Raw genomic sequence first — 57,671 nt, forward strand, 5'->3', positions numbered from 1 at the left:
TCGATCCACCCGCGGATCGCTCACTTTGCTAAAATGCTCGGCGATCGCCTCCAATGGCTTCTTTGTCATGGCTACCTCCTTCAAGATAGCCCTTTTTTACCTCAATTTAGATGCAATCGCCCTACAAACCCCCGCTTGACTCGCATCCCTTGCAGGTGTATCATGCAAACAGTGATCGGGTGACCCAGGGACCTGCCAGCACACCACTGACAGCTGAACTGGGTGTAACTCCGCAAGGAGACATCCCGATCACGGCTTTTTAAACTCATCCAATATTTGCGCAAGAACGATTTGCTTATTCGGTCGTTGTATCTTTTGGTAAACAGCAAGCGCTTTGCTGTGCGCATTGGACTTCTTGCCGATTTGGGCAAAGCGAATGGTTGCGGGGTTATAGGATATTCGCCTTCGATTCAATAGATTCATGAGATAGAGTTTGATTTCGGCATTTCGTCCCGGGTATTCCAAGTCAATGGTGATCTGGGTAAATTCCCTGATATGGTCTTTCAATAAAAAATATAGACCTACGGCAAACAACCTGAGATAAAGGGTCTTTCCACTCTGAGTTGTTGCTCGCAATCGCAATAAACATTCGCGCTTTACAGTCGCAGGAATCAGAATGGCATATTCTTTCCCGTTCGAAAAAGCCAGCACGGTTGGGACTTTTGTGTCGCCGATCTTGCCGCTCTGGTCAACTTCAACTTTCATTCCCATTTTCCCCTAGTTCGTTGCGAATATTTTCGCTCCAATGGATTCCCTCTTTTGCCAGAAAATACGCGCCTAGCAAGGTGATGGGAAGCCACAACGCCACATGCAACGTGAGTGTGTAGCCCGCCGCTGTCGCTTGATCCACGCCATAGGCGGTGAGCACGGCGATGCCGGGCGCGTCGAAGGTGCCGATGTAGCCCGGCGCGGAGGGGATGGTGGTGGCAAGGTTGACGATTCCATTCATCAGCATCAGCGCGAAGAACGAGACCGTGAAATTGAAGGCGTGCATCACGAACCAGTATTTGCCCGTTTCTAACAGCCAGATGATGACCGAGGTGAGAAAGACCATCAACACATTCCACGGCGAGCGGAGGGAGGCGAGGCCGTCGAGAAATTTGTTCATGAGACCGATAATGCGTTCGTGAAGTTTTTTCGGGGTGAGGCGTTGAATGAACCACAGCCCGATCCTTGCCGTCATTTGCGGGAACATTGCCGCTACGAGGAAGACGATCAACGCGCCGATGAAGATGCCCGTGCCGATCACCGCCACTTGTTGAATGTTGCCGACGAAGCCCGACGCGCTCGTCAGTTTTGCCAACTCGGGTAAATTGACGAAGACGAATCCCAGCATCACTACGCCGTCGAAGATTCTTTCCACGATGATTGTGGCTAACGATGCGGAGACCGATACGCCCTCTTTGCGTTTGAGGATGACGGCGCGTAACACCTCGCCCGCGCGCGCGGGATAAATGTTGTTGCCCATGTAGCCGATGGTCGTGATGGGAAATATGGTCTTGGTGGGAATCTCTTTGATAGGTTTGAGGAGGTAATGCCACCTCCACGCGCGGACCCAGACGCCGACAAAGTACACGCCGATGCCGGGAATTAACCAGACGTAATTTGCTTTTTGAACCGCGTTCCAAAACTCGTCCAGTTGCAAGCCGCGCAGGGCGAGCCAGATGAAGAGGACGCTGATAAATACGCCAAGCCAGAAATGCCATTTTTTCATGCGCGGATTTTATCATGGGGGTGGGAAAAGGCATCCGCGGGCGAGGCAGGCTGAAAGTCGGGATGAGGCGGGGCGGTTTTCATCCATAAAATTTGATAGAATCAAATCGTGAACATCGAACGATCTGCCCGTATCGCATTTCTCAGAAAAATCCACCTGTTTTTTGGGTTGGAGGAGGAGGAGTTCGCGGCGATCGCGGATGAAATGGATGAGATGCAAGTGGCAAAAGGCGAGATCGTGTTCAAGCAGGATGGGACGGCGGAAGGTTTTTATATGATCTTTGGGGGCAAGGTGCGCGTGGTGCGAAAACTTGACGGTAGGGAAAACCAGTTGGCGTTGCTGGTGAAGAACGATTATTTCGGCGAGATGGGGATCATGGGAAACCGACGACGTTCTGCCACCGTGACGGCGTTGGAGGATACTTCGTTGCTCGTGCTGTCGAAGAGCGATTTCGACAAACTGTTCAAGGAGCACCCGAAACTTCGCGGTAATCTTGAGATCGCAGTGCGAAGCCGTCAGTTGGCGCGGCAGTTGCGCTTCAAATGGCTGAGACCCGATGAGGTGGTGTATTTTCTAGCGCGCAAGCATGTGCTTGCCATGTATCCGAAAATCCTGCGCCCTCTTGCGCTGTTTTTCGTTCCTGTATTTTTTTCGTACGCGTATTTTTTTATTTTGCCGCATACCATCGTGTGGCTGGCGGCGCTGTTGTCGTTCTTTGCGTTTGCCCTTTGGCTGGGTTGGATCATCCTCGATTGGAGCAACGATTATTACGTGGTCACCAACCAGCGCGTGGTCTGGCTCGAAAAGGTGATCGGTCTTTTGGATAGCCGACAGGAAGCGCCGCTTTCGATGATCGTTTCATTGGGCGTGGAGGTGAATCAATTCGGTCGCTGGCTCGATTATGGAAATGTGATCGTGCGGACGTACGTGGGCAGGATCGATTTCGCTCTGGTGAATCATCCGACCCAGGCGGCGAAGATGGTGGAGGAATACTGGCAGAGGACGAAGGAGCAGGCGAGCGCCACGGAAAAAGAGGCGATGAAGGATGCCATCCGCAAACGACTGGGGATCCCGGTTCCTGCCCGACCTGCGGCTGATTCAAACCAGCCGACATCGTCGGTCGCCCAACCGCGCGGCGCATGGTGGTTAAAATTGCTCGGGGCGAATACTCTTAAACTCCGTTACGAAACGAGTGAAGGGGTGATCTATCGAAAGCATTGGGTGGTGCTGGCGTTGGATGCATGGCTTCCCATTGTTGGGTTCGTCGGGGTGTTTATTTTGTTCCTCCTGCGGCTGTATCAGTTATTGATTTCGCCGCAGGATGTGTTCATCTCGCTGGCGGGCGGGCTCTCGATCGATCTCTACGCTTTATTCTGCTTGGGCGCCATGTTCCTGCTGGCGGGCTGGTTTTGGTATAAACTCATGGACTGGAGCAACGACACGTTCGAAGTGACCGGCGACCAGATCATCGACGTCGATCGTAAACCCTTCGGCACCGAATCGCGGAATGCCGCCCAGCTTGAAAACATTCTCGGCACCAAGTATGAGCGTCGCGGGTTGCTTGGAAATATTTTCAACTTCGGGCATGTATATATCACCGTGGGTGGAAATAAACTTATCTTTGAAGATGTGCTCGACCCCGCCAGCGTGCAATCGGATATCGACCGCCGCCGCGACGCGCGCGTGGTGAAGAAAAATCAGGCGGCTGTGGCGGCAGAACGCGAACGTATGGCGGAGTGGCTTGCCACGTATCATAAGAGTTCGGAAGAATTCAAACGAGAAGAAGATAACAAAAGGAATCAGAATAATGGCTCTGCGTAATATCGTTACACTCCCAGACCCTGTGCTAAAACGCAAGGCTCATGCGGTGACAAAATTCGATAAGAATCTGCAATCGCTGTTGAATGACATGGTGGAGACCATGCGCGAAGCGCCGGGTGTCGGTCTCGCCGCGCCGCAGATCGGGTTGTCGGAACGGATCGTGGTGATCGAATATTTCGAGAAGCAGGAAGATGAAGAGAAAGAGGACGCGCCGAAGAAAGTGTGGGCGGTGGTCAATCCCGAAATCGTGAAAGCCTCGCCAGAGATGACGATGGGCGTGGAGGGGTGTCTTTCCATCCCCGGCTTGGTGGGCGAGGTGGAACGCCACGCCGAAGTGCATGTGAAGGCGCTGAACCGTCACGGCAAGCCGGTAAAGATCAAAGCGCAAGGCTGGTTGGCGCGCATTTTTCAACATGAGATTGACCACCTGAACGGCATCCTCTTCACCGAACGCGCCACGCGTGTCTGGCAACCGAAACAGGAAGTGGATGCGGAGCAAGAGGTTTAATACGCAATACGAAGTACGGAGTAGGGTACTGCGTATTGCGTACTACGTAGGTGCCGATGGTTATTCGTCGCCTTTGCTGGTGTTGGTGAACGGAAACAAGTAGACACGTACACAAGTAAACAGGTAAACACGTAGCACACAATAAGTAGTACGCAATAATCTCCAATCTCCAATCTCTAATTACCAATTACTCCTTACCCACCTCAATTTTCCAATCCTCTAATTCTCTGATTTTCCCCCATGCACCTCCGCCACCTCTCCCTCACCAACTTCCGCAAATTCACACGGCTCGATCTGGATTTCCCGAAACGCGCCGTTCTGCTCACAGGCGCGAACGCGCAGGGCAAGACGACCGTGCTCGAAGCCATTTATTTTCTCGCGGCATTCACGTCCTTTCAAACCAACACCGACCGGCAACTCATCAACTTCATCGAAGCCGATAAAAAAGATTCGCCCGCCGTTGCGCGTCTCATTGCGGAGTATCAACGCGGCGCGCGAAAACATCGCATCGAGGCGCGGCTCATCCTCGAACCTGTCGGCGTGTTGAACGGTCAGCGTCTTCGCAAAGAGGTCTTGCTCGATGGCGTGAAGAAACCGATCAACGATGTGGTCGGTCATTTCAATGCGGTCGTCTTCGTGCCGCAAATGTCGCAGATCATCGAAGGCGCGCCCGAAGACCGCCGCCGTTATTTGAATCTCGCGTTGGCGCAATCCACGCCTGCGTTTGCGCGCGCGCTCGGCGAATACAATCAAGTCGTCACACAGCGCAACGCTCTGCTCAAAATGCTTGGAGAACGCGGGGGCAACAGCGACCAACTCGAAGTCTGGGATGACGCGTTGGCGCGGCTCGGATCGCAGATCATCTTGTGGCGCATCGAAGCCGTCCAGCAGATTCAGACTCTCGCTTCGCGCGTCCATTTCGAGCTGACTCACGGAACTGAGACTCTGCGCCTTTCCTACGAGCCCGCGTACGATCCGCTTCCTCAACCGAATGGGCAGATGGGTTTGAAGATGGAAACGGTTGTTGACCGTTCGGGTATGAAGTTGAGCGATATTGAAAATGGATTCCGCGAACGATTGCGCAAGATTCGCAGCGACGAGATCGCGCGCGGCGTGACGACGATCGGTCCGCATCGCGACGAGTTGCGGTTCATCGCCGATACAGTTGACCTCGGCGATTACGGCTCGCGCGGGCAAATCCGCACTGCGTTACTCGCGCTCAAACTCGCCGAAGTGAATTGGATGAAAGAACGCACAGGCGAATGGCCCGTGGTCCTGCTCGATGAAGTGATGGCAGAGTTGGATTTGCAACGCCGCGCCGATCTGTTGAAATATGTAGGCGAGAGCGAGCAGGTGCTGTTCACGACCACCGACCTGAAATTGTTCGCGCCTGAGTTTGTGGAGGGGGCGGAGGTGTGGAGGGTGGAAAGTGGAGGGGTGGGGAAATAGAGGCATAGAGGATTAGAGAACTGGAGACTAGATACTGGAGATTATTGCGTACTGCGTGTTACGTGTTTCCGTGTCTACCTGTATACTTCGGCATTATGTCTCTCTCTGACTCATTCATCCAATCTGTTCTCAAAAAAATCGACACACCTGATGTCGTTGGTGTTGGCATCGTGGGCAGTTACGCGCGCGGACAAGAATCAAAATACAGCGATGTTGATTTCGATATCTTTGTGAGCAAATTGCCCGAGGACGACAAGTACACGCTGAAATATTTTGACAGTAAACTCGTCAGCCTGAAATATGCCCTGCTCGATGATGAACGCGCCGCGTTGACGAATCCGCGCCGCGCGATTTGGGCTGTGCCTGGATTAAGTGGAATGAGGATCGTGCTGGATAAAACTGGCGAGTTGACGGAGTTGCAAAAGTCTGCACAGGCATTTGATTTTTCCCCTTTGCAATCCGCCGCGGATGAATTCGCCGCCGAGCAGGTGATGCACTGCGCGGAAGAAGTTCACAAAATTTTGAGCGGTCTCGCGCGCGGACATGAGTCGTCAGTATTGTATTCGGTGTGGGGATTGGTACAGAACATGCTCGAAGCGGTCGCGGTACAGAAAGGGCTGATGATTGTCAGCGAGAATCGCTACTTTGATCTGATCCAGGATGCGGTGGGACGCGATTCGAAGTGGGTGAGCGCGTTCCGCACAGCATGGGGACTCGATTCCACCTCCTCGCAATATCAATCGCGGGGCGCGGCGGCGCTCACGTTGTACCGTCTCAGCGTGGCGATGTTCGATGAATACATCCCTGAAAAACATCACGACGTGATAAACAACACGTTACGACTCATCAAGGAGGCTGGCTACGCATGAATCCTTTAGCGAAACGCGCGGTGAAAGTCCACGAAAAACTGATCGAGTTTTATGGCGAGCCGATTTGGCGCGACCCAATGCCCCCGGTTCACGAACTGGTTTGCACCATCCTTTCGCAGAACACAAACGATGTGAACCGCGATCGCGCGTTCAATTTGCTGCGCGCTAAATTCCCAACGTGGGAAGAAGTACGCGACGCGCAGACAAAAGATGTGATCGAAACGATTCGTCCCGCAGGCTTGGCGAATCAAAAGGGTCCGCGCATTCAGCAGGTGTTGAAAGCCATCACCGAAGAACGCGGGAATATGGATTTGTCGTTTCTCAAGACAATGTCTGTGGATGATGCAAGAAACTGGCTGACCAAATTCAACGGCGTGGGACCGAAGACTGCCGCCATCGTGTTGTGCTTTTCATTGGGGATGCCCGCCTTCCCTGTGGATACGCACGTCTACCGCGTGACGGGGCGCATCGGACTCCGCCCTGAGAAGATGACCGTCGAGCAAGCGCATCCGCATCTCGAAAGTTTGTTCCCGCCCGAAACCTACTACGCCGCTCACTTGAACATCATCCGCTTGGGGCGCGAAATCTGCACCGCGCGCAAAGCGATGTGTGAAAAATGCCCGATTGTAAAGTTGTGTGATTATGGAAGGAAGAGAGTAGAGAGTGGAGAATAGAGAATAGTTCTTGCGCCATCACTTTCTACTTATCTACTCTCTATTCAACTATTCTCTTACCGATTATCCCCATCCCCTTGAATTTTTCCCCGCTCCAATCGATCCAACAACTTGGCGATATTTGCCTCGGCGATCTCATCCAGCGACAGGTCTAATTCGGTGGCGACTTGCGAGAGGTACCACAACACATCGCCGAGTTCGGCTTTGAGCGCCTCGCGCGTCTCCGCGCTGATCTCGCCGTCCTTGTCGCGGAACACTTTCTTGATCTTGCCCGCCACTTCCCCCGCCTCGTTGACGAGTCCCAGCGTGGGATAGATCACTCCATGCCCGATGACAGGGTATTTTGCAGTAGCGCGTGATTTGGTTTGATAGTCGGTGAAGTTCATCATGCCTCATTCTGGTAGAACAAAGTTTTGATAATTTTCTTGCGTGATTACTTCGAACTTTGCATTGGAGTAACCCCCAAGCCAATTCTTCGGAGCAGAGACAGTTTTAACTGTTGACCATTTGGCTTCGTATCCGAATAAATTTCCGTCGCGTTCCTCCACCAGGTCTATTTCCTGTTGATCGTATGTGCGCCAGAAATACATATTGGCATAGACGGAATGATACGTTCGATATTTCAATCGTTCGATAAAAATAAAATTTTCCCACAATTGACCGATGTCGTTGCGTTTATCCGCTTCATTGAACTGGGCGATCAGCGCATTACGAATACCGTTGTCCATAAAGTAGTATTTTGCCTTGTTGGTCACTTCGTTTCTCAGGTTTCTGCTGAAACCTCCAAGCCGAACAATCACGAACGCCTTTTCCAGCAGGTCGAGATAACGTTGAATGGTTTTATAATCCACGCCGATCTGTGTTCCAATTTCTGTTAGTGAAACTTCGGAGCCAACCTGAAACGCCAGCAATTTGAGAAGATCGAGCAAGGTCTTTGAGTTCTTGACGCGATCAAAAGCCAGAATGTCCTTGACGAGGTATGAATTGGCTATTTCAGCAATCACGTCAATTTTTTCCTTCTTGGTCGCAGAGGATACAACTTCAGGATATGCGCCAAAAACAAGATATTCTTCGAGATGTTCTTTCAATTCAAATCGATTTTGAAACGATAATAATTCCGATTGCGCCAGCGGATATAACGTCAGCGTGCGCTTCCGTCCTGTAAGAGGTTCGCCAACCTGACCCGCGAGTTCAAACGAAGACGAGCCTGTGACCACAACTCGAATATTGGGCATCTGGTCAACGATGATTTTCAATCCCATACCGATATTAGGAATGTTTTGCGCTTCGTCAATTGCCAGCAGGGAATATCCCTCCACATAGGACAATATCTGTTTGAAATCCTGTGAACTGAGAATTTCCTGCGCGCGCGTATTATCGCCCGAGTCTAATTTATATTTGTGAGGGGTAGTTTTCAGGAAATTCTGAAGCAGAGTTGTCTTGCCAACGCGTCTGGGTCCGTAAATCAGCAATACTTTGCCAGATTGGATATGGTTTTCTAGGGGTTCGTACACGCGCGTAAACATACTTGCACTATACATCAACTCCTTGTTTTTGTCAAAAAACAAGGAGTTCAACTCCTTGTTTTTGGGAAAATTTGAGGATTTGCCAGCGAGAAGCTACTTGAATTCCTTCGCCAACCCTCTCCACCACTCATCCCTCTCCCCAACCACAAAGGGAGTGTACAACGTCAGCCGATCCGCGATTCCATCATAGCGTTTCTTCAATTCATCGGCTAGCCCTGAGCCTGACAAAGGGTCATCCGTCACCAAACAAAACTCGTTCAATATTTCATCCGTGATGAGCATCGGCATCTCAGCCCACTCGCCTTTCGCCGCGTGCGCGGACAATGTCTCTGCGACGCCAGTCCAGCCGTGTAAGTCCATGACGGGGCGGTAGGAGGGTGTGGATGCGTAAAACGAAATTTGCGCACGGGCGAAATTCATCTCCTCGGGAGTCGTCGCAACGAACGCGGTCACCGAAACGGATACATCTTTCTGCTTGCGGCCTGCATTTTTTGCGCCCTCTTCAATCGCAGGCAACATCACTTCCCTCAAATAGCGCGGCGTATTAAATGGATGCACAAGGAACCCCTCACACGTTTCGCCCGCGAGTTTTGCCAAGCCTGTGTTTACGCCAGCAATATATATTGGAATATTTGGATGCTCAATCGCTCCCGCGTTGAAGAAAGGAGACAACAGAGTTATTTTGTAATATTCCCCGCGAAAATTCAACTTCGTTCCGTTCTGCCAACAATCCCAAAACGCGCGGATGACTTGAATCTGCTCGCGCAATTTCTTCACAGGTGACTCGGGCCACGCCTGACCGAACCTCCGCTCGATGTGCGCTTTGACTTGTGTGCCAAGCCCGAGGATGAATCGTCCGCCCGATTGCGCGGCTAAATCCCAGGCGGTGTAGGCGATGTTCGCGGGCGAACGCGCGAAGGAAACTGCGACAGCCGTCCCGAAGTGAAGACGCGTTGTATGTTCGGCGATCAACGCGCAGGGCAGGAAGGGATCGTGTTGAGTCTCCTGAGTCCACAGCGCGTCGAATCCAATTTCTTCCGCGGCTTTCGCGATCGCGGGGACGTCTTTCAATCCAGTGGGTGGTAATCCAGCATCGAGTTTCATTTTTTCTCACCACGAAGGACACAAAGTGCACGAAGGAAAATCTGTGGAAAGGCGATCCGTTCGTCGTTCGTCCAACCTTAGTGACCTTCGTGTCCTTTGTGTTTAATCAATTAAATACGCCATGATCCAATTCGTCGTCGCGTTCAACCCGTCCATGTGTGCGCGTTCGTAATTGTGCGACGCATCAATGCCAGGACCGATCAACGCCAGCGCAACATCGCCGCCAGCGCGCCAAAACGCCTCGCCGTCCGACCCGTAAAGCGGATACACATCGGTCTTGTACGCGATGCCATGTTTCTCGGCTATCGCGCGCAACTTTTTATTCAAGCCCTCGTGATACACGCCGCCGCTATCTTTGATGCACAACGTCGCGCTGAACTCATCCGACTCCTGCCCCGCGCCGACGACCGCCATATCCACCGTGACCAACTCCGCCACATCAGATGGGATTCCCGCCGACGCGCCGTGACCCACCTCCTCATAATTGGAGATGTGGAAGTACACGCTTCTTTTCGGACTTCGGCCTGATTCTGCCAACGACTTGATCGCCGCCACAACATTTGCCACGCAGGCCTTGTCGTCGAGGAACCGCGAGCGGATGAATCCATTTGTCACCTCAACGCGCGGATCGAACGCCACGCAATCGCCGACGTTGATTCCCAACTCGCGCGTTTCTTTTTCGGATGTTGTGCGCGCGTCGAGCCTCACTTCCATGTGATCGTCATTGCGCGGAGTGTCTGTCCCCCCAAAAATATGACCCGACGCATTATCAATCAACACCGATCCGCGAATCTTCTCGCCCTTCGACGTGAACACCCACACGCCTTCGGTTTCAATCGTGGGCCACTGCACCCCGCCAATGCGACTCAACTTCAGCCGTCCGCTTGATTTAATTTCCTTCACCACCGCGCCAAGCGTATCCACATGCGCGGTCAAAGCCACAGGCGGCAGATCACTTTCCACCGTCCACTTTGCAACGAGTGCGCCTTTGCGAGTTCTCGATAACTCCAACTGCTGATACTGCGACAACTCCTTTTCAACAAAAGCAATCGCAGGCTCCGCAAAGCCAGTGGGTGAGGGGATGTTGAGCAGGTCAACGAGAAATTTGGTGAAATGGTTTGTGTCAAAATTGGGAAGGTTCATATTATTTGTCCACATCAATTAGAATAACTTTCACGGGCACGGCAGGAAAATGCCGCTTTAGTCTTTCGATATCATACACAAGTTGTTCGCCGTATGAAACTCCTGACGACATTCCTTTGTGTAGATTATGACAGGGTACGATTTCAATTCCAACATCCGCTTTGTTTTCGTTGAAAAAATATTGGAATTTAGCCATATCATAAAACATAAAGGCATACTTACCAAATTGAACCTCAACTAAAACCTTCTCTTTGACAAAATCGACTTGTTTATATGCTCCAGATATGGCAATATCTGAATTTGGTACTGTAATTGTGTACGTGTCTCTAAGTTCTTTGTACCCCCTTCCTTGAAATGCCTTACTGAATTGCTCGTTCATGTCAATAGGCGAATACAACTCTCTGCCTTTTTTAGTCTTTTCCTTGCTTATCTTTGTTCTATGCGCTTTGACCATAGCAATTACATCGTATAGTTCTTGTTCATACTTTGGATAACGAACCTTCAATATTTCCGAACCGCCAAGATGAGAATATTCATATACTATTTTCATTTTTTCTTCTCCACTTTGTATTTTCCACGCTTCTCCATAAGGCTCAGCTGGGCAGTTTTTATCTTTGCTAATTTAATGACCTTGGGAGGAATATTCTCAGTAGGTTTAGTAGGGTTGTAAACTGGACGCTCCATTGGTCGAATCTGCAATTCGCCATTTACTGCTTTAATAATCCTATCTTTAGCGATTGAAATATACTCGGGCATAATTTCCGCACCAACAGCTCTTCGATTATGGATCAAGGATGCGATTGCGGTACTTCCTACTCCCATAAAAGGATCAAGAACCCAATCGTTTTCATTAGTCATTGACAGAACTAATCTCTCAATTAACTCAACAGGAAATTGACACGGATGAATGGTTTTTTCTATATGGTTTGCTTTTACATTGGGGACATCCCAAATATCGCTAGGGTTTTTTCCTAATGGATTCCCAGATAACTCACCTTTTTTTGGTCCCTTGAAATGTTTTTTCTGAGGATATTTTTGAGGTACTCTAATCGGATCTAAATTAAAGGTGTATTTATTGGACTTTGTAAACCAAAGTACCACCTCATATCTTCCTGAAAATCTTTTTGAAGCATGAAGTCCATGACCAAATTCCCACACAATGCGATTTCGCAAATGTAGGCCAAGAGATGCAAAAACAGGGTACAACACAATGTCTAATGGAGTTATCTCGCCGTTAGACACGAAATTTCCCACTTGCCAGCATATACTTCCTTCTGGATGTAAAACACGCGCACATTCCGCAATAACCTGTTTTTGCTGTTCCAGATACTCATTGAGGTTTAAGCGTTTTTCGTACTCTTTGCCAATATTGTATGGAGGAGATGTGACCACAAGTTTGACAGTTTCATTGGGAACCTGTTTCAGTAACTCTAAGCAATCGCCTTCATAAAGTACGCAATTTGTCTTCGGGTCAAATTTTGAGGAAATTTTCATAGGTATATTATAAATTCGAACCTTCAAACTCCATAATTTTCTCCCGCCACTCCTGCGGAACGGAAATCGTCTTCTCGGCGCGATAATCATACGTCACCATCACCACTTCGCCTTTGGCAATTTCCCTGCCTGAATCCGCGTCCACGATATTCTGCTCCCACGTCATAGATTTGTTCCCCAACTTCGCCACATGGACTCCAACCTTGATCTTCTGCCCGAAATACACAGGCTCAAGATACGTGATGTGCGCATCCGCCAGAATCACGCCGATTTCCATAAAGGATTGATCTTTCGTGAATAGTCCCAACTCGACCAAATACGCGATCCGCGCCTGCTCGAAGTAGGTGAGATGCTTCGCGTTGTTGACGTGTCCCTGCGGATCCAAATCCCCGTAGCGGACTTCGATGGGATGATAGAAACGATAACTCATGGCGTGGATTATACCGTTTTGCGCAAAAGGATATACGATATAATACTCAAAAGTCGAGGCACGTATGAGTATTCAAAATCTCGAACCGCAGATTTCTCGTCTGAGCCGCGCCGAAAAAGCGGAATTGTTACAGCGACTCGCTCAAGAAGTGGGAAACACGTGGGCGGGAATCGAAAAAACCGCTGGCGTGTCGGGAGGCGAAGCGTGTATCGTGCGGACGCGCATCCCTGTTTGGACTCTCGATAACTATCGCCGCCTTGGGTGGACGGAAGTCGCCATCCTTGAAAATTTTCCCTCCCTGCGCGCGGTGGATCTGGTCAACGCCTGGGTGTACGCCGATTCGCATGAAGATGAAATCGAGCAAGCCATTCGGTCGAACGAGGAAGCCTGATGGCGTCCTTCTATACCAACGAAAACTTTCCCGTCAAAATAGCCGAATACCTGCGTGAAATGGGACATGATGTCTTGACCTCATTTGAAGCAGGAAATGCAAATCAACGAATCCCCGATGCCGAAGTGTTGAATTTTGCTTCGACAGCGGGGAGAATTTTATTGAATTGCACAAGAAATCGTCCAACCATGCTGGCTTGATCGTTTGCACACAGAATATTGACTTGCGCGAACAGTCAGAACAAATCCACCGAATGGTTCAAGAGGCGGGAGATATGACAGGGAAATTGATTCGGATCAATCGAAAGCAAAAATGAATCAAAATCGGATAGCCCAAACCCACAGACTATCCGACTACACAACTACCAAACTACCAAACTACAAATCTACCTACAATACCTCGCCAACCCCTCGCTATCTTTTATCCCGATCCTGCCATCGAGATTATCAATCAATCCCTGCTCCTTGAACATCACCATCGCCTGATTGACCCGCTTCCGCGACGCGCCGACCAAGTCGGCGATGTCTCCCTGCGTAAGCGTGATGCGGATTTGTGTCACGCCGTCTTTTTCGTGCCCGTATTTCTCGGCGAACGCCAGCAGTTGACGCGCCACGCGTCCGTTCACATCTAATGTTGCCAGCGCTTGAATGAGTTGATCCGATAACCGCACACGCGCAGAGAGAATCTTTACCAAGTTTCGCGCAACAGGCGGGAAGTTATCAAGCAGGTAGTTGAATGTCGTCCTATCCATCCACAACATCAGACTGCTTTCCAACGTCACCGCGCTGGCAGAGCGACCGATGCTGTCAATCAGACTCATCTCGCCAAGCAAATCGCCGCTTCCCAGTATCGAAAGAATCACATCCCGTTCGCCTTGCTCGACGTGAATTTTCACCGTACCATGCAAGATGATATACACCGCCTCGCCAGGTTGTTCGATGGTCATCACATTGCGTCCCGCCTCGAAGATGCGGCGATGCGCGTGCTGGGCAACCCAATCGAGTTGAGTCGGCGTCAGCCCTGCGAACAGTTCGATGTCCGCGAGCAGGTTGCGAGTGTTGTCCTTCCTGATCTCATCCATTTTGAGCATATTGTACATCCTTCCTCCCGCCTCTCCCCATGGGAGAGGGGACGGGGGTGAGGGAATGTCTAGGGGCGAGGTCAATCTCCAACCCCTCATACGCCGCAACCGTATCCTCGAACAGACTCTTCGCCGTCCGTTCCATGCCCGCGATCATCGCGTCGTCATACGACGGATCGTGATGGAACAACACCAACTGTCCAACTTCTGCCGCCGCGGCAACTTCGCAAGCCATCGTCACGGTCGAATGTCCGTACCCCTGCGTGGACGGAAAGCCCGCCAACTGCCCGCGATAATGCTCCTCCAAATATTGCGCGTCGTGGATCAGCACATCCGCATCCCGCGCAAATTGCACAAGCTTGCGATCCGTTCCCACATAGCCCTCCGTATCTGTAGCATAGACGACAGATTTTCCGCGCCAAGTGATTCGGTAGACGTAAACACCTCCAGGATGCGCGTACGATTTGTGAATGCGGATGACGACCGCTTCTTCTCCGACGGGGACGCCTGACTCAGCCACTCGGACTCCCTCGGCATCCCAAACGACGATCTGCGACTCGCGCACCGCTTGAATATCTTTCGACGAAGCCATGTCACGTAACCCGACAGGAAACGTTTCAGACGATTGATTCCGCTCCAACACATTCTTCAACGATTCGTGCGTGCCGTCGGGTCCGTAGATGTGCAGTCTCGCGCTCGGCATGTACGCGGGGACGAAGAACGGAAATCCCTGCGTGTGATCGTGATGCAAATGGCTGAACAGTAACAGAAGTTCGCCCGCCCGTTTCGTCCGCGCCAACTCACGACCCAACGGGATGATCCCCGTCCCCGCATCGAGGATGATCGTCCGCTCGCCCGCGCGGACCTCCACGCTGGATGTGTTCCCTCCATATTTGATCGTCCCCGCGCCAGGGGTGGGATAACTCCCGCGCGCTCCCCAAAATTTGACTCTCAACTCGTTAGGCATCTCGGCATCTCCTTTCATTGTGTAGGATGCGCTCTCTAGCGCATCCGTTGGCGCAAGAGAGCGCATCCTACGCAAATTAATTTCTACGCGTATTATTCTCACGAACAAAAATCGCTCAAGGAAAGTTTTCGCAAAATGGGTGAGAAGTTTTTCACAAAGGAGGTTACACATCCGCGCTGAGCGGAGGTCTGAGCGAAGCGATAGCGAAGACGAAGACCGCAGTCGAAGCGCCGCCAGAAAAATTAGAAAATTTGTGCTATACTCGCCCTATGGCAGTCATCCGCTCCTCAGACATTGGGAACTACCTCTACTGCCGCCGCGCGTGGTGGTACAAAAAGCAGGGAGTCGAGTCCGAGAACCAAGCCGAAATGGCGACAGGCTCCGAACTCCACCGCCAACATGGACGCAAAGTCCTCGCCTCCACCCTCGCGCGGACGGTTGGCTTGATCCTGTTGATGCTCGCGTTAATCCTGCTAGTCGCCTATTGCACCGCACAAATCCTTTAGCCACGGATTTACACAGATTTTCACCGATTTTTTCATCTCACTCTCTTACTCATCCATTCAAACAAACACACAATCTCCAATCTCCAGTCTCCAATCTCCAATTCTCCAATTCTCTAATTCTCCAATGCTCTACTTTGCCCTTTTCCTCCTCCTCCTCGCCCTCCTCTTCTTCTGGCAGTCGAATCGTCAACGACAGGCGGCAGGCTTGCCAGGCGGACGCGTCATCTACACCGACACGCGCGGCTGGAACAAATTGGAGAAGCCGCTGTTCTATGCCGCGTTGGAGTTGACAGGCAAACCCGATTATCTCGTTGAACAAAATGGAAAGATCATCCCCGTCGAAGTGAAATCGGGTCGCGCGCCCGAAGCGCCATATGACTCGCACATTTATCAATTGGCATCGTATTGTTTATTGGTCGAGAAAACGTACGGCAAACGTCCGCCGTATGGGATCGTCCATTATGAGGATAAAGATTTTTCGGTGGAGTACACACACGAGTTGGAACAATCTCTGTTGGAGTTGATCACTGAAATGAAGCGCGATGGGATGAAGCGAGAAGTCTCAAGGTCGCACGAGCAGGCGTCCCGTTGTAAAAGATGCGGGTTTCGATCCGTTTGCGATCAGAGTTTGGCGTGAAGGAAGTAAACACGTAAACAAGTCGTAACACGTATCACGTAACTCGTATCTCGTAACGTGTCTACCTGTATACCTGTATACGTGTTTACCTTATAATTACCCCCATGCCCGAATCGTTCATCCCCAAGCGACCTGTCGTCACCGCGCATCAGAAAATGCCCGAAGCCGTGACCGAAGCGGAAGCGATGTCTGCGTATTTGAAAAGCAAGGGCATGGATGCGCCTTGCGGTTCGATCTACGATGAAGATTTGCGCAAGCGCGTGCGCGGCGGCGAGTTTGATATGCTGGTCATCGCGGGCGGAGATGGAAGCGTTTTGCGCGCGGGTCACCTCTGCGCCCCAAGCGGCGTGCCGATCCTCGGAGTCAATTTGGGCAGACTCGGTTTTCTCATTCAAGTGGATCGCCGCGAGTGGCGCGAGTACTTTGACAAATTGTTCAACGGCGAAGCGTGGATCGAGAAACGCATGATGCTTCACACCGAGCACATCCGCGCGGGCGAGTCGTTGGGCGAGTGGTACGCGTTGAATGAAGTGGTCGTCGGGCGCGGCGCGAACCTGCGACCCGTTCACTTAACCGCTTCAGTGGATGGAAGCCTGCTCACCCGCTATCTTGCCGATGGATTGATCGCTTCGACTCCGACGGGTTCAACTGCCTACGCCCTCGCGGCGGGCGGACCCATCCTGCCGCCGAAGTTGCGCAATATTTTGCTCGTGCCGATCGCGCCGCATCTTTCAGTGGATCGCGCGGTCGTGCTGGCTGAAGGCTCGACAGTGACCATGACGCCAAAAAGTGAGAATGTTGTTCTCAGCGTGGATGGTCAGTCGCCGATCACGTTGATGGAAGACGATCACATAGACGCGCGCGCGGCAGACATCAACGCGCAGTTCGTCCGCTTCGGCGACCCTGGATATTTTTATCGCAACCTCACTGCGCACATGAATGAAAATTCGTTGGGAATGCCGAGATGAAATTCTTTAAACACGAAGGACACCAAGTACACAAAGGGAAAATCTATGGAAAGGCGATCCGTTTGTCATTCGTCCAACCTTAGTGACCTTCGTGTACTTCGTGGTAAAAAATAGAGATGACTGAAACAACCGAAACCTTGTATTGCTACAACCATCCAACGCGCGAAACTGCTTTACGATGCAAACGTTGCGAACGTCCCATCTGCACTTCGTGCGCGGTTGGTACGCCGACGGGTTACATGTGCAAGGAGTGTGTGCGCGAACGTAAAAAAACGTTTGATACATCCGAATGGTATGACTATATTTTTGGATTTATCGTGGCGGGGTTCCTCTCGGGTGTGGCTTCGTTCCTGGTCACCATGATCGGCAGTATCGGCTTCTTCGGATGGTTCCTCATTGCCGCAGGCGCGCCGACAGCAGGTGTGATCATCGCGGAAGGTGTGCGCTTGATCACGCGGAAAAGGCGCTCGCGGTCGTTGTTCATCACGATCGCGGTTGCGGTCGTATTGGGCGCATTGCCGATCATCGTCTTGGAAATTTTCATCTTTGATATCTTCGGCATCGTCTTTCAGGTCATCTATCTTGTGATCGCCACTCCCATTGTTTACACACGACTTTCTGGAATCCAATTGTTCAGATAAAAATTAACCATGCTAACCGAACTTCACATCCACAACTTTGCGATCATAGACAAACTCGACCTGCGTTTTGGTCCTGGGCTCATCATCCTCACGGGTGAGACGGGCGCGGGCAAGTCTATCATCCTCGATGCCGTCGTCATGCTCATCGGCGGCAAAGCGGACACGACCTTCGTGCGAACCGATTCAGATGCCGCGTTCGTCGAGGGTGTGTTCCAGCTCAAAGGTCCCGAAAGAGAAGCGGTGCACTCCATCCTGCAACGCGAAGAATTGATGGACGATCCGAATTATGTGGTGCTGATGCGCGAAGTCCGCAAAGAGGGGCGGAGTGTGGCGCGCGTCAATGGGCGGACGGTGAGCGTTTCTCTTTTAAAAGAAATCGGATCGCTGGTGGTGGACATTCACGGACAAGCGGAACATCTATCGCTTCTCGATTCACGCGCCCATTTGGGTCTGCTCGACCGCTTCGCTGAAGTTTCGCGTCCCCTCAGCGATTATCGTCAGACGTATCACGCGTTGCTTGGCGTTCGTCACGAGTTGAATGAGTTGCGAAAAGCGCAAGCGGATGCGGATCGCCGCGTGGAGTTTCTCACGTATCAAGCGGAGGAGATCGAAGCCGCGCGTTTGAAAGCGGGCGAAGATGATGAACTGCGCAAGGAGCGCGACCGACTCGCGAATGCCGAGTCGCTGGCGCAGAACGCGCAAGAGGCGTTGGCTGTGTTGGAAGAAGGCTCGCCTGAAACGCCCGCCGCCACCGACCTGATCGGGCAAGCCGCGCAAGCCTTGCACGCGCTCGCAAAAATTGACTCGGCGCAAAGCGAGTTGGCGAATCAAGCCGAAGTGTTGATCGAAACGATTTCGGATGTGGTTCACAACCTGCGCGATTATTTGGAAGAGATCGAGTTCAACCCGAAGCGACTCGATGAAGTGGAAGAGCGGCTTGATTTAATTCATTCGCTCACACGCAAATATGGCGGGAACATCCCAGCGGTGATCGCCTCGGGCGAGAACGCGCGCAAACAACTCGAAACCATCACAGGCGCGGCGGATCGAATCGATGAATTGGAATTGGAAGAAGCAAAACTGCTTGAGAAATTGGGCAAGCAGGGATTGGCGCTTTCAGAAAAACGCAAATCTGCCGCGACGAAGATGGGAAGCGGCATTGAGACCGAACTCGATGACCTGAAAATGTCCGCCGCGAAGTTTGGCGTAGACTTTCAGACCAAGCCCGACCCGAACGGCGTGCCGCTGAACGGCGGTCCGCGCATTGGGTTTGACCAGAACGGAATTGACCGCGTCGAGTTTTTAATCGCGCCGAACCCTGGCGAGGGACTCAAACCGTTGGCAAAGATCGCCTCAGGCGGCGAGACCTCGCGTTTGATGTTGGGTTTGAAAAATGTTTTGGCGAGAGCCGATGAAGTCCCTTCGTTGATCTTCGACGAAATTGATCAGGGCATCGGCGGGCGCGTGGGTATGACGGTCGGTCAGAAGTTGTGGAATCTCTCGCGGTCACATCAAGTGTTCTGCGTGACGCATCTTCCGCAGTTGGCTGTCTTTGGCGACGAGCATTATCAAGTGCAGAAATTGATCCACGGCAACCGCACGCTCACGCGCGTCGAACGTCTCGACGGCGAGCCGCGCCTGCTCGAACTCTCGCAAATGCTCGGCGAAGTCGGCGAGGGGACATTGAGGTCCGCGCATGAGTTGATGCAAGTGGCAAGGCAGATAGTGAAAACTTCAAAGTAATGTCGCAAAAATCCCGTTCAAATGAGCGGGATTTTTCGCAAGAATCAACCAGGGTGAAATCCGCCATCACCGTCATGGAATTCAAAGATCATCCTCGTGTCTGGATTCGCAGAGTTAATATCACTATACTTGCGCCCATTCAAGAATTATAGGACGTACGCAGTTGAACCTGTTGCGCCGCAGTTGCACTGCCGCCAACTGCGTAAGCCTTGAATTAGAAACCCTGTCTTCATACATCGATGAAAAGGATACAACATGTTTACAACCTTCGCCCCTCTCAGCCCAGACCTTACAGCGGACGAACGTCTCGACGCCATTCGTGAAGCCTACAATGAAGACCGCTCACAGATGACCCTCATGCTTGCGCATCAACTGCGCATCCCCGAAGTGGACATCCTGCGCGCGCTTGAAGGCGACACTGCCCGCGAACTGGATGGTTCGCGCTGGGAGGAAATCATCCGCGCGTTCGAGCCGCTAGGCAAAGTGACCGTCATCGTGTCGAACGGCGCGACCACGGTCGAGGTGTTCGGTCAGTTTGGAAAATTTTTCAACAAAGACGGCTTTTTGAATATCCGGACCGACACCCTCGATATGCACATCCGCGGCTGGGAACTGGCTTCTGTGTTTGCCTTCCGCAAACCGAGTCATCTCGATAAACACGAATCGTTGTCTTTCCAATTCTTCGACACGCGAGGGAATGCCGCGTTCAAGGTTTTCCTCAACTTCGATGGCGGGGAACCCGCGGCTGAAGTGAAGCAAGGATACGAAGATTTCATCGCGAAGTTCCAAAAGAAACGGTAAAGAACTCTCCGAGGTTTCTGGGTCCTCTGTGGCAAAGAGGGTTGTTGACTCTACTGTTTTTAACGGGAAATCTTTTTAGGACTTACACAATTGAACCTGTTGCGCCGTAGTTGCGCTGCGGCGGCGGCAGTACAACTGCCCGCCAACTGCGTAAGCCCTGTTTATTCAAACACAAAGGACACGACGGTCACAAAGGAAGGGCTCAAGGAATCCAATCTCTTTGTGCCGCCCTGGCGCCGCCTGCCAGGGCAGGTGTGTGCCTTTTCTGGTGAGGCTCTTTCCTGTTTAAGTACGGGAGACCCGGGTTATTACATGCCTGGTTCGCCGCTCCCCTTCCCTTCACATCTCATCGGGTTCCTGTAAAACTTGTTAGAATGTGAGAATTCGCGTCAACCGATGAAACCTCAGTTTCACACCTCCCATGACTGACAATTTTTCCGCACATCCCAAAGGAGCGGTGGGAGCTGTCTGCCTACCGAATATCAGCCCGAAAGAGAGAAAGAAGCGCGAACGATTCGCCGCGCGGTATTTTGTCTTCACGCTGGCTGTGTTAGCCACGCTCGTCATATTCGATATACATCCGCTTTGGCGTTTGCCGTTGTTCTTCATGTTCAGCGCGGCGACCACCAGCTATATTCAAGCCCTCGACAAAACCTGAGTATTGCTCGCCTCGCGCGGTCTGCGCCATACCTCCGACACAATAGAACGCATCCAAGACAAATCAGAGTTGCAACAAATGCGGCGTCAGGCGCTACGCGTCATCATCAAAGGCGGGTTTGCCGCATTGCCATTTACCTTGCTTGCCTATCTACTTCCATAAATCCTGCGGTGTATAATCATCGCATGATCCTCGACCTTCCCCTCATTCTCGAAACTCGACGAAACCACGCGCTCGAACATGCCACGCTTCATCTGCTCGCGCGCAAATATAAAAACCAATCCATGGCGGGACATTCCAACCCGACGGGATTTTTTCTGCTCGGCGACGTTCCCACCGACGACGTGATCGCCTGCGCGAACGAAGCGCATACGCGACTCAACGCGGGCGAAAGCGGACTCGCCGTCCACGAGGGATGCGGGACCAATCTGGTCGCCGCCACGCTTCTTCCCGCGACGTTTGCCTGGATGCCCCTCCGTGGAGCGCGTTCCACCTTTTGGCGCGTCGGGCTGATTCCTTTTGCGTTGATGCTCGCCCTCTTCGGCTATCTCTTGAGCCGCCCGCTTGGACCCTGGCTCCAAAAACACATCACCACCGAAGCGGACTTGGGCAACATGCAGATCGTGGATGTTCGGCTTGTTCGCAAAGGCGTTCATCGAGTTGTAACCAGGTAGACAAGTAAACACGGAAACAGGTAAACAAGTACACACGTAACTTGTAACTCGTATCTCGTAACTTGCATCTCCACTTTCTTCATCTTTCATAATTCATCCTTCATCCTTTTCCCCATGCCCAACCTCTACTTCCTCTTTGGCAACGACGAATTCGCCATCTCGCGCAAGCTCAAGGATTTCGACTCGGACTTCCCCGACCCCACCAGCGCGGACATGAACACGGCGCGCCTCGACGCGCGTTCGATGAGCGAAACGGACTTGAACACCGCCGTCAACGCCATGCCGTTCCTCGCCAAGCGACGGTTGGTCTTGCTGGCGAATCCATCTTCGAAATATAACAACGCTTCTTCGAGAAAGAAATTTATCGAATTCATCGAAAAAGCGCCAGACACGACTCGGATTGCGATGTACGAATCCGTTGAACCAAAAGAAGCGGACAAACACTGGCTGGTGAAATGGGCGGAGAAAAACAACAAATCCATTCAAACCAAAGCCTTCATGCTCCCCAAACTCAGAGACATGACAGGCTGGATCGTCAACGAAACCAAACAACAAGGCGGGCAAATCGAGCCGCGCGCCGCGGAAATGCTCAAAGACATGGTCGGCGTGGACACGCGTCAGGCGGGGATGGAAATCTCGAAGTTGCTGGCGTACGTCAATTGGGCGAGGCAGGTCAACGTCGCGGATGTGGAAGCGGTCTGCATCGTCACGTCACAGCAATCGGTGTTCGATTTCGTCGACGCCTTGTCGAGCGGCAACGGCAAATCGGCGCAACACTTATTGCATCGCCTGCTCGAAACCGAAGACCCGTTTTCACTGTGGGGGATGGTGGTGCGACAGTTTCGCCTGTTAATTCAAGCGCGAGAAATCCTCGACGGACGCGGAAACAAGGATGATGTGGCGCGCGCGCTGGGCGTGCATCCGTTTGTGGCAGAGAAGACGACGGGACAGGCTGGGCGCTTTTCGATCGAATCGCTTGAAAGCATCTATCGAAAATTACTGCGCATCGACGAGCGGGTCAAGACCGGGCAGTCCACACTCGATCTGGCGCTGGACACGCTGATCGTTGAATTAACGAACTGATTCGGGATTGAAAATCCGTACCGCAAAGTTCACTTTGCGCCTGAACAGTGTTCAAACGTGAAGTGAGAGGGGCGCGCAATAGAAATTGATACAATACGCTCATGCCAAAAATTCGTTTGGATGTGTTACTGGTCGAGCGCGGACTCGCCGAATCGCGCGCCAAGGCGCAAGCCCTCATCATGGCGGGACAAGTCCGTGTGGCGGATCAGGTCGCGTTGAAGTCTGGAGCGTCCGTGGACAGCGAATCCACCGTGACAGTGGACTCCGGTCCGCGCTTCGTCTCACGCGGCGGCGAAAAACTGGATGGCGCGCTCGAAGCGTTCCAACTCGATGTGAAAGATTTTGTCTGCGCGGATGTCGGCGCGTCCACCGGCGGATTCACCGATTGCCTGCTTCAACGCGGCGCGGCGAAAGTCTACGCAATAGATGTAGGCAAAGGCATCCTGCACTGGAAACTCCGCAACGATCCGCGCGTGGTTGTGATGGAGGAGACCAATGCGCGGTATGTTGAGTCACTGCCTGAACAGGTTGATCTCGTATCGATTGACGCTTCGTTTATTTCGTTGAAGATTTTGTTGCCGGTGGTGAAGAAATGGTCTACCGACTTTCCACTTTCCACTTTACAAATGAAGAATAGAAAGTGGAAAGTGGAACATGTTATCGCCCTCATCAAACCCCAATTCGAAGCCGGTAAAAAGGATGTCTCCCGTGGTGACGGCGTGATCCGCGACCCTGAAATCCACAAGCAGGTACTTCTTGATGTTTTGAGTTTCGCCCAGAATGAAGGCTTCGGCATCCGCGGGCTGATCAAGAGTCCGCTGTTGGGACCGAAGGGGAATGTCGAGTTTTTGGCGTGGATGGATCAAGCTTCCAATCCCGAGCGAAGCGATTTGGATAGTTTGCTCAGAAAATTAGGTATATAATCCAAGCATGGTTCTACCAGTTACCATCGAATCCAGCGCCAAGAGACTCTTCCCGAACCTGTCCCCCGAACAGGCAATTGTGGAGTTGTTGCTCGAACGCGCCCAGCGGAACTTGATCAAATATCAAGCGATGGCGCGCGACTTCGAAAAGAAATACGAACGTGACTTTGAAACGTTCCGCAAGAAAATCCTTGCATCAAAGCCAAAATCGGAAGCGGAGCAGGATTACTTCGATTGGGAACTTGCGGTGACAGGCATCGCGGACATGAAAGCCGAGATCAAGCGGCTTAAGGCATTGCAGAAAAAATCATGAAAGCGGAGGATTTGCCCGCCACCCTGGGGACGGAACTCGAGCGGCGCAAGTACTTCGTCCGCATGGATGTTCTCGACCAGACCTTGAGTCTGGTGAAAATTCGCCTGTATATTTCCTCCGCCTTGTTTGTCCAAATTTATCGAAATGACGTTTACCAAACCACAAACCTTGCTTTAATTCACAACGGTCAACGCTTGTATGCGCGAGATGAACTGGATGGACGCTGGCACAGGCATACTCATCGGAAACCTGAAGAGCACGATACGAGTAAAGAAGGGAAAAGACCTATCGAATTAAGCGAATTTCTCGACGAAGTAGAGCATGTTCTTGCCGCGCTTGATTTGCCGTAAGGGCAACGCCGAGTTCTTGGTTGTGTAACCGTTAGCGGAAAATATGAAATACCAGCTGATTCTTTCCTTAACAATCATTGTTCTCCTCATTACGAGTTGTGCATCTTCGCCAGAGGAAGTCACAGCACAGACATCGGTTGCCGCAACGACAAGCGCGGCAAATTGGACAAGAACACCGACTCCAACAGCTACTTATACAGCTACCCCAACAATAACTTTCACTCCCACCCACACACCGACACTCACCCCGCTTCCCACTGCCACTTTACTCGGCGGCTGGACAACAGAAAATATAATATGCGCGTCAGATCTTGGCACTGGAAACCTTGAGATTTTCTCTGTATCTGTTGATGGAAATCATCGAATCAATCTCACAAACAGTCCTGCGTATGAATATTCGCCTATTTTATCTCCTGACAAAGCCAAAATTGCTTTCGTGTCAAGTAATGGTAGCAACCCTGAAATTTATGTTATGAATGTTGATGGGAGCAATCCGACAAATGTATCTAACACGGGTGGATTTGAATACTGGCATAATTGGTCGCCGGATGGGAGTAAGATTGTTTTTGAATCGCAAGACGAGGAATATGACTTTGATATCTACGTGGTAGATGTAGGAAGCGGGAACCTGACCAACTTGACAAACAGTCCTTTTATGGAACAATTCCCCATATGGTCGCCAGATGGAACGAAGATCGCTTTTGCTTCCCTGCGCGAGGGTAGATATTACAAGATCCATGTTATGAACGTTGATGGAAGCAACAATTTTCAATTGACGAGCGGCAGGGGTGGAGATTTCCCGATGGCCTGGTCTCCTGATGGAGAAAAAATACTGTTTAGTTCTGATCGTGACGGCGAGGATTTTGAACTTTATATTATGAATGCTGATGGAAGCAATCCACTTAAAATAACAAGAAACAAAATGGATGAAACAGATGTTATATGGTCACCGGACGGCACAAAGATATTTGCATGGCCATTTGGAGGAAAGCCATTCATCATAAACCCAGATGGCAGCAATCCAACGGAATTAGAAACATTACCAGGTTCTATATCGATATCCTCTAACTGTCCATAAAAGATCGGCTATTTGCAGATTCTGTTCATTTAATCATCCTCGATCAAAGTCGAAGGATATCTTCGTTGTTAAGAAACTCGGTTATACTTCCCCCGCTATTATGACCGACCACATTCGTAACTTCTGTATCATTGCCCATGTTGACCATGGAAAATCCACGCTTGCCGACCGCTTGTTGCAACTGACAGGCGCGATCTCGGAACGCGAGATGACCGAGCAGGTGCTCGATAGCATGGACCTCGAACGCGAAAAAGGCGTCACGATCAAAGCCTCCGCGGTGCGGATGTATTACACCGCGAAGGACAATCAAAAGTACGAGATCAATCTGATCGACACGCCAGGTCACGTGGACTTCGGCTACGAGGTCAGCCGCGCGCTCAAGGCGTGCGAAGGCGCGGTGCTTGTCGTGGACGCCACGCAGGGCATCGAAGCGCAGACGCTGGCGAATCTCTATCAGGCGCTCGACGCCGACCTCACGATCATCCCCGTCATCAACAAAATTGACCTGCCCTCCGCGCGTCCCGACGAGGTGGCTGAAGATGTGGGGAGCCTGCTCGGGGTCCCGCCTGAAGCGGTTTTGCGCGTCTCGGCGAAAGAGGGCGTCAACGTGGATCAAATCCTGGAGGCAATTGTGACGCGCGTGCCGCCTCCGAAAGATCTGGATGACGCGCCGTTGCGCGCGCTCGTCTTCGATTCGCATTACGACTCGTACAAAGGCGTCGTCGCGTACGTCCGCGTGGTTGAAGGCTCGTTCAAATCCACCGATGTCTTGCGGATGTTTTCGACGCGCGAAGAAATGCGCCCCGTTGAAATCGGAATTTTCGCGCCGAGCATGAAGGCGACGGAGACGTTGGGATCGGGCGAGGTGGGATACATCGCGACGGGATTCAAAACCGTGCATGAGTGCCGCGTGGGAGATACGATCACGCGCGCCGCTCAGCCTGCCTCTAACCCTCTGCCTGGGTACCAAACCCCGAAGCCGATGGTCTTCGCGGGGATTTATCCCGTCGAAGCGGACGATTATCCCGAGCTACGCGACTCGCTCGAAAAACTGCAACTCAACGACGCCTCGCTGACGTACCAGCCTGAAACCTCGCAAGCGTTGGGATTCGGATTCCGCGCGGGCTTTCTCGGTCTCTTTCACATGGAGATCATTCAAGAGCGCATCGAACGTGAATACAATTTGGATGTGCTGTTCACCGCGCCGTCGGTGGAATATCAAGTGTTGATGATCGACGACTCGGTCATCCCCGTTGACTCGCCCGCCGAACTGCCCGATGAATCGAAGATCGTCGAAGTGCGCGAGCCGTGGATGACCATCGAGATCATCACGCCCACCGATTATTACGGTCCCATCATGGACATTGTCACCAAACGGCGCGGCATCTTCAAACAACAGGAATATCCCGCGCCGCATCGCGTGCAACTCGATTTTGAAATCCCGCTCTCGGAAATTATCATTGATTTCTTCGACGATTTGAAATCGCGCACCAAAGGCTATGCTTCGTTGGATTATCAATTCCTTGAATATCGCCCCGACGAATTGCAGAAACTTGAAATACTCGTCAACGGCGAACCTCTCGACGCGCTCGCGACCATCGTCCATCAAAAGGATGCGTATCACAAAGGTCAACGCCTCATCACGAAACTGAAAGACTTGATCCCCCGTCAACTGTATGATGTGGCAGTGCAAGCCTCCTCGGGCGGACGAATCATCTCGCGCGCCAACGTCAAAGCCACGCGCAAAGATGTGCTGGCAAAATGCTACGGCGGCGACATCACTCGCAAAAAGAAATTGCTCGAGAAACAAAAGAAGGGCAAGAAACGCTTGAAGATGGTCGGCAACGTCGAAATCCCGCAGGACGCGTTCATGGCGGTGTTGAAGTTGAATGAGGAATAATCTTCTTTAAACACAAAGGACACGAAGGTCACTAAGGTATGTCACCCTCCCGAAGACCATCGGGACGATGTGAGGGAGCGTTCGTCCGCGACCGAAGGGTCTCTGGCGCAACGTGGCAAAGATGCTTCGCCGCAAGCGGCTCAGCATGACATGGCATGGGTTTTCCATTGTGTACTTTGTGTCCTTCGTGGTAAAAAAGGAATCATATGAAAGATGTAAAAAAATGGCTCCCCGGCGCGATCGTCAGCCTCGGCTTGATCGCCGCGATCCTCTATTTCGTTGACCTGCCCAAAATGGTCGACGCGCTTCGCAACGCGAATTATGTGTATTTCGGAATCGCGCTTGTGATCGGCTTTGTGTGGATGGCGGTCCGCACGCAGGTGTGGAGAACGCTTCTGCGTGACCGCGCCTCGTTCAGCGATGTGTTTTGGACAGTGGGTGAAGGATACTTATTAAATAACTTCCTTCCCTTCCGCCTCGGCGAAGTTGGTCGCGCCTTTTTACTCAGCCGAAAATCCAAGATGACCTTCATGGAAATCCTCCCAACCATCGTCATCGAACGCACCATGGACTTGATCTACACCGCCATCATTTTTCTTTCCGTCCTTCCGTTCATCGTCGGCGCGGAGGGGAGCGGACGTACAGCCTACATCATGGGCGGCATCGTGCTGATCGGCTTCGTACTGATGTTCATTCTGGCGCGCAACAACAAATGGGCGCTCGATATTTTTCACAAACTCACGGCGCGTTTTCCGCGCTTGCAACAACTCGGCGGCAGTTTCCTCGAATCGTTCTTCTCCGGCTTGAGCGTGCTCACCGACGGCAGACTCTTCGTCAAATTTTTATTTTGGATGGCTGTCAACTGGGGGATCGCCATCGTCGCGTATTACTTCATCATCCGCGCGTTCTTCCCGCAGGCGAACGCGATCTGGGCGATGTTCGGCTTGGGCATGGCGGCGTTCGGCGGAGCCATCCCTTCGGCGCCCGGCGCGTTAGGGACGTTCGAAGCCGCGATCGTGTTCGCCTTGAAAATCCTGGGTGCCGACGAATCCTCCGCGCTCGCCGCCGCATTAGCCATGCGGTTGTACAATTACATCAACAGCATCATAGTCGGCGCCATCGGTCTCTCGCGCGAAGGACAGACTCTTTCAGGCGTCTATCAGGAGTTGATGAGTTTCAGAAACAAGCAAGCGAAAGCGGAATAGTCAAAACGTCCCGCAGGTCATAAAACCGTAGTAACGACTTCAGTCGTTCGGCTGTGGGCGACTGAAGTCGCCACTACGCAACCTGCGGGACGGTGTAGCATCAAATAATAGCCCTCTTGCGAAAGTCTTTTCGCCACAGAGCACACAGAGAAAAAAGAGATTTTCTCAAAGGGCTCTGTGGACTCTCCCGAAGAACATCGGGACGATGTGTGGCTAAGCAAAACTTACTTATTCAAGAGGTCTAATCTAAAGGATACAATGTGAGTCGCCATTACTTCATCACAGGCGGAGCGGGATTCATCGGTTCGAACTACGCGGACAGGCTGATCCAGCGCGGCGAGCGCGTCACCATCTTCGACAATCTCTCGCGCGCGGGCGCGCCGCGCAATGTGGACTGGTTGAAGAGTCAATTCGGGGAAACTGGATTCAACCTCATCGTCGGAGACCTGCGAAGCGCAGACTTGTTAGCCGAGTCCGCCAAAGACGCGGATGTCATCGTGCATCTCGCTGGTCAAGTCGCAGTGACAACCTCTGTGACAAATCCGCGCGAGGACTTCGAAGCCAACGCGCTGGGGACGTTCAACGCGCTCGAAGCCGCTCGCCTATCGAAAAAGAATCCCATCTTCATTTACTCATCCACCAACAAAGTCTACGGCGGCATGGACGATGTGCAGTTGGTCGAAGAATCGACGCGCTGGTTATACAAAGATTTGAAACACGGCTGTCCCGAATCACAGCCGCTTGATTTCCATTCGCCGTATGGAGTTTCAAAAGGTTCGGGCGACCAATACGTCCGCGATTATGCTCGCATTTACGGTCTACGCTCTGTCGTCTTTCGTCAAAGTTGCATTTACGGTCCGCGCCAATTTGGAATCGAAGACCAAGGCTGGCTCGCGTGGATGATGATCGCTGCAGTGACGGGACGCAAGATTACCGTCTATGGCGACGGCAAACAAGTGCGCGACGTTCTGCACGTCCACGACCTGCTCGACGCGTACGATGCCGCCATCGAAAAAATTGATACTGCCAAAGGGCAAATTTATAACGTTGGCGGCGGCAGGCGCAACGTCATGGCGATCTGGGCAGAGTTCGGTCCGATACTGGAGAAGTTGCTCGGCAAAAGAATCGAAGTGGCGCGCGAAGATTGGCGTCCCGGCGACCAGAAAGTCTTCTACGCCGACCTACGCAAAGCCAAACACGAACTCGGCTGGGAACCGAAAATTGATCTCGAAGAGGGCATGGAGTTGATGTTCGAGTGGGTGCAGGCGAATAAGGATTTGTTTTAGCAGTCTAATAGTGTTTTCGATCAGGCAATTTCTGTAGATCTGGATTTGAACGTAAAAGGAAATATCAATAATGAACAAGATCGTGACATATCTTTTCTTGTTGCTCTTTCTTGATCTCATCGTTGCTTGTCGAGAGAAAACAACTTTGTCACCCAGTGAGACACCTGTTTCAAAAACGGTTTCACCGACACCCGTTCCGACATCCACGCCAATACTCGTAACGGTTACCCCATCTCCATTACCTACAAAACCAACCATTCCTGTTATTGCACCTAATGCCAATCAAATAGAACATTGGATGGCATATGAAGACGCTTTAGCGAAAGCATTTTTCAAGTCATCTCTTCAACCTAAAGAAGTCGTATGTGAGTGGGAAATATTAGGACAAACAGAACAGGAAGTTTATGTGGATGCGCATTGTGCAGGCATCTACTCTGCCAACCCTTATAGAGCAACGATTCCGGCTGTGATATATCTTGGAATGGATGGGGAGGTAATAAATGCCGAAATTCCCGGATCAAGATCTTCTTATAACGCTGATATTCGCGCCATGTTTCCCTCGAATGTGCAGGAAAAAATCTTTATTCAGCCAGTGGATTATTATGGATCGGACGCTTACTGGCGCGCTATAGAACGGGCAGATCGTTTGCGCTGGAGACGCGGTCACCCTGACGAACCTCCCTGGATTGTTATTTCTACATTACACACACAACCAACCCCGGCAATTATTCCCTGGTTAAAACCTGAACCTATTCAGATAGAGAAATGGAAAGATTACCAGACTGCGCTTGCTGATGAATTCAATTACCGTCCTCCAGAAGAAGTAATCTGCGAGTGGGAATTTTTAGGACAATCTGGCAATGAAGTATATGTGTGGGCGATTTGTGGTGCGATCTACGACTACATCATAGGATCGGAGGGTCTTGCTATTGTTCACCTTTCCGATGACGGGTCTGTGATATCAGCCAACGGCGACCTTATAAGTTTCCCTTCTGAAATCCAAGATGCATTCCCCCTAGTTGTTCAGGAAAGATATTTTAGCGGGCAGATTCATTTTCAGGAGTTAGTTGATAGGTTGCGCTGGAGGCAAAGGAATCCCGATGAATTACCATTGATTGTTCTCCACGCAACTTCCACTCCTTGAATTACAAGCATTATCACCGTTTATAGAACAAAGTCAACGCCATCGCCCCCGTCATCCCAATAAGCATATCCACAATTGTATCTTCCAATCCGCGCACCATGGTGGTGCCGAAGAGATAATCGAAAGCGTTCTCGTAGAATTCCCACAGGATGATCGTCGTCCCTGTGCAGGTGAAGGCAAATAGGATTTGAATCAAAGAGGGAATATCCCCAAGAAATTTTTGTGATTGTTTGATGGCAGAACGAAAGAAAAATGTGATCGCCACGCCGCCCATAAAATGCGTGGGGATATCGAGCGGGGGAAAACGGTCGTACCAATCGAAGACCAGCCCGACCAGATAAAAACCAAACACACCCAGCGGCGCCCACGCGGACTCGCGCAGGGTGGCGAGCAACCAATCCAATATTTGTTTTTTGTGATTCACAAGTCACCTCAACAGGCGGTGATTGTATCAAGTTAATTTCAAAAGTTTTCTCAACCTCATTTTTGCACACGGAACGCGCGGACAACACGGAACTTTCTGAGAAAACGAAAAAATCCGTGTTGTCTGTGAAACTTGTGCTGACGGTTCGTCTTTTGCTCACCGTGTCGAAGTATCCGTGTACAAAAGAGACCGCATTGCTCCCTGTCGCGAGGGTATAATCTCCCCGCTTTATGAAAATCCTCACCGTCCTCACCTATTATCGCCCGCACACATCGGGGCTGACCATTTACGCCGAGCGACTCGCGCGCGCGTTCGTCAAGCGCGGACATCAAGTGACCGTGATGACCATGCAATATGACCCGTCGCTTCCACGCGAAGAAGTGATAGACGGTGTAAAAATTATCCGCGTGCCGGTGGCGGCGCGGGTTAGCAAAGGCGTCATCGCGCCGGCGTTCGGTTGGGTCGCGACAAAACTCGTCGCGCAACACGATGTCGTGCAATTGCACCTGCCCCAATTCGACGCGCCCGGCGTGGCGTTGCGCGGACGTCTCTTCGGCAAACCCGCCGTGCTAACCTATCATTGCGATCTGCTGTTGCCGCCCGGATTCTTCAACCGCTTTGTCAATTTCGTCGTGAACTTGATGAACAACGCGGCTGGGATTTTTTCGAATCACATCGTGACGTACACACAAGACTACGCGGACAACTCTCCCTACCTTTCGCGCTACGCTTCCAAACTGACCCCCATCCTGCCCCCCGTTGAGATGCCGAGTCCACTCCTCGGTGCGGTGGAGGCGTTCGCGCACGAACACCATGTGAAAGAGCGGCATCCCGTCATCGGCATGGTCACGCGCTTCGCCTCCGAAAAAGGCGTGGAATTTTTGCTCGACGCGTTACCAACGATCTTGCAGAAATATCCGAAAGCGCAAGTGCTATACGCGGGACAACACCAGAACGTGATGGGCGAACAGGCATACTTTGACAGATTGATCCCAAAGATTCGCGAATATGAATCGACCGGTCATTGGAAATTTCTCGGCAACCTCGATCCCATTCAACTAGCCGCGTTATACCCCAACCTCGATGTGTTGACCGTGCCATCATTGAATTCCACCGAAGCCTTCGGACTTGTGCAGATCGAAGCGATGCTGAACGGCGTGCCGTGCGTTCCGTCCGCGCTGCCGGGGGTGCGTCAACCGGTGACGATGCACGGCATGGGACGAGTCGCTCGAATTGGCGACGCGGCCGACTTGGCTGAGTCCATTCTCACCGTCCTGAATGAACCGCAAAAGTTCAAGGGCGATATCGAATCCATCAAGAAATCCTATAACCCCGATTCCGTCGCGCAGGAGTATGAAAAATTATTTGCAAAACTTATGGGATAATTTCGAAGCCCTGCTCGCGGAAGTGGCTGTCGAAGGTGAAAACTTTTTCGATGTTCATTCGCCGCATCGTCTCGAAACAACTGCAATCCACCAGCGAAAGTTGGCGGCGGTTGGCGGATAACACGAAATTGACGATGGCAGAATGTTCTTGGGCGCCGATCCATTCGAGTTGAAGCAACGGAACGATTTTTGTCCGAAATTCGCGAGCGGCGTCAATCCCGAGCCTGCTTTGAAGTAATGAAAAACATTCGACAACAACATAATTATTCGTTATCAGTGTCGCGCTGCGCTTGATCATTTCTTTCCATGCGAGCAATGCCTGTTTGTAATTTTCATCACTCCGGTTGACAAGCGCAAAGAACGCCGAGGTATCTACGAAGATTTTTTCCATGTGCCGTAAATCTCCGCCAGATATTTGTCGTGATTCGTCGAAATGTCAGTTTTGTCCTCAATATCATGAAATTGGATTTCTCCCTCCTCAAGCTGTCTGATAAATTCAAGGGCGCGCTCGCGTTTTTCTTCTTGCGTCATTTCTTTTGGAGAGGTTACGATATACTGCGCCACACTCTCGCGCACTAATTTTGCGACAGGCGTCTTGCGAGCCTTCGCCAGTTCTTTTAAAGCCTTCACCTGTTCTTCGGTCAGTTGAACCATCATCCGTACCATAGCGACCTCGATTCTGCTATCACTTTTCAGAAAGCGCTATCATTATAGCATGCCAAATAAAGACTTCCTCTTCCTCCACCTGCGCGACCTGCCCTACTTCCGCGCATTTTTGCGGGCAATTGAATCATCCTACTACCAAAACCTGCCCCTGCCCGCGCCGGTCTACGATGTGGGCGCCGGCGACGGTCACTTTGCCTCGTTGACCTTCGACCAAAAAATTGACGTGGGACTCGACCCGTGGCACGGACCCATCCACGAGGCGAAGAAATACGGCGCATACAAGTCGCTCGTGGAGGCGGACGGCGCGAAATCTCCGTTCCCCAACGACTACTTCGCCAGCGGGTTCAGCAACTCGGTGCTAGAGCATATCCCGCACATTGACGACGTGTTAAAAGAGACCGCGCGCGTATTAAGGAAGGGTGCGCCATTTTACTTTTGCGTGCCGAACACGAGATATTTTTCCGCCTTGTCTATTTCGAAGGTGTTGGGCAAGCCGTATGAAAACTGGTTCCGCAGAATTTCACGCGTGCATCACGCCGACGAGCCTGATGTTTGGCAAATGCGCCTGGAACGCGCCGGCTTTGAAATGATACGGCACTGGCACTACTTCTCGCCCGCCGCGATGCGCGTGTTAGAATGGGGACATTACTTCGGCGTTCCATCGGTATTGGCTCGCGTTCTCACAGGGCGTTGGATACTCTCACGCGCAATCTGGAATCTCTGGCTAACGAAAAAATATGTAAGCAAATACGCCTCGCCTGAACCGACCGAGAACGGGACGTTTACGTTTTATATCGCGAAGAAAAGGTAGACCAGGAAACAGTAGTCAAACGCACACAGCCACAAATCCGCTTTGCGCCTGTTTCCTTGTGCTTGTATACGCGCCCATGCCCTTCGACGAAAACTATTTCTCCACGCATACCTACGCCAACATTACTTTCGCCAAATACAGCATGTATTGGTGGTCGAATCGTTTTTTCGCCATGCTGGCGCGGCGATACGGCCGGCGCGGCGCGCGCCTGCTGGAGGTGGGGGCCGGCATGGGGCATCTTGTGGGTCAGCTCGAAGACACGTTCGAAACGTACGGTTGTGATATCAACCATTGGGCGGTGACACAGTCGAAACCCGTTGTGAAGACCACTCGCCTGCAAACTGCCAGCGCCCAGGAACTTCCATTTAACGACAACTCATTTAACGTGGTTATCATCAAGCACGTTGTGGAGCATTTGCCCGACCCGCAAAAAACGATTCGAGAGATCGGGCGCGTCACCGAGGCAGGCGGCATTCTCATCCTTGCCACGCCGAACCTCGACTCTCTACTCAAGCCGTGGAAAGGCGACAAGTGGATCGGCTATCAAGACCCGACTCACATCTCGTTGAAACGACCCGCCGAATGGGTCTCCTTGATCGAAGGCGCAGGCTTTACAATCAAGCGCATCTTCGCTGATGGGTTTTGGGATGTGCCCTATATTCCGCTCGTTCCCAGCGCGATCCAAAAATTGACCTTCGGTTCGCTCGGCGGACTACAGGCGATCACGGGCGTGGCGTTTCTTCCCATGACGTGGGGCGAAAGCATCATTACAATCGCAAGGAAACAAGCGCGCAAGTAGGCAACGAACCGGGCAACGCCATCTTCCCCTGAGCCTAGCCGAAGGGACGCAATACGAACTCATGACCACTCCTCACCCACAACCTCCGTTCGATGAACCCAGCATTCTCGATTACGTCAAATCGCTGTTTCGATTCGGCGCAGGCGAACGGATTCAGATTCCTCGTGTTGCCGAGGAAGAAACATCATCCATCACCGACGATCAACCTGAGGGTCCGCAACCTCTTAACTCCGGTCTCGATACGCTCCTCGCGGCAGAGACGGATCGCCACCCGCGCCCCAGTCAACCTTCAGCTACCAAATACGAATCGCCTTCCCCCTTCCCGTGGAGTTCCCTGCTGGCGCTCTTGCTTGCGCTGGCGGGCCAAAGGCTTCTCGAACCGCCGCCAGATACCCAATTAGGAATTGCGCTGTTCGTTGCCGCGCTCTTCGCGCTGGGCTGGGGACTCTATCGCGGCGAATGGACTCTCGCGCCTCTCGCCGAAACATCCGATCGGACAGACCCGCTCACCTATCGCCCAGTCATGTTGATCCTCAGCCTGGGGCTGGGTCTCTGGGCGTTCACCCTGCTGGACGAGAACCTCTTCACCACGCTCAACGTTACGGTGTGGGCGCTCGCCGTGCTCGCCTTTATGGGCGCATTGTGGATTCGGACTGGTAGCGTGAAAAACCAACTGGCGAAAATTGCGGGCTTTTTCAACCGCGACACATGGACGATCACCATCTCGCGCTGGGCGATTCTGCTCTTCGCCGCCACCGCCCTGGTTTTCTTCTTCCGCTTCACACAGACAGAGACCGTGCCGCCGGAACCGTTCAGCGACCATGCCGAAAAACTGTACGATGTATACGATGTGTCGCAGGGTGACACGCATATTTTCTTCCCGCGCAATACCGGGCGTGAAGCCATTCAAATGTATTGGACTCTCTGGGTGGCAAACATCTTCGGCACCGGTTTGTCGTATCTCAGCCTCAAACTCGGCACCGCCCTCCTCGGCTTTTTGACCCTGCCATTTATTTACCTGCTCGGAAAAGAAATCGGCGGAACGCGCGTGGCGCTCTTTGCCTTTATGCTCGCGGGAATTGCCTACTGGCCCAACGTCATCAGTCGTATCGGACTGCGTTTCCCGTTATATCCCCTCTTCGTGGCGCCGACGCTTCTTTTCCTCCTGCGCGGCTTGCGCACTCGCAACCGCAACGATTTCCTCCTCTCCGGCTTGTTCCTCGGGCTTGGCTTGCATGGCTATAGCCCATTCCGCATTGTTCCGTTCGTGGTGATTGCGGCGTTCATCTTGTATTGGATTCACTCGCAATCGAAAGGCGCGCGCCGCGAGTTGCCGGTCTGGCTGGCGATGCTGGCGATCACCTCATTGTTTGTGTTTCTTCCCTTGTTGCGCTTCTGGATCGACAACCCGGAGGCGTTCGGGTTCCGCGCTTTTTCCCGGTTAAGCACGATCGAACAGCTGTTGCCGGGACCCGCCCCGGTCATCTTTGCGTCGAACGTGGGGAAGGCGTTGCTGATGTATAACCTCGACGATGGCGAGATCTGGGTCAACTCGATCCCTCACCGCCCCGCGCTGGACGTGGTCACGGGCGCGTTGTTCCTGTTTGGGTTTGTCCTCGTGCTGATCCGCTACTTCCGCAAACGCCACTGGCAGGATTTGTTCCTGCTGGTGTCTATTCCGTTGTTGCAGTTGCCATCCACGTTATCGCTGGCGTTCCCCGGGGAAAACCCCGCGCTCAACCGCGCCGGCGCGGCGAGCATTCCCGCCTTCCTGCTGGCGGCGTTGGCGCTCGACGGGTTAGTCACCAGCCTGAAAGGGAGAGGGATGCGGAATGTCGTCGCCTGGGGGTTGACGGGTATCTTGTTGGCGGCTTCCGCTTCACAAAATTACACGCTTGTCTTCGATACGTTTGCGAATTCATTCCGTTTAGGATCGTGGAACACATCCGACATGGGAAGAGTCATACGCGAGTTCGAGCAGACCTATGGCACAACAGAGACGGTTTGGGTGGTGCCGTTCCCGTATTGGGTAGATACGCGCCTGCCCGCCGCGTGGGCGGGTATCCCGAACCGCGATATGGCGCTATGGCCCGAAAATTTTGCCTCGACAGTGGAATTGCCGGGTCCGAAATTATTCATCCTAAAAGCCGACACCGAAGACCCGACGGTGAACGACCAGCAATCGCTGGATGCTTTGGAAGAGTTGTACCCGAACGGCGCATTGCGTTTGTTCGATTCGGACATCCCCGGTCACGATTTTTGGATCCTCTTTGTGCCAGGTGAATAATTAACCGCCAAGCGCGCGAGGAACGCGAAGATTCTTTTTTTCTTGGCGGGCTTCGCGGTTCAAAAAATTTATGAAACATACAAAATATTTCTGGCTCTTCGATATTCTTCTTGTGCTTGTGCTCGCGTTGGCGGGCTATTTGCGTTTGACCGGTGTGAATTGGGGCGAAGGCGAGCACCAACACCCGGATGAGAATTTCCTTTCGGGCGTGGTCGCCAATTTACGGGCGCACAAATGCGCCGATGCCGCCCTGCCGATCGATGCCTGCCCCACGGAAAAACAGACGTGGATCAGCCTCGGCGATTATTTCGACAGCGAGACCTCCACACTCAACCCATACAATCGCGGGCAAACCTTCTTTGTGTATGGCAACCTGCCGATCACCCTCGTGCGTGTCGCGGCGGAGGCGACCGGGCAACTCGACGTAAAACTGTTGGGCAGGCAGTTCTCCGCTTTTGCCGATCTGTTCACGATCTTGATCCTGTATGCCATTGTCTCGCGCTTGTATGATCGTCGCGTGGCGTTGCTAGCCTCCCTCTTCTCCGCGCTGACGGTGATGCAGATCCAGCAATCGCACTTCTTCACCACGGACCTGTTCGTCAACCCGTTTGCGTTTCTGGCGCTCTATTTTGCCGTTGAGATCATGCTGTGGAAAAATCAGAGAATAGAGACTAGAGATTCGATGAGTCCCCAGTCTCCAGTCTCTAATTCTCCAATTCTCCAATCCTCCGATCTCCAGCTCTTCGACAACGCTCAGGACAAGTCTCCAGTCTCCGATCTCGAAACACCCTCAGCGACCACCTCAGACGACTCGACCAACACCGATTCCCCAGCCTCCGATCTCCAGTCTCCAGTCTCCAATTCTCCAATTCTCCGCTCTCTAATCACCAATCCCCTCTTCCTCCTCAGCATCGGCTTCGGCATCGCCTACGGCATGGCGCTGGCATCGAAGGTGAATATTTATCCGCTGGCGATCCTCCTGCCCGTCGCGTTTGCAATTCGATATATGACCATCGACCATGGACAACAGACCAAATCTCCTCTCTCTGTGGAAGAGCAACAAGGCGAGGAAGAAACCGTCCATCGTCCATCGTCCATCGTTCATCGCTCACCGCCAATAACCCATTACTACTTACTAATTACTCTCTGTCTCATTGCCGGCGGACTAGCCGCGCTGATCTCCTTCCGCATTTTCCAGCCGTATGCGTTCGACGGGCTTGGACTCAACCCGCAGTGGATCGCCAACATTCAAGAACAACGCATTCAAGCCAAAGGCGATGCCGACCTGCCATGGAATCTCCAATGGGCGCGGCGTTCGCATTTGTATTCGTTTGAAAATCTGACGACTTGGGGATTAGGTCTGCCTCTCGGCATCCTCGCGTGGATCGGATTCCTCACCATGGGCTGGCGCATCCTCAAAGGCGAATGGCATCATGCGCTTCTTTGGGGCTGGACGGCGGCATACTTCCTCTGGCAGTCGATGGAATTCAACCCGACCATGCGCTATCAACTTCCCATCTACCCACTGCTTGGAATGATGGCAGCATGGTTCGTCTTCGAACAATTACCAATTACCAATAACAAATTACGCGCTTCATATTCCGTACTGCGTATTTCCATGGCCGTGATCGCGATCGGACTCACCGCCGCGTGGGCTTTCGCCTTCCAAAGCATCTACACCCGCGAGGAACCGCGCATTGCCGCCTCAAGGTGGATCTATCAGAACGTGCCGGGTCCAATCAATTTACACATTCAAACATCCGAGGGCGGAACCTACAACCAGCCACTGCCGATTCATCCCGAAACAGCCGTCAACGCATCCGTGCCGTACGATATCTCCTTTATTTCCAATGCGGACGGACTTCTCACCAGCCTCACCCTCGGGCACGCCAACAACGCGCTCGCATCTTCTTCCACCCTCAGCCTGATCCTCTCTAACGCGCCCGATCACCTCCCCGAACAAACATTAGCCACCGCATCCCTCACAGGTGATTTTTCCGCGCAAAACGACCCGCGCGGCGATCCTTACACCATCGAACTTGATGAGCCGATCAATATCTCAAAAGGCACGCAATATTATCTTCGCATGCAAATCAACGAGGGCATCCTCGGTATCACCGGCTCGGCGGTCGTCAATGAAACCGACTACGATTACCCGCTTCCCTTCCGCGTGGATGGCTACGACGCCTTCGGCGGACTCTACCGCGGCGACCTGAATCTGCAAGTCTACTGGGATGACAACGCCGACAAACTCGCGCGTTTCGTCAGCACCCTCGACCAGGCCGATTACATCTTCATCCCCACCAACCACCAATACGCCCAGATCACGCGCCTGCCCGAGCGTTATCCGCTGACAACAGAGTATTACCGCGAGTTGATGGGATGTCCAGTTGGTGAAGACATCATCCCTTGTTATCACGAAGCCAAACCCGGCGACTACGAGGGCAGGCTCGGTTTCGATCTCGTGGCTGTGTTCGAGACCTTCCCGAAATTAGGGGACATCGAGATCAACGACGAATACGCGGAAGAGGCGTTCACGTTCTACGACCATCCGAAAGTGTTCATCTTCAAGAAGAACGGAAACTACGATACCGCGCAAGCGCAATCCACCTTGAGCGCGGTCGATTTAACGAAAGTTACGCGCCTCACCCCGCGCCAATTCAGCGACTACAAGTCTTTGATGCTACCCGCCGACAAACTCGCGCAACAACGCGCCGGCGGCACATGGTCTGAGTTGTTCGATTACAACTCCGCGCTCAACAGCAACCCATGGCTGGGCTTGCTGGTCTGGTATCTCTTCATCATGATCCTTGGGCTTGCCGTATACCCGCTGGTGAGAATTGCCATGCCCGGTTTGGCAGACCGCGGTTACCCGCTCAGCCGCGCGTTGGGGTTGGTCCTCTTCGGCTGGCTGGCATGGATGGGAGGCTCTATCGGCATCCCCTACACGCGCCCAACCATCGCGATCGTCTTCGGCTTGATCCTGCTCATGGGCGCGGGGCTTGGTTACTATCAACGCCACGAACTGCGCGCAGAATGGAAAACCAAAAGAAAATACTTCCTGCTCGTCGAAGGCATCTTCCTGCTGTTCTTCTTCATCGACCTCTTCATCCGCATTGGCAACCCGGACTTGTGGCACGTATCCAAAGGCGGCGAGCGCCCAATGGATTTCTCGTACTTTAACGCGGTGCTCAAAAGCACATCCTTCCCGCCGTACGATCCGTGGTTCGCGGGCGGATACATCAATTACTATTATTACGGCTTCGTGTTGGTCGGCACGCCGGTCAAACTGCTCGGCATCGTGCCGTCCATCGCCTACAACTTCATCCTGCCGACACTCTTCGCCATCGTCGGCATCAGCGCATTCTCCATCGGCTGGAATCTTCTTCAAAAGGATGAAGGCGGAAGGATGAAGGATGAAGAATCATCTGAACACAATTCAGCCCTTCCACAAGACTCAGGGCAAACCTTCATCCTTCATCCTTTATCTTTAATTGCCGGCTTTGCCGCGTCTTTCCTCGCCATCCTGCTGGGCAACCTCGGCACCGTGCAAATGATCTACAACCGCCTGCAACAACTCGGTTCGCTGGGCGCCTTCACCTGGGATTCGACTTTCGGTCAACGCGTGAAGTGGGCGACTGAGGGACTGAAACTCATCGCGCAGGGCGGCACGCTTCCGGTCGGACCTGGAGACTGGTACTGGGACCCCAGCCGAGTCGTCCCGCCGGGCGGGGGCAACGAGATCACCGAGTTCCCTCTGTTCACCTTCCTGTATAGCGACTTGCATGCGCACATGATCGTCATGCCGCTGGCGTTGCTTGCCATCAGTTGGGCGCTGTCGGTGGTGATGGCTCGCTCGCGCTGGAAGGACCAAGCCCACCCTGCGTCTGAAGCGTGGATGACCGCGCTGGGATTCCTCGTCGGCGGACTCATCATCGGCGCGGTGTTTCCCACCAATCTATCCGACACGTATACCTATTTATTGATCGGGATCGCGGCGGTCGCATATTCCGTGTGGCGATACGTCGAAGCCGGGTCATTGATGAAACGCATCGTGTGGACGGGCGGCGCGGTCGTTGCCTTGTTCGCGCTGTCGAGGCTGTTATATCTGCCGTATCGTATCGCGTATTATCAGGGATACAGCGCGCTCGACCCGTGGAAGGGACCGTTCACGCCCATCTCGTCGTATCTCACTATGTGGGGCGTGTTCCTGTTCATCATCGTTGCGTGGATGGTCTGGGAAACCCGCGAGTGGATGGCTTCAACGCCCGCGTCATCCTTGCGAAAGCTCAAACCATTTCAGGTTTTGATCGAAGGCGCGTTGATCGTGTTCGCATTCATATTGCTCCTCCTTCAATACAATCAATCCAGCACAAATTACGGAGGCGTGGCGGTCAGCTGGATCGCCTTGCCTATCGCGGCGTGGGCTGGAATTTTGATGCTGCGCCCGAACATGCCGGATGAAAAGCGATTCGTGTTGTTCCTCATCGGCACTGCCCTGCTCATCACCGTCGTTGTTGAAGTCCTCGTGGTGGTCGGCGACATCGGACGGCAGAACACCATCTTCAAATTCTATTTGCAATCGTGGTTCATGCTGGCAGTGAGCGCGGCGGCGGCGTTCGCATGGACTCTCCCCTCGTTCTTCAAATGGCTTCCCGGCTGGCGCGTCTTTTGGCAGATCGCGATGATCGCGCTCGTCTCCGGCGCGGCGATGTATACCGTCACTGCCACATCCGGCAAGATCAAAGACCGCTGGATCCTCGAAGCCCCGCGCACGCTCGATTCGATGACCTACATGCAATATGCTCAATACGATACGTACGGTCAACGTTTGGAATTGAGCGAGGATTACCGCGCCATCCGCTGGATGCAGGATAACGTGAAAGGATCGCCAGTCATCGCGGAAGCCGCCTCTGCTGGCAGGCAATATGAATGGCACTCGCGTTTCACGATCTATACCGGGCTTCCTGATGTAGTTGGCTGGCAATGGCATCAACAACAACAGCGCGTTCTATTTTCACAGCAAGTGGTCGACCGGGGCGCGGAAGTAACCGATTTCTACAACAGCATTGACCCCGAATCCATTCGGGCATTTCTCAAAAAGTACGATGTGAAGTATATTATCGTCGGTCAACTCGAACGCGCCGCGTACACGCCGGAAGGTATCGCCAAGTTCGATCAACTCGAAGGACAATATTGGCGCGAAGTCTATCGCGATGGCGCGACAGTGATTTATGAGGTAATGCCGTAATAACCATGTCATGCTGAGGAGCGAAGCGACGAAGCATCTCCCTCACGACAGGGAGACCCTTCGCTATCGCTCAGGGTGACATCTCAAAATGAAGAACAGGAGCCGCTATGATCTACCACCTCACCTTTCGCAAAAACTGGAGATACGCGCTGGCAACGGGACCCTACACAGCCAAGAGCCTCGACAAAGAGGGCTTCATCCACTGCTCGACCCAATCGCAACTTGTTCCGGTGGCGATGGATTTTTTCCCGGCTCGCCGTAAATTGACGATCCTCGTGATCGACGAAACAAAACTCAAACCAGAAGTGAAATGGGAAAAGCCTTCCGGCGGTCCGCCTCCGGGCGTTCCCGCCAGCGACAAGTTCCCGCACGTGTACGGTCCCATCAACCACGAAGCCGTCCTCAAAACACTGGACATGGAACGCAACGCGGACGATGTCTTCGTCCCGCCGGGTAATCTCTAATTTCATTCCGTCATTGCGAGCGAAGCGAAGCAATCTCCTCGCTAGCACGCAGACCATTCGGTCGCTGGAAAACGCACCTCACATCGTCCCGATGTTTTTTGGGAGGGTGACACTCCATTTATAAATCGTCACTCGCCAATCGCAAATCGTCAATCAAAAATCGTAAATCGAAATGCTTTCCTTCCTCCTCTGGTACCTCCTCTCCACCCTCCTCGGCTGGCTGACCTTTCCCCTCGCGTATCATATCTTCCCCGCGTTGAAAGATCGCGGCTACACCCTCGCGCGCGCGTTCGGTTTGTTGATCTGGGGCTACGCCTTCTGGTTGCTCGCCTCGTTCCGCGTCGCGCAAAACGACATCGGCGGATTGTTGCTGGGGTTGCTCATCCTTGCCAGTTTGAGCGTATGGGCAATGACCAATTACCAATTACCAATCTCTAATTCTCCAATTCTCTCCTTCCTCAAATCCAACCGTCCCCTCATCATCACAACCGAACTTCTCTTCCTCCTCGCCTTCGCCCTCATGGCGTTCATCCGTTCGACGAGTCCGGAGATCCTCGGCACCGAAAAGCCGATGGAATTGATGATGATCAACGGCATCATGAACTCGCCGACCTTTCCTCCGCGCGATCTGTGGCTTTCGGGATATTCCATTTCGTATTACTACTTCGGCTATGTGATGACTTCCATGCTGGCGACCTTCACCGGCGCGCCCGCCACCGCCGCGTTCAACTTGATGACCGCGCTCATCTTCGCCCTCTCCGCCGTCGGCGCGTATGGGGTTTTGTATAACCTGTTGGCTTATGGTCAAAAGTCGAAGGTTGAAAGCGTTGCCCTGAGTTTGTCGAAGGGTCAAAGGTCAGGCAACCCTCTTTCTTCTTTCTTCTCTCCTTTGCTTGCACCGCTTTTTTTACTTTTGGTGAGTAACGTCGAAGGCTTCCTCGAAGTCCTCCACCGGCGCGGGTTGTTCTGGACGAGCGGAGCCAACTTCTGGACATGGCTCGACATCCCGGAACTGCGCGACGCGCCCGCCCAGCCTCTCCAATGGATTCCCGACCGCTTCTGGTGGTGGTGGCGCGCCTCGCGCGTGATCATGGATTCCGATCTGCAAAATAATCCCACCGGCGATGTGATCAGCGAGTTTCCCGCTTTTTCGTTCCTCCTCGGCGATCTACATCCGCATATTCTGGCGATGCCATTCGTTCTGCTTGCGGTGGCTGTCGCGTTAAACCTTTTCTTCGGCGGCTTCAAAGGGACAACGGGATTTTATTTCGCGCGACTACACATGAGCAAGACAGGGTTCTTGATCCTTTCCCTGCTTATCGGCGGGCTTGCCTTCCTCAACACGTGGGATATTCTCGTCACGAGCGCGTTAATGCTCTTCACGTATGTGCTGGCTCGGGCGCGTGAAGCAGGTTGGGGCTGGGAAAGACTCGAAGACCTGTTCATTCTGGGCATCCCCATGCTGATCGTCGCGTACGTGTTGTATCTCCCATTCTTCATCGGGTTCGATTCACAGGCGGGCGGAATCCTGCCTTCGTTCATGTATCCCACGCGCGGCGCGCAATTGTGGGTGATGTGGGGGACGCTCTTTATTCCATTGTTCGCATTCCTGTTGTATCGCCGTTCGACCGGGTCCGCAAACTGGAGCGCCGGGCTAAAAGTTTCATTTGGAATTGTGTTCGTGTTATTCCTCGCCATGTTTGCGGTGGGGGCGATTGCTTTGCGTGCCCGTCCCGATCTGATCGACCCACTGATCGCATCGCAGGCTGGCGGCGCAAGCGGATTCGTCGCCGCGAGCATGATGCGGCGGCTGGCATATATCGGGAGTCTCGTCACATTGCTGGCGTTGATGATTCCCACGGTATCGTACTTGTTGACTAATGAACGCGTCGAAAACAGTACACCCACAGAGGAACGTCCGTCATCGCACACATTTGCATTATTGCTGCTCTTCCTCGGGTTGTTGTTGATCCTTGGTCCTGAGTTTGTTTACTTGCGCGATAATTTTGGATATCGCATCAACACCATTTTTAAATTCTATTTCCAGGCATGGATGGCGCTCTCCCTCGCCGCAGCCTATGGCACGGCTGTCTTGCTTCAGAATTTGCAGGGCAGGGCAAAGAGCGCGTTCTCGGTTGTGTTTACATTGATCTTGATCGTCGGGCTTACGTATCCCGCGCTTGGGTTTGCAAACAGAACGAACAACTTCAAGCCGCCATTCTTCGGGTATACCCTCGATGATTTCGAGCGGGTCAGGGCGGAGAACCCGGATGAAGCTGCGGCGATGCGCTGGTTGCAATCCGCTCCAGATGGCGTGGTTGCCGAGGCGGTGGGAGGCGCATACTCCTCCTACGCCCGCATCGCCAACTACACCGGCTTGCCGACCGTTCTAGGCTGGGACAATCACGAAGGTCAATGGCGCGATCAATCTCTACAAGGCAATCGCCGCCAGGACATCGAAACCCTCTACACCACGCCGGATGGACTTACCGCGCAAGACATCGTCGCAAAGTACAACATCCGCTACATCTACATCGGCGGACTCGAACGAAGCACGTATCCGGTCGATGAGGGCAAATTCAACAGCCTATTTAAGATTGTGTTCCAACAAGGGAATGTGACGATCTACGAAGCGCCGTGATACACATGTCGTTGCGAGGAAGCCCGAGCCTTAAACGGCGAGTGGCTGACGAAGCAACCTTTTATCATCATACGACATGCAACTAACGTGAGTTCGGTTTAGCAATCGAGACGCAGAAAAACGCTGATATAGAAGAAAAATCTGCGTTTTCTGCGCTCCTCCTCGCAACGACAAAACATACAGAGTAAAATTGCGCCCATGAATTCCCCCTCCCTCAAACACGAAGGCTGGCTGTACGGGCTGGCTTTTCTCATCGCCCTCGCCCTGCGATTCATCGCGCTCGGCGCGTCGCCGCTCACCGACTCAGAAGCAACACTCGCCCTGCAATCCCTCGCCCTCGCGCGCGGCGAATCACCCCTGCTTGCGCCGCAGTCCGCATACATTCTTTTCACCGCTGTTTTGTTCGCCATCATGGAAAGCGCGAACTTCCTCGCGCGTTTCCTCCCGGCGCTGGCGGGGAGCATGTTGGTCTTTGCTCCATACTTTTTCCGTGAAAAGATTCATCCGCGCCCGGCGTTGATCCTCGCTTTCCTCTTCGTCTTCGACCCCGGACTCGTCGCCCTGTCGCGGCAGGCAAATGGGACAATGCTCGCGGTGACGTTCCTGCTCTTCGCATGGGGGATGTGGAATCAAAAACGACTCATCCCCACCGGCATCTTCGCCGGTCTCGCGCTTCTCTCCGGTCCATCACTTTGGGCAGGCTTGCTCACCCTCGGCATCACGCACCTTTTCATCCGCGGCATGAAACCCAAAACCACCGACAGCCCGGAATCTCTAATTCTCGAATCCCCAACATCCGAATCTCCAGTCCGCCGTGCTGAGTCCGTCGAAGCATCCAATCTCCAACCGCAATCCTCCAATCCTCCAATTCTCGAGTCCCCAGCCCCCAATCCCCAGTCTCCAATCTCCAGTCTCCAATCTCAATTCTCTAATCCTCAACTTCTCGTTTCCTTCCTCGCCACCCTCCTCCTCTGCGGCACACTCTTCTTCCTCGCGCCGAATGGATTAAGCGCCGCGCTCGCCTCCCTCCCAGCGTATCTCAAAGGCTGGGTTGCGTGGGAAGGAGTCGCGCCTTCGCGCATGATTCTCACCATTCTGTTCTACGAGCTACTGGGGATCCTTCTTGCCGCGCTTGCCATCTTCCGCGCCGCGCGCGCCAACGGAAAACGCGCCAAACGCCTGATCATCTGGCTCGGCACAGCGCTTCTGCTTGCCGTGTTTTACCGCCAGCCCGCCGCGCTGGCGTGGGTGATCATCCCATTGCTCGCCCTCGCCGCATCGGAACTCTCGCGCGCTTTTGAGATCCGTCGCGCGGAATATTCCGAAGTTGGCATCGTAACGCTTGCCATCCTCATCCTGCTGATTTACATCTCGTTCACCGTCTCGAATCTGGCGCTCAACCCGGTTAGCCAACCCGCCACCCTACCCCTCGTCGGCACGGTGGACAACCCGCCGCTGGCTGTGTTGATCAGTTCATTCGCCATCCTGCTCGTGTGCATCGCTCTCGTTGCGCTCGGTTGGTCTGCCCGCATTGCCCGGCTCGGCGCAACGATCGCGCTCACCGCCTATATCGGTTTATATACGCTTGCCACGGCATGGGGCGCCAGCGGACTACGCTACCCCGACGGATTCGAGTTATGGATGACCGACTCGAAACCGGTCCAAGCGGACTTGCTTCTCGCCAGCGTCAAAGACATCTCGGAATTCAGCCTCGGTCATGACCAGTCTCAGCCTGTGCTCGTCGTGGGAATCGATTCCCCCGCCCTCGCATGGGTTTTGCGGAACCATTCGGTGAAAGTTGTCTCCGCGCTCGATCCGCAAACCTCCCCTCCGCTTTTCATCACCCCGGTCATGGATAACCCCGGACTTCCCGCCGCCTATCGCGGACAGGATTTCACGTGGCGCGCCCAGCCGCAATGGAAGATCGCGCGAAGCATAGACTGGCTCTCGTGGATCGTCTTCCGCACACTGCCCGCGGAAAGCGAGACCATCATCCTGTGGGCGCGCGACGATCTCTTCCCCGATGCGCGCTCAAGCGGACAGCCATGATCCCCAACATCATCGCCATAGACGGGCCCGCCGCCTCCGGTAAATCGACTCTCGGGTTGCGGCTCGCTCACGCGCTCGGATATTTATTCTTCGACACCGGCGTAATGTATCGCGCCGTCACGTGGCTCGCGCTGAATCGAGGAATGAATATTAACGAAGAGAATGCGGTCGCCACCCTGGCGGAAAAAATTCCCATCGATGTGGCGCCAGCCTCCACGTCGGATGGACGCGCGTGCGATGTTCTCGTGGAAGGAAGAGACATCACATGGGAAACTCGCGCGAAAGAGGTGGAGGCGCATGTGTCGGTCGTTGCCGCATACCCCGGCGTGCGGCGCGCGCTCTCCGCGCAACAACGGCGCATCGGCTTGCGCGGAAAGATCGTCATGGTAGGGCGCGATATCGGCACGGTGGTCCTGCCCGAAGCGGATTTGAAGATCTATCTCGATGCCACCGCCCAGCAACGCGCCACCAGGCGATATCATGAAATTCTCTTGCGCGGCGGCGCGGCGGAGTACGAAGAAATTCTCGCAAAGGTGATCGAGCGCGATCGCATCGACTCCACGCGTGATGTCGCCCCGCTGAGAGCCGCCGAGGATGCCGTAACCATCGATTCGGATTCGATGGACGCGGACGAAGTGTTTGAAAAAGTATTGGCATTGTGCAAGTGAGAAAGTGTTTCACGAACCCACTTGATCCAGGTTAACCTGAATTCCCTTGCAAGATGTCACCCTGAGCGCCAGCGAAGGGTCTCTATTTGAGTCATAGAGATGCTTCGCAGAGTTTATCCTGAGCATGTCGAAGGACTCCGCATGACATGGCATAAAGTTAGCCATTAAGGTTAATCAGAATAGTGAGACAAAATTGCGCCAATCGCGTCATGGGGTATCGCGCGAAAACAACAACGCCGCAAGATCGAGGTCACTATGCAGGAACAATCCGCTCAACCGCCCAAACCCGTAACCGAAGTCTGGAAGCCCGACCTGATCGTCCTGCCGCGTCTCACACCGGCGCGGAAGCTATTTCGTCATACCTATCGGCTTCTGATGAAATTGCTCACCTTTCTTTTCCTTCGTCCCACCATCAAAGGGTTGGAGAACTTCCCCAAAAAAGGACCCGCCATGGTGGTCTTCAATCACTCCGGGGATGTGGACGCGGTCCTGCTCGTTGCCGTCATACCGCAGTTGATGGAGGGAATCGTAAAGATCGAAAACCGCGACGATCACTGGCTCGTCGGACCGTTATTCCGGGCCTATGGCTATATCTGGATTCATCGCGGCAAGCCCGACCGCAAGGCTCTGCGGGTTGCATTGGAAGGGTTTGAAGAAGGGCGGATCATCGCGCTCTCACCGGAAGGGCGCCAAACCCTGACCGGCGGGTTGGAAGAAGGCACCGACGGCGCAACCTTCCTCGCGCTCAAATCGGGGGCGCCGATCGTCCCGGTCGCCATGACCGGCACCCAAAATGCAAATACGTACGCGAACATGAAACAATGGAAGCGCACCCCAGTCACGCTCACGGTGGGCAAACCGTTCCACCTGGAGGAGCAGCCCAACCATCAGGATACGATCCGCGAGGGCACGCGCCGCATCATGGAAGAACTCGCGCGCCTGCTCCCGAAAGAATACCGGGGAAAATACGACTACATCTCTTAACTCATCAAAGGCTCCGAACGCCCATGGAGAATCAAACCCACGTTCCCCCAAAACCAGTGACAGAAGTGTGGAAGCCGGAAATGGTTTCCCTCCCGCGCCTTACTCTTGCGCGGCGCGTCTATCGTTTCCTCTTTGGCTATCTGGTGAGGGCATTCGCCTATTCCATCATGAGTATTACCTATACTGGGCGCGAGAACAAACCCAAAAAAGGACCTGCCATCATCGTCTTCAACCACCTCGGCGACGCGGATGCGGTGCTCAACCTCGCCTCCTTCCCATACAACGACGAGGTCATTGGGAAGATCGAGAACAGTTACGACCACTGGCTGGTAGGACCCGCGCTTCGCACCTACGGGGTGATCTGGATCCACCGTGGACAGCCCGACCGCCGCGCCCTGCGAGCCGCCCTCGACGCGCTCGCTGAGGGACGCATCATTGCCATCGCACCGGAAGGGCGGCAAACGCTCACCGGCGGGCTTGAACCCGGCACCGATGGCGCGGCATTCCTCGCCCTCAAATCGGGCGCGCCGTTGATTCCGCTGGCGTTGACCGGCACCGAAAACAACAATGTGTATGGGCACATGAAACGTTGGCGCCGCGCGAAAGTCACATGGACGATGGGCAAACCCTTCCACTTGAACATCGATTCAGACCGCCGCGAATCCATCCATGCCGGAACGCGGCAGATCATGGAAGAGATCGCGCGCCTGCTTCCGAAAGAATATCGCGGGGTGTACGATTACGTGCAAGACCCATGACCAACCACATCGATGAGCCTAAGCCGGTGGCAGGGATCTGGCGACCCGACCTTGTCTCTCTGCCGCGGCTGACGATCGCCCGGCGTATCTTCCGCGTTCTGCTTCAAGTTGTCGCGCGAATCGTTGTGCGGGTTGTCACGCGCCCAACATTCAAGGGGTTGGAAAACGTTCCTCGGCAAGGTCCCGCGTTGCTCGCGTTCAACCATCTCGGCGACGCCGACGCGCCGGTCATCCTCGCCGCGCTTCCCGCGCCAATGGACGCGATCGGAAAGATCGAATTGCACAACGATGGTTGGGTCGGGCTTGTCGGCCGCGCTTACGGGGTCATCTGGGTGCATCGCGGCTCGCCGGACCGCAGGGCGCTTCGTTCCGCGCTTGAGGGCTTGGAAGCGGGACGCATGATCGCCCTCGCTCCCGAGGCGCGCGAATCGCTGACCGGCGCGCTGGAAGAAGGCACTGAAGGCGCGGCGTTTCTGGCGGTGAGGTCTGGCGCGCTCATTGTGCCCATCGCGTTGACCGGCACTGAAAATAAATCCATCTTCGAGCGCAAATGGTTCCAGCGCGCGCCGGTCACGGTCACGGTGGGAAAACCTTTCAGGATACAGGAGCAGGCATCACGCGCGGAGATGATCCGGGCTGGCACTCGTCAGATCATGGAGGAGATCGCGCGTCTGCTTCCCAAAGAGTATCGCGGGAAATACGATTACATTTCATCTGAGTAACATGGCTGTTCAGGGATTGGATTAACGCTATAATCTCAATATGCAGTTCATTGCGACCTTGCTGACGCGCCTGGCATACATCGATTCGCCCTCGCTGGCTGGGTGGCTGGTCTGGGTTGGGCTGGCGGGACTGCTCGTCTTTCTCCTATCGAGTTGGCGCAAATATCATTCGAAGATTTCACAGCGCAATATGTGGGTTTTCATCGCGCTTGCGTTTCTCACGCCCATCACAACGTTATTCCTCGGGTTGGAATTCTCATCAGGCGGAGCATTACCTGTGCCTGGCATTCCGGCTCAGGCGCCCGGTTCTACCGTGATGATCTTCTCCGCAATCCCGTGGACGTTGGCAGGCGGCTTGCTCGGTCCTTTTGCGGGAGCCGGCTTGGGCGTCTTAGGCGGGCTCTTGCGCGGCGTGTGGGATACGCATTCTATTTTTTCCATTATTGAATTTGGAATCCTCGGCGCGGCGTTCGCGGCAAACACACACCAGCGTTATCGCACCCCGCTCTATACCCTGCTTCGCCAGCCGCTCTTCAACGTTTTTATTCTCACCCTGATCCACGCGCTCTTGTTTATCGTCGGCGCGGTCACCAGCGTGTCGGCGTCGTCGGCGGAGCGACTCGACTACGCCTTCAGCAATGTGGGCGCGGCAAGTTTTGCTTTCGGCATCGAAATGCTCATCGCCGGGTTCGCCGCGCAGGTAATCTCTACGGTGTTCCCGAGGCTGTGGGGCGGGCGCAGCGCCTTGCAACCTTCGCCCGCCGAAAAGAGCATCGAGACGCGTTTTGTTTCCGGCGCGGGGGCGATCATCTCAACCCTGCTCATCTTGCTCCTCGTTGGCGCGTGGGTGGTGGCAGGCTCAGCCGCGCGCGGTTTGCTCGAAGACCGGCTCGCCAGCGCGGCGCAATTGAGCGCGCAAGCCATCCCGCAGTTTTTAGAATCGGGGCAAAGCCTCTCCTCGCAAATCGCATCCGACCCGCGCCTCGCGCAAGCAAGCGACGGCGAACTGCAAGCCGCTCTCGGCGAACTTATTCGCTCGGCGGCGTTTTTCAATCAGCTCGCTGTGGTGGATGTTTCCACAGCCTTGCCACTGACGAGTTACCCGGCGGAACCAGCCTTTCAACTGACAGACGGGGAAACTGCGGGACTCCCGCTTCTTTCGCAGGGGATTCTGAATCAACAACTTGCGCTTCCTCCCTCCGACCCCGGCGGACCCGCCCGCATCTCGTTCATCGCCGGCATCCCCAACTCTACCCGCGCCCTCATCGCCCGCACCGATCTCAACACAAATCCCACGCTTCGCTCGCTGACGCTCACCCTCAACGGGATGACCGAATTGAACGGCTCGGGCGTTCTGCTGGATGAACACGGGATTATCCTTCACCATTCGCAAACCGACCTGATCTTTAGCCAGTATCCCGGTGCGCGCAAAGACTCTCCAACTTTTTTCGATGAAACCTCGCCAAATGGCGCGCGGCAATTGGTGTATTACCAGCCGGTGTTTGGGTACCCATGGGCGGTGGTGGTGACAGCGCCTGCGCGGCAGGCGCAACAGATTGCGCTCGATATCGCCCTGCCCATCGCGTTGATGATCCTCCTGCTTGGCGCCATTGCCCTGATCGCGTTGAGTATCAGTTTACGCACAGTGACCGCATCTCTGCAAGACCTCGCCGCCGAAGCGAAATACATCTCCACCGGCAAACTGGACCGCCCGCTTGCCGCCTCGGGTGAAGACGAACTCAGCGACCTGCGTAACGCCTTCGAACACATGCGCGCCAGCTTGCAAGCCCGCATGGATGAACTCAACCGCCTGCTGGTTGTCAGCCGGGGGGCGGCTTCGAGCCTCACATTGGGCGAAGCCCTGCATCCGGTGCTGGAAGCCATCGTGGCAAACGGCGCCACTTCTGCCCGCATGATTTTAAGCCGTGAATTCCTCCCTCCGGATACGCCCTACCGCTTTGCCGACGGACTGGAACAGGATGTGTACATGCACCTCGATCATCAGATCGTGGCGCTCACCGAAACTCAGGAACGGGTGGTGATGGCAACTGTGGCTGGGAACCGCATTCTACTCATCGACCCGAACCTGCCGCGCCCTGAATCGTTGATCGCGCTGGCGTTGCGCCATGAAAACCGATACTATGGAACGCTCTGGGCGGCGTACGATAAACAGCACATCTTCACCGAGTCGGATCTGAAGTTCATGTCCACGTTGGCGAGTCAGGCGGCGCTGGCGGTGGCAAAGATTCGCCTCTTTATGACGGTGGAGACCAGTCGTCGTCAATTGGAGGCAATCCTCAATTCCACGCCGGACCCGATCCTCGTCACCGATGCGGCGAACCGCCTCATTTTGGCGAACCCGGCCGCCGGTCAGGCATTAGGCGTGATCATCCGTCCCGGTGAGCGCGCGGATACCGAGAGGACGATCCAGGTAAAAGCGTTGCACGATATCCTGCGCGCCTCCTCCACCGAGCAGATTTCGGCAGAGATCGCCATGCCGGATGGCAGGACGTATCTCGCCATGACCTCGCCCATGATCGCGGACGAGAAGATCACCGGGCGCGTGTGCGTTCTGCGCGATGTGACGCAACTGAAGGAGATCGATCAGCTTAAATCGGATTTTGTCGCGACGGTGAGTCATGACCTGCGTTCACCGCTCACGTTGATGCGCGGGTATGCCACCATGCTTGAAATGGCGGGCGCCTTGAACGACCAGCAGAAAAATTATGCGCGCATGATCGTGCAGGGCGTGGATAATATGGCGAAATTGGTCAACAACCTGCTAGACCTCGGGCGCATCGAGTTTGGCGTGGGCTTGCAAGTGGAGACTGTCCCCGTGCTCGATATCCTCGAGCGCGTAACCGGCGACTTGCAAATGCAAGCCAAACAGAAGAACATCTCGCTGGGGGTGGAACTGCCACGCGACCTGCCCCATGCCATCGAAGCCGATCAGGCATTGTTGCATCAGGCGTTATACAACCTTGTCGAAAACGCGATCAAGTACACTCCCGAAGGGGGCGCGGTCACCGTTCATGTGGATCCGCGACCCGACGGTTCGTTGATCTTCGCCGTGCAAGACAGCGGCATCGGTATTTCGGAGGAGGATCGCAAACGCTTGTTCGAAAAGTTCTATCGCGGCACCAACCGCGACGCGCTCATGCAACGCGGCACCGGGCTGGGGCTGGCTATTGTCAAATCCATCGCGGAGAGGCACGGCGGCAAGGCATGGGTGGAAAGCGAACTGGGGAAGGGAAGCGTTTTCTTTTTGCAGATCCCCTGAAACAATGGAGCGGCTACCAGGACAGATCAAAACATCTTTGCCACCGAGAACGCCGAGCCGATTGAGAAGAATCTCTTAACGCTCTGCGGATTCTGCGGCGTACCCATACGCAAGTCGCCGCTCCTCTGACACCAGGGCTTTCTTAAAGTCGCGGTTAACGATCTCTTTGGACACGGATTGCACGGAAGTCACGGATTTCTCCGTAACAAACGGAAGAAAATCCGTCCAATCCGTGAAATCCATGAACGAAAAAAGGGCATGGTTTGACTTTAAGAAAGCCGTGTCTCTGACACAGGGAGCGCTCAAAGGTTGTATATAATCCAACAGACAAACCACAGAGTCACCGAGTCACGGAGTTTTTTTAATTGTTTTTCTCCGTGTTTCCGTGACTCCGTGGTTAGGGTTTCCTGCTGTAGTGAAACTCATCTACATACTTTTAGCGCACCCCTGACACACGAGAGTAACGCGGATTCGTAAAACAGACGTATAATGCAAACCCTCGCCGTAGCGCGGGGATTCTTTTTGCAATCATGAGCCATCACAAAAATACAGCCTCCACTCAGTTCATCCGCCGAACGGCAAAACATCCCTCTTCAAGCCTCAGTCATTATTTGTTAGGGCGCCCTCTCTCCACAGCCGACGCGGCGCATGAGACCATCGGCAAAAGCGTGGGGCTGGCAGTCTTTGCGGCAGACGCGCTATCCTCCACCGCCTATGCCACGCAGGAAGTTCTGGTTATTCTCGCCGGCGCGGGGACGCTTGCCTTCGGTTATGTTTTTCCCATTTCCATTGTGATCGTCGCGTTGCTCGCCATTGTGGTGCTGTCCTACGAACAGATCATCCACGCTTATCCCGGTGGCGGCGGCGCATACATTGTCGCCTCGGATAATCTTGGGAAAATCCCGGCGCTGGTTGCCGCGGCGGCATTGCTCACCGATTACATCCTGACCGTTTCTGTGTCCATTTCCTCCGGTGTGGCGCAGATCGTTTCGGCATACCCGCAATTGTTCGATTATCGAGTCGCCATGTCGGTATTCTTTGTCGTCCTGATCATGGTGATCAACCTGCGCGGCGTGAGAGAATCGGGGGCGGCATTTGCCATTCCGAGTTATTTCTTCATTGTGATGATGTTGTTCTTGATCGGGACCGGGCTTTTCCGTTTGGCGACCGGTTCGCTTGGCGCGGTGGTCAACCCGCCGGAGATCGAACACGTGGATGAACTGACCGGGATCAGCCTGTTCTTATTGCTCCATGCTTTTTCAAGCGGCACCACCGCCATGACCGGCGTGGAAGCCATCTCGAACGGCATTACGGCTTTCAAAGAACCGCGCAGTAAAAACGCCGGCATCACTTTGATCTGGATGGCTTGTGTTCTGGGCGTCCTTTTCATCGGCATTTCTTTCCTCACGAGAGAAATTCAAGCCGTGCCGTCTGAAACAGAAACCGTCATCTCGCAACTTGCCCGGACGATCTTCAACGGGCAGGGGATTCTGTATTTAGGCGCAATTCTCGGCACAACCGTCATTCTCATCCTTGCCGCGAATACCGCTTTTGCCGGGTTCCCACGTTTAAGCGCCCTGCTTGCCGGTGACGGGTTCATGCCGCGCCAACTGACTTACCGCGGAAGCCGCCTTGTCTATTCATACGGGATCATCGCGTTGGGGGTGGCGGCATCCATTCTCATTATCATCTTTCAAGCGAGCGTAACGCGCCTCATTCCACTCTATGCCATTGGCGTATTTCTATCGTTCACACTGGCGCAGGCAGGCATGACCCGGCGCTGGTGGCGTTCGGGGAAATTGGATAAGACGGTTCAACCCGAAGATCACAATCGTCCGCATCCTTTGCATTACGACAAAAGATGGTTCGTCAAGATGATCAGCAACGCATTGGGCGCGCTCTGCACCGCGCTGGTGGTCGGCGTATTTGCGGTGACAAAGTTCCATGACGGGGCATGGATCGTCTTAATTCTCACTCCCATTTTGATCGGGATCTTTCTGTGGATTCACCGTCACTACGCCAATATGGCAAGCCGTCTCTCGCTGGAAAATTACGGCGAGCCGCCGCCCTATAACGCGCGCCATCGCGTGATCGTGCCGATCAGCGGCGTGCATCGCGGCACGCTTGCGGCTCTGCGGTATGCGCGGATGTTGTCGGACGATGTGACCGCCGTGCATGTTTCGATGGAGCCGGAGGACACGGAAAAGGCGCAACATAAATGGGCAAAATGGGGACGCGGAACGCGCCTCGTCATCCTTGATTCGCCTTACCGCCTCTTCGTGGAGCCGTTGCTGAGTTATATCAATGAGATTTTATCCAGCCGCCAACCCAACGAAACCATCACCATTGTTGTTCCGCATTTTGTGGCGGAGACGAAACTCCATAACGCGCTTCATATGCAGACCGCCGAACTATTGCGCCGCGAACTGCTCGAAACCCCCGGCGTGGTGATCACCGAAGTCCCCTATCAAATCCCTTAGCCATCCAACGCGTTTGTTGATTTAGAATATAATCATCGCGCTCCTCCTGAAGCGGGGCGTTTTTGGCAGACAAGAGAAATACATGTTAAGCCCGGAAAAAAAACAAACAGAAATCTTAAGGCGGCAAAGCGACTACCAGCCGCCGCGTTCCCTAAGTCATTGGTTTATTGGAAGACCGTTATCCACAGCCGACGCGCCTCACCAGACTATCGGTAAGCGTGTGGGGCTGGCAGTGTTCGCGTCGGATGCGCTGTCGTCCACCGCCTATGCCACGCAGGAAATCCTGGGCGTGCTGACGGTGGCGGGCGCGGTCGCGCTTTCGTTCGTATTCCCCATTTCCATTGCCATCGTCATCCTCTTGTTGATCGTCACGATCTCCTACGAACAGACGATTCACGCCTACCCCGGTGGAGGCGGCGCCTATATCGTTTCAAGGGATAACCTGGGCGAATCTGCGGCGCAGGTGGCGGGCGCGGCGCTTCTCATGGATTACATTTTGACCGTCGCGGTGTCCATCTCCTCGGGCGTGGCGCAGATCGTATCCGCTTATCCGGCGCTCGACGCTCATCGCGTTGTGTTGGGTGTGGCGGCGGTTTTTATCGTCATGCTGGTCAACTTGCGAGGGGTGAAAGAATCAGGCGCGGCGTTCGCCATTCCAACTTATTTCTTTGTCGTCATGATGTTCATCACAACCGGACTGGGACTGTTCCGTTATTTCAACGGCTCGTTGGGAACTGTGATCGATCCCCCCGAAGTTCATCTGATACACACGCTGGCGCCGGTCACCGCGTTTCTGTTGTTGCACGCGTTCGCCAACGGCACAACCGCGCTCACCGGGGTGGAAGCCATCTCGAACGGCATTACCGCGTTCAAGGAACCCCGCAGTCGGAACGCGGGCATCACTTTGATCTGGATGTCGAT

The 57,671-nt window shown here is 53.7% G+C and carries 53 protein-coding genes (1 of these 53 running past the window's edge); 39 read left to right on the forward strand and 14 right to left on the reverse strand.

Annotated features, from left to right (window positions below):
• Window positions 1-249 precede the first annotated feature (249 nt).
• Together AC16KF_RS02310 and AC16KF_RS02315 are read right to left on the reverse strand one after the other, a co-directional pair.
• Entirely contained in the window at window positions 250-705 is a 456-nt protein-coding gene (locus AC16KF_RS02310; RefSeq protein WP_484035672.1) for a hypothetical protein, read from the reverse strand.
• Entirely contained in the window at window positions 695-1,714 is a 1,020-nt protein-coding gene (locus tag AC16KF_RS02315; RefSeq protein WP_484035673.1) for a lysylphosphatidylglycerol synthase transmembrane domain-containing protein, read from the reverse strand. The genes AC16KF_RS02310 and AC16KF_RS02315 overlap by 11 nt, the downstream gene beginning before the upstream one ends.
• 108 nt (window positions 1,715-1,822) lie before the next feature.
• On the opposite strand from AC16KF_RS02315, the gene AC16KF_RS02320 reads away from it, so the two are divergent.
• From AC16KF_RS02320 to AC16KF_RS02340, 5 genes are all read left to right on the forward strand, one after another.
• Window positions 1,823-3,535 carry a cyclic nucleotide-binding domain-containing protein gene (locus AC16KF_RS02320; protein WP_484035674.1) on the forward strand — a complete coding sequence of 571 codons (1,713 nt, stop codon included), beginning with the start codon at window positions 1,823-1,825 and terminating at the stop codon, window positions 3,533-3,535.
• The gene (gene def, locus AC16KF_RS02325; RefSeq protein WP_484035675.1) at window positions 3,522-4,043 is read left to right on the forward strand and encodes a peptide deformylase; all 522 of its coding nucleotides are present in this window, start codon (window positions 3,522-3,524) and stop codon (window positions 4,041-4,043) included. The genes AC16KF_RS02320 and def overlap by 14 nt, the downstream gene beginning before the upstream one ends.
• Window positions 4,044-4,283: 240 nt before the next feature.
• Window positions 4,284-5,492: a DNA replication/repair protein RecF gene (recF, locus tag AC16KF_RS02330; protein WP_484035676.1), complete on the forward strand. Its 1,209-nt coding sequence runs from the start codon at window positions 4,284-4,286 to the stop codon at window positions 5,490-5,492.
• Between the two features lie 95 nt (window positions 5,493-5,587).
• Window positions 5,588-6,361 (forward strand): nucleotidyltransferase domain-containing protein, encoded by a 774-nt coding sequence (locus AC16KF_RS02335; protein WP_484035677.1) that lies wholly within the window; start codon window positions 5,588-5,590, stop codon window positions 6,359-6,361.
• Window positions 6,358-7,035 (forward strand): endonuclease III domain-containing protein, encoded by a 678-nt coding sequence (locus AC16KF_RS02340; RefSeq protein WP_484035678.1) that lies wholly within the window; start codon window positions 6,358-6,360, stop codon window positions 7,033-7,035. Before AC16KF_RS02335 ends, AC16KF_RS02340 begins: the two co-directional genes overlap by 4 nt.
• A gap of 56 nt (window positions 7,036-7,091) precedes the next feature.
• On the opposite strand, the gene AC16KF_RS02345 is transcribed toward AC16KF_RS02340, so the two are convergent.
• The 7 genes from AC16KF_RS02345 to AC16KF_RS02375 form a co-directional block, all read right to left on the reverse strand.
• Window positions 7,092-7,421 carry a nucleoside triphosphate pyrophosphohydrolase family protein gene (locus AC16KF_RS02345; RefSeq protein ID WP_484035762.1) on the reverse strand — a complete coding sequence of 110 codons (330 nt, stop codon included), beginning with the start codon at window positions 7,419-7,421 and terminating at the stop codon, window positions 7,092-7,094.
• A gap of 6 nt (window positions 7,422-7,427) precedes the next feature.
• Entirely contained in the window at window positions 7,428-8,549 is a 1,122-nt protein-coding gene (locus AC16KF_RS02350; RefSeq protein WP_484035679.1) for an ATP-binding protein, read from the reverse strand.
• Between the two features lie 105 nt (window positions 8,550-8,654).
• Window positions 8,655-9,665, reverse strand: coding sequence for a TIGR03617 family F420-dependent LLM class oxidoreductase (locus AC16KF_RS02355; protein WP_484035680.1), 1,011 nt, complete (start codon window positions 9,663-9,665; stop codon window positions 8,655-8,657).
• Between the two features lie 102 nt (window positions 9,666-9,767).
• Window positions 9,768-10,808: a M42 family metallopeptidase gene (locus AC16KF_RS02360; protein WP_484035681.1), complete on the reverse strand. Its 1,041-nt coding sequence runs from the start codon at window positions 10,806-10,808 to the stop codon at window positions 9,768-9,770.
• Window position 10,809: 1 nt separating this feature from the next.
• Window positions 10,810-11,358, reverse strand: coding sequence for a BglII/BstYI family type II restriction endonuclease (locus AC16KF_RS02365; RefSeq protein WP_484035682.1), 549 nt, complete (start codon window positions 11,356-11,358; stop codon window positions 10,810-10,812).
• Window positions 11,355-12,302, reverse strand: coding sequence for a DNA-methyltransferase (locus tag AC16KF_RS02370; protein ID WP_484035683.1), 948 nt, complete (start codon window positions 12,300-12,302; stop codon window positions 11,355-11,357). Before AC16KF_RS02370 ends, AC16KF_RS02365 begins: the two co-directional genes overlap by 4 nt.
• 7 nt (window positions 12,303-12,309) lie before the next feature.
• The gene (locus AC16KF_RS02375; RefSeq protein ID WP_484035684.1) at window positions 12,310-12,732 is read right to left on the reverse strand and encodes an acyl-CoA thioesterase; all 423 of its coding nucleotides are present in this window, start codon (window positions 12,730-12,732) and stop codon (window positions 12,310-12,312) included.
• A gap of 64 nt (window positions 12,733-12,796) precedes the next feature.
• Between AC16KF_RS02375 and AC16KF_RS02380 the strand changes: the two genes are divergently transcribed.
• A complete protein-coding gene (locus AC16KF_RS02380) occupies window positions 12,797-13,123 on the forward strand; it encodes a DUF433 domain-containing protein (protein WP_484035685.1) in 327 nt (108 codons plus the stop codon).
• Window positions 13,123-13,323 (forward strand): DUF5615 family PIN-like protein, encoded by a 201-nt coding sequence (locus AC16KF_RS02385; protein ID WP_484035686.1) that lies wholly within the window; start codon window positions 13,123-13,125, stop codon window positions 13,321-13,323. Before AC16KF_RS02380 ends, AC16KF_RS02385 begins: the two co-directional genes overlap by 1 nt.
• A gap of 185 nt (window positions 13,324-13,508) precedes the next feature.
• Here AC16KF_RS02385 and AC16KF_RS02390 read toward each other — a convergent pair whose 3' ends face one another.
• A complete protein-coding gene (locus tag AC16KF_RS02390) occupies window positions 13,509-14,213 on the reverse strand; it encodes a Crp/Fnr family transcriptional regulator (RefSeq protein ID WP_484035687.1) in 705 nt (234 codons plus the stop codon).
• The gene (locus tag AC16KF_RS02395) at window positions 14,197-15,171 is read right to left on the reverse strand and encodes an MBL fold metallo-hydrolase (RefSeq protein WP_484035688.1); all 975 of its coding nucleotides are present in this window, start codon (window positions 15,169-15,171) and stop codon (window positions 14,197-14,199) included. The genes AC16KF_RS02390 and AC16KF_RS02395 overlap by 17 nt, the downstream gene beginning before the upstream one ends.
• 269 nt (window positions 15,172-15,440) lie before the next feature.
• Here AC16KF_RS02395 and AC16KF_RS02400 point away from each other — a divergent pair, with 269 nt between their 5' ends.
• The 17 genes from AC16KF_RS02400 (at window position 15,441) to AC16KF_RS02480 (ending at window position 31,081) form a co-directional block, all read left to right on the forward strand.
• Window positions 15,441-15,677 (forward strand): hypothetical protein, encoded by a 237-nt coding sequence (locus tag AC16KF_RS02400; protein ID WP_484035689.1) that lies wholly within the window; start codon window positions 15,441-15,443, stop codon window positions 15,675-15,677.
• Between the two features lie 124 nt (window positions 15,678-15,801).
• Window positions 15,802-16,314 (forward strand): CRISPR-associated protein Cas4, encoded by a 513-nt coding sequence (gene cas4 / locus AC16KF_RS02405; protein ID WP_484035690.1) that lies wholly within the window; start codon window positions 15,802-15,804, stop codon window positions 16,312-16,314.
• A 104-nt stretch (window positions 16,315-16,418) separates the two neighbouring features.
• Entirely contained in the window at window positions 16,419-17,282 is an 864-nt protein-coding gene (locus AC16KF_RS02410; protein WP_484035691.1) for an NAD(+)/NADH kinase, read from the forward strand.
• A 116-nt stretch (window positions 17,283-17,398) separates the two neighbouring features.
• The gene (locus AC16KF_RS02415) at window positions 17,399-17,923 is read left to right on the forward strand and encodes a B-box zinc finger protein (protein WP_484035692.1); all 525 of its coding nucleotides are present in this window, start codon (window positions 17,399-17,401) and stop codon (window positions 17,921-17,923) included.
• Between the two features lie 9 nt (window positions 17,924-17,932).
• Window positions 17,933-19,666, forward strand: a complete 1,734-nt coding sequence (recN, locus tag AC16KF_RS02420) for a DNA repair protein RecN (RefSeq protein WP_484035693.1) — start codon at window positions 17,933-17,935, stop codon at window positions 19,664-19,666.
• A 255-nt stretch (window positions 19,667-19,921) separates the two neighbouring features.
• Complete coding sequence (locus tag AC16KF_RS02425; RefSeq protein WP_484035694.1) at window positions 19,922-20,467, forward strand: ChuX/HutX family heme-like substrate-binding protein; 546 nt, start codon at window positions 19,922-19,924, stop codon at window positions 20,465-20,467.
• Between the two features lie 421 nt (window positions 20,468-20,888).
• A complete protein-coding gene (locus AC16KF_RS02430) occupies window positions 20,889-21,125 on the forward strand; it encodes a hypothetical protein (protein ID WP_484035695.1) in 237 nt (78 codons plus the stop codon).
• 185 nt (window positions 21,126-21,310) lie between these two features.
• Complete coding sequence (locus tag AC16KF_RS02435; protein ID WP_484035696.1) at window positions 21,311-21,799, forward strand: DUF6391 domain-containing protein; 489 nt, start codon at window positions 21,311-21,313, stop codon at window positions 21,797-21,799.
• Window positions 21,800-21,913: 114 nt separating this feature from the next.
• A complete protein-coding gene (gene holA, locus AC16KF_RS02440; protein ID WP_484035697.1) occupies window positions 21,914-22,882 on the forward strand; it encodes a DNA polymerase III subunit delta in 969 nt (322 codons plus the stop codon).
• 101 nt (window positions 22,883-22,983) lie between these two features.
• Window positions 22,984-23,805: a TlyA family RNA methyltransferase gene (locus AC16KF_RS02445; RefSeq protein WP_484035698.1), complete on the forward strand. Its 822-nt coding sequence runs from the start codon at window positions 22,984-22,986 to the stop codon at window positions 23,803-23,805.
• A gap of 7 nt (window positions 23,806-23,812) precedes the next feature.
• Window positions 23,813-24,118, forward strand: a complete 306-nt coding sequence (locus AC16KF_RS02450) for a hypothetical protein (protein WP_484035699.1) — start codon at window positions 23,813-23,815, stop codon at window positions 24,116-24,118.
• On the forward strand, window positions 24,115-24,468 hold the full coding sequence (locus AC16KF_RS02455; protein WP_484035700.1) for a hypothetical protein: 354 nt from the start codon (window positions 24,115-24,117) through the stop codon (window positions 24,466-24,468). Before AC16KF_RS02450 ends, AC16KF_RS02455 begins: the two co-directional genes overlap by 4 nt.
• A gap of 43 nt (window positions 24,469-24,511) precedes the next feature.
• On the forward strand, window positions 24,512-25,546 hold the full coding sequence (locus AC16KF_RS02460; RefSeq protein ID WP_484035701.1) for a hypothetical protein: 1,035 nt from the start codon (window positions 24,512-24,514) through the stop codon (window positions 25,544-25,546).
• Window positions 25,547-25,646: 100 nt separating this feature from the next.
• Window positions 25,647-27,446 (forward strand): translation elongation factor 4, encoded by a 1,800-nt coding sequence (gene lepA, locus AC16KF_RS02465; RefSeq protein WP_484035702.1) that lies wholly within the window; start codon window positions 25,647-25,649, stop codon window positions 27,444-27,446.
• 206 nt (window positions 27,447-27,652) lie between these two features.
• On the forward strand, window positions 27,653-28,651 hold the full coding sequence (locus tag AC16KF_RS02470) for a lysylphosphatidylglycerol synthase transmembrane domain-containing protein (RefSeq protein WP_484035703.1): 999 nt from the start codon (window positions 27,653-27,655) through the stop codon (window positions 28,649-28,651).
• A gap of 260 nt (window positions 28,652-28,911) precedes the next feature.
• A complete protein-coding gene (locus AC16KF_RS02475) occupies window positions 28,912-29,937 on the forward strand; it encodes a GDP-mannose 4,6-dehydratase (protein ID WP_484035704.1) in 1,026 nt (341 codons plus the stop codon).
• 70 nt (window positions 29,938-30,007) lie between these two features.
• The gene (locus AC16KF_RS02480) at window positions 30,008-31,081 is read left to right on the forward strand and encodes a hypothetical protein (RefSeq protein WP_484035705.1); all 1,074 of its coding nucleotides are present in this window, start codon (window positions 30,008-30,010) and stop codon (window positions 31,079-31,081) included.
• A gap of 13 nt (window positions 31,082-31,094) precedes the next feature.
• Here AC16KF_RS02480 and AC16KF_RS02485 read toward each other — a convergent pair whose 3' ends face one another.
• On the reverse strand, window positions 31,095-31,505 hold the full coding sequence (locus tag AC16KF_RS02485; RefSeq protein ID WP_484035706.1) for a DUF2238 domain-containing protein: 411 nt from the start codon (window positions 31,503-31,505) through the stop codon (window positions 31,095-31,097).
• Window positions 31,506-31,735: 230 nt separating this feature from the next.
• Here AC16KF_RS02485 and AC16KF_RS02490 point away from each other — a divergent pair, with 230 nt between their 5' ends.
• Entirely contained in the window at window positions 31,736-32,890 is a 1,155-nt protein-coding gene (locus AC16KF_RS02490) for a glycosyltransferase family 4 protein (RefSeq protein ID WP_484035707.1), read from the forward strand.
• On the opposite strand, the gene AC16KF_RS02495 is transcribed toward AC16KF_RS02490, so the two are convergent.
• A complete protein-coding gene (locus AC16KF_RS02495; RefSeq protein WP_484035708.1) occupies window positions 32,880-33,281 on the reverse strand; it encodes a type II toxin-antitoxin system VapC family toxin in 402 nt (133 codons plus the stop codon). The two genes, AC16KF_RS02490 and AC16KF_RS02495, sit on opposite strands and share 11 nt — an antisense overlap.
• The gene (locus tag AC16KF_RS02500) at window positions 33,263-33,544 is read right to left on the reverse strand and encodes a ribbon-helix-helix protein, CopG family (protein WP_484035709.1); all 282 of its coding nucleotides are present in this window, start codon (window positions 33,542-33,544) and stop codon (window positions 33,263-33,265) included. The genes AC16KF_RS02495 and AC16KF_RS02500 overlap by 19 nt, the downstream gene beginning before the upstream one ends.
• Window positions 33,545-33,605: 61 nt before the next feature.
• Between AC16KF_RS02500 and AC16KF_RS02505 the strand changes: the two genes are divergently transcribed.
• The 14 genes from AC16KF_RS02505 to AC16KF_RS02570 form a co-directional block, all read left to right on the forward strand.
• On the forward strand, window positions 33,606-34,367 hold the full coding sequence (locus AC16KF_RS02505; RefSeq protein WP_484035710.1) for a class I SAM-dependent methyltransferase: 762 nt from the start codon (window positions 33,606-33,608) through the stop codon (window positions 34,365-34,367).
• Between the two features lie 76 nt (window positions 34,368-34,443).
• Entirely contained in the window at window positions 34,444-35,166 is a 723-nt protein-coding gene (locus AC16KF_RS02510) for a methyltransferase domain-containing protein (protein WP_484035711.1), read from the forward strand.
• A 61-nt stretch (window positions 35,167-35,227) separates the two neighbouring features.
• Complete coding sequence (locus AC16KF_RS02515) at window positions 35,228-37,453, forward strand: glycosyltransferase family 39 protein (protein ID WP_484035712.1); 2,226 nt, start codon at window positions 35,228-35,230, stop codon at window positions 37,451-37,453.
• A 70-nt stretch (window positions 37,454-37,523) separates the two neighbouring features.
• A complete protein-coding gene (locus tag AC16KF_RS02520; protein ID WP_484035713.1) occupies window positions 37,524-42,704 on the forward strand; it encodes a DUF2298 domain-containing protein in 5,181 nt (1,726 codons plus the stop codon).
• A 107-nt stretch (window positions 42,705-42,811) separates the two neighbouring features.
• Window positions 42,812-43,168, forward strand: a complete 357-nt coding sequence (locus AC16KF_RS02525) for a DUF952 domain-containing protein (protein WP_484035714.1) — start codon at window positions 42,812-42,814, stop codon at window positions 43,166-43,168.
• A 172-nt stretch (window positions 43,169-43,340) separates the two neighbouring features.
• Window positions 43,341-45,809, forward strand: a complete 2,469-nt coding sequence (locus AC16KF_RS02530; protein ID WP_484035715.1) for a DUF2298 domain-containing protein — start codon at window positions 43,341-43,343, stop codon at window positions 45,807-45,809.
• A gap of 198 nt (window positions 45,810-46,007) precedes the next feature.
• Window positions 46,008-47,858 (forward strand): hypothetical protein, encoded by a 1,851-nt coding sequence (locus tag AC16KF_RS02535; RefSeq protein WP_484035716.1) that lies wholly within the window; start codon window positions 46,008-46,010, stop codon window positions 47,856-47,858.
• Window positions 47,855-48,526, forward strand: coding sequence for a (d)CMP kinase (cmk, locus tag AC16KF_RS02540; RefSeq protein WP_484035717.1), 672 nt, complete (start codon window positions 47,855-47,857; stop codon window positions 48,524-48,526). Before AC16KF_RS02535 ends, cmk begins: the two co-directional genes overlap by 4 nt.
• Before the next feature lie 255 nt (window positions 48,527-48,781).
• Window positions 48,782-49,510, forward strand: a complete 729-nt coding sequence (locus tag AC16KF_RS02545; protein ID WP_484035718.1) for a lysophospholipid acyltransferase family protein — start codon at window positions 48,782-48,784, stop codon at window positions 49,508-49,510.
• Between the two features lie 23 nt (window positions 49,511-49,533).
• Entirely contained in the window at window positions 49,534-50,268 is a 735-nt protein-coding gene (locus AC16KF_RS02550) for a lysophospholipid acyltransferase family protein (RefSeq protein WP_484035719.1), read from the forward strand.
• Window positions 50,265-50,990 (forward strand): lysophospholipid acyltransferase family protein, encoded by a 726-nt coding sequence (locus tag AC16KF_RS02555; RefSeq protein WP_484035720.1) that lies wholly within the window; start codon window positions 50,265-50,267, stop codon window positions 50,988-50,990. Before AC16KF_RS02550 ends, AC16KF_RS02555 begins: the two co-directional genes overlap by 4 nt.
• A gap of 40 nt (window positions 50,991-51,030) precedes the next feature.
• The gene (locus tag AC16KF_RS02560; protein WP_484035721.1) at window positions 51,031-54,270 is read left to right on the forward strand and encodes an ATP-binding protein; all 3,240 of its coding nucleotides are present in this window, start codon (window positions 51,031-51,033) and stop codon (window positions 54,268-54,270) included.
• A gap of 530 nt (window positions 54,271-54,800) precedes the next feature.
• Entirely contained in the window at window positions 54,801-56,750 is a 1,950-nt protein-coding gene (locus AC16KF_RS02565) for an APC family permease (RefSeq protein ID WP_484035722.1), read from the forward strand.
• Window positions 56,751-56,832: 82 nt separating this feature from the next.
• Window positions 56,833-57,671: the 5' portion of an APC family permease gene (locus AC16KF_RS02570; protein WP_484035723.1), read on the forward strand. The gene runs 1,120 nt beyond the window's last position; the window shows 839 of its 1,959 coding nt (coding positions 1-839); its start codon is at window positions 56,833-56,835; its stop codon lies beyond the right edge, outside the window.

The organism is Candidatus Defluviilinea gracilis (genome assembly GCF_057138825.1).

What these genes read in the sequence shown, in the direction of transcription:
- AC16KF_RS02505 (WP_484035710.1), top strand. Translation starts at nt 33,606, where the DNA reads ATGCCAAATAAAGACTTCCTCTTCCTCCACCTGCGCGACCTGCCCTAC.
- AC16KF_RS02410 (WP_484035691.1), top strand. Translation starts at nt 16,419, where the DNA reads ATGCCCGAATCGTTCATCCCCAAGCGACCTGTCGTCACCGCGCATCAG.
- AC16KF_RS02535 (WP_484035716.1), top strand. Translation starts at nt 46,008, where the DNA reads ATGAATTCCCCCTCCCTCAAACACGAAGGCTGGCTGTACGGGCTGGCT.
- AC16KF_RS02460 (WP_484035701.1), top strand. Translation starts at nt 24,512, where the DNA reads ATGAAATACCAGCTGATTCTTTCCTTAACAATCATTGTTCTCCTCATT.
- AC16KF_RS02380 (WP_484035685.1), top strand. Translation starts at nt 12,797, where the DNA reads ATGAGTATTCAAAATCTCGAACCGCAGATTTCTCGTCTGAGCCGCGCC.
- AC16KF_RS02375 (WP_484035684.1), bottom strand. Translation starts at nt 12,732, where the DNA reads ATGAGTTATCGTTTCTATCATCCCATCGAAGTCCGCTACGGGGATTTG.
- AC16KF_RS02515 (WP_484035712.1), top strand. Translation starts at nt 35,228, where the DNA reads ATGACCACTCCTCACCCACAACCTCCGTTCGATGAACCCAGCATTCTC.
- cmk (WP_484035717.1), top strand. Translation starts at nt 47,855, where the DNA reads ATGATCCCCAACATCATCGCCATAGACGGGCCCGCCGCCTCCGGTAAA.
- AC16KF_RS02495 (WP_484035708.1), bottom strand. Translation starts at nt 33,281, where the DNA reads ATGGAAAAAATCTTCGTAGATACCTCGGCGTTCTTTGCGCTTGTCAAC.
- AC16KF_RS02435 (WP_484035696.1), top strand. Translation starts at nt 21,311, where the DNA reads ATGATCCTCGACCTTCCCCTCATTCTCGAAACTCGACGAAACCACGCG.
- AC16KF_RS02430 (WP_484035695.1), top strand. Translation starts at nt 20,889, where the DNA reads ATGACTGACAATTTTTCCGCACATCCCAAAGGAGCGGTGGGAGCTGTC.
- AC16KF_RS02425 (WP_484035694.1), top strand. Translation starts at nt 19,922, where the DNA reads ATGTTTACAACCTTCGCCCCTCTCAGCCCAGACCTTACAGCGGACGAA.
- AC16KF_RS02445 (WP_484035698.1), top strand. Translation starts at nt 22,984, where the DNA reads ATGCCAAAAATTCGTTTGGATGTGTTACTGGTCGAGCGCGGACTCGCC.
- AC16KF_RS02525 (WP_484035714.1), top strand. Translation starts at nt 42,812, where the DNA reads ATGATCTACCACCTCACCTTTCGCAAAAACTGGAGATACGCGCTGGCA.
- AC16KF_RS02390 (WP_484035687.1), bottom strand. Translation starts at nt 14,213, where the DNA reads ATGCTCAAAATGGATGAGATCAGGAAGGACAACACTCGCAACCTGCTC.
- AC16KF_RS02455 (WP_484035700.1), top strand. Translation starts at nt 24,115, where the DNA reads ATGAAAGCGGAGGATTTGCCCGCCACCCTGGGGACGGAACTCGAGCGG.
- AC16KF_RS02360 (WP_484035681.1), bottom strand. Translation starts at nt 10,808, where the DNA reads ATGAACCTTCCCAATTTTGACACAAACCATTTCACCAAATTTCTCGTT.
- AC16KF_RS02470 (WP_484035703.1), top strand. Translation starts at nt 27,653, where the DNA reads ATGAAAGATGTAAAAAAATGGCTCCCCGGCGCGATCGTCAGCCTCGGC.
- AC16KF_RS02335 (WP_484035677.1), top strand. Translation starts at nt 5,588, where the DNA reads ATGTCTCTCTCTGACTCATTCATCCAATCTGTTCTCAAAAAAATCGAC.
- lepA (WP_484035702.1), top strand. Translation starts at nt 25,647, where the DNA reads ATGACCGACCACATTCGTAACTTCTGTATCATTGCCCATGTTGACCAT.
- AC16KF_RS02450 (WP_484035699.1), top strand. Translation starts at nt 23,813, where the DNA reads ATGGTTCTACCAGTTACCATCGAATCCAGCGCCAAGAGACTCTTCCCG.
- AC16KF_RS02560 (WP_484035721.1), top strand. Translation starts at nt 51,031, where the DNA reads ATGCAGTTCATTGCGACCTTGCTGACGCGCCTGGCATACATCGATTCG.
- AC16KF_RS02550 (WP_484035719.1), top strand. Translation starts at nt 49,534, where the DNA reads ATGGAGAATCAAACCCACGTTCCCCCAAAACCAGTGACAGAAGTGTGG.
- AC16KF_RS02315 (WP_484035673.1), bottom strand. Translation starts at nt 1,714, where the DNA reads ATGAAAAAATGGCATTTCTGGCTTGGCGTATTTATCAGCGTCCTCTTC.
- AC16KF_RS02340 (WP_484035678.1), top strand. Translation starts at nt 6,358, where the DNA reads ATGAATCCTTTAGCGAAACGCGCGGTGAAAGTCCACGAAAAACTGATC.
- AC16KF_RS02365 (WP_484035682.1), bottom strand. Translation starts at nt 11,358, where the DNA reads ATGAAAATAGTATATGAATATTCTCATCTTGGCGGTTCGGAAATATTG.
- AC16KF_RS02555 (WP_484035720.1), top strand. Translation starts at nt 50,265, where the DNA reads ATGACCAACCACATCGATGAGCCTAAGCCGGTGGCAGGGATCTGGCGA.
- AC16KF_RS02500 (WP_484035709.1), bottom strand. Translation starts at nt 33,544, where the DNA reads ATGGTTCAACTGACCGAAGAACAGGTGAAGGCTTTAAAAGAACTGGCG.
- AC16KF_RS02565 (WP_484035722.1), top strand. Translation starts at nt 54,801, where the DNA reads ATGAGCCATCACAAAAATACAGCCTCCACTCAGTTCATCCGCCGAACG.
- AC16KF_RS02395 (WP_484035688.1), bottom strand. Translation starts at nt 15,171, where the DNA reads ATGCCTAACGAGTTGAGAGTCAAATTTTGGGGAGCGCGCGGGAGTTAT.
- cas4 (WP_484035690.1), top strand. Translation starts at nt 15,802, where the DNA reads ATGCTCTACTTTGCCCTTTTCCTCCTCCTCCTCGCCCTCCTCTTCTTC.
- AC16KF_RS02490 (WP_484035707.1), top strand. Translation starts at nt 31,736, where the DNA reads ATGAAAATCCTCACCGTCCTCACCTATTATCGCCCGCACACATCGGGG.
- AC16KF_RS02510 (WP_484035711.1), top strand. Translation starts at nt 34,444, where the DNA reads ATGCCCTTCGACGAAAACTATTTCTCCACGCATACCTACGCCAACATT.
- def (WP_484035675.1), top strand. Translation starts at nt 3,522, where the DNA reads ATGGCTCTGCGTAATATCGTTACACTCCCAGACCCTGTGCTAAAACGC.
- AC16KF_RS02345 (WP_484035762.1), bottom strand. Translation starts at nt 7,421, where the DNA reads ATGAACTTCACCGACTATCAAACCAAATCACGCGCTACTGCAAAATAC.
- AC16KF_RS02520 (WP_484035713.1), top strand. Translation starts at nt 37,524, where the DNA reads ATGAAACATACAAAATATTTCTGGCTCTTCGATATTCTTCTTGTGCTT.
- AC16KF_RS02530 (WP_484035715.1), top strand. Translation starts at nt 43,341, where the DNA reads ATGCTTTCCTTCCTCCTCTGGTACCTCCTCTCCACCCTCCTCGGCTGG.
- AC16KF_RS02545 (WP_484035718.1), top strand. Translation starts at nt 48,782, where the DNA reads ATGCAGGAACAATCCGCTCAACCGCCCAAACCCGTAACCGAAGTCTGG.
- holA (WP_484035697.1), top strand. Translation starts at nt 21,914, where the DNA reads ATGCCCAACCTCTACTTCCTCTTTGGCAACGACGAATTCGCCATCTCG.
- AC16KF_RS02385 (WP_484035686.1), top strand. Translation starts at nt 13,123, where the DNA reads ATGGCGTCCTTCTATACCAACGAAAACTTTCCCGTCAAAATAGCCGAA.
- recN (WP_484035693.1), top strand. Translation starts at nt 17,933, where the DNA reads ATGCTAACCGAACTTCACATCCACAACTTTGCGATCATAGACAAACTC.
- AC16KF_RS02310 (WP_484035672.1), bottom strand. Translation starts at nt 705, where the DNA reads ATGAAAGTTGAAGTTGACCAGAGCGGCAAGATCGGCGACACAAAAGTC.
- AC16KF_RS02400 (WP_484035689.1), top strand. Translation starts at nt 15,441, where the DNA reads ATGGCAGTCATCCGCTCCTCAGACATTGGGAACTACCTCTACTGCCGC.
- AC16KF_RS02480 (WP_484035705.1), top strand. Translation starts at nt 30,008, where the DNA reads ATGAACAAGATCGTGACATATCTTTTCTTGTTGCTCTTTCTTGATCTC.
- AC16KF_RS02370 (WP_484035683.1), bottom strand. Translation starts at nt 12,302, where the DNA reads ATGAAAATTTCCTCAAAATTTGACCCGAAGACAAATTGCGTACTTTAT.
- AC16KF_RS02355 (WP_484035680.1), bottom strand. Translation starts at nt 9,665, where the DNA reads ATGAAACTCGATGCTGGATTACCACCCACTGGATTGAAAGACGTCCCC.
- recF (WP_484035676.1), top strand. Translation starts at nt 4,284, where the DNA reads ATGCACCTCCGCCACCTCTCCCTCACCAACTTCCGCAAATTCACACGG.
- AC16KF_RS02415 (WP_484035692.1), top strand. Translation starts at nt 17,399, where the DNA reads ATGACTGAAACAACCGAAACCTTGTATTGCTACAACCATCCAACGCGC.